At 53.0% G+C, this 57,671-nt stretch carries 55 protein-coding genes (2 of these 55 running past the window's edge); 47 read left to right on the top strand and 8 right to left on the bottom strand.

Features of this window, described 5'->3' with window-relative positions; all coding sequences use genetic code 11:
• From lepA to hemW, 5 genes are all read left to right on the top strand, one after another.
• A protein-coding gene (gene lepA / locus KNP80_RS01500) for a translation elongation factor 4 (protein WP_214717459.1) crosses the window boundary here: on the top strand, positions 1-1,281 show its 3' portion. Its footprint begins 543 nt before the window's first position; only the last 1,281 of its 1,824 coding nucleotides appear in the window; its start codon lies off the left edge, out of view; the stop codon is at positions 1,279-1,281.
• Between the two features lie 101 nt (positions 1,282-1,382).
• Positions 1,383-2,459, top strand: a complete 1,077-nt coding sequence (serC, locus tag KNP80_RS01495; RefSeq protein WP_214831887.1) for a 3-phosphoserine/phosphohydroxythreonine transaminase — start codon at positions 1,383-1,385, stop codon at positions 2,457-2,459.
• The gene (locus tag KNP80_RS01490; RefSeq protein WP_214717448.1) at positions 2,437-3,600 is read left to right on the top strand and encodes a 3-phosphoglycerate dehydrogenase family protein; all 1,164 of its coding nucleotides are present in this window, start codon (positions 2,437-2,439) and stop codon (positions 3,598-3,600) included. The genes serC and KNP80_RS01490 overlap by 23 nt, the downstream gene beginning before the upstream one ends.
• A gap of 12 nt (positions 3,601-3,612) precedes the next feature.
• A complete protein-coding gene (locus KNP80_RS01485; protein WP_214831885.1) occupies positions 3,613-4,797 on the top strand; it encodes a DUF1015 domain-containing protein in 1,185 nt (394 codons plus the stop codon).
• 65 nt (positions 4,798-4,862) lie between these two features.
• Complete coding sequence (gene hemW / locus KNP80_RS01480) at positions 4,863-6,032, top strand: radical SAM family heme chaperone HemW (protein WP_214831883.1); 1,170 nt, start codon at positions 4,863-4,865, stop codon at positions 6,030-6,032.
• Between the two features lie 38 nt (positions 6,033-6,070).
• Here hemW and KNP80_RS01475 read toward each other — a convergent pair whose 3' ends face one another.
• Positions 6,071-6,676: a DUF1054 domain-containing protein gene (locus KNP80_RS01475; protein WP_029595208.1), complete on the bottom strand. Its 606-nt coding sequence runs from the start codon at positions 6,674-6,676 to the stop codon at positions 6,071-6,073.
• A 191-nt stretch (positions 6,677-6,867) separates the two neighbouring features.
• On the opposite strand from KNP80_RS01475, the gene hrcA reads away from it, so the two are divergent.
• The 6 genes from hrcA (at position 6,868) to KNP80_RS01445 (ending at position 13,259) form a co-directional block, all read left to right on the top strand.
• Positions 6,868-7,890 (top strand): heat-inducible transcriptional repressor HrcA, encoded by a 1,023-nt coding sequence (gene hrcA / locus KNP80_RS01470; RefSeq protein ID WP_214831881.1) that lies wholly within the window; start codon positions 6,868-6,870, stop codon positions 7,888-7,890.
• Positions 7,891-7,907: 17 nt separating this feature from the next.
• On the top strand, positions 7,908-8,480 hold the full coding sequence (gene grpE, locus KNP80_RS01465; protein ID WP_214831880.1) for a nucleotide exchange factor GrpE: 573 nt from the start codon (positions 7,908-7,910) through the stop codon (positions 8,478-8,480).
• Between the two features lie 29 nt (positions 8,481-8,509).
• Positions 8,510-10,333: a molecular chaperone DnaK gene (dnaK, locus tag KNP80_RS01460; RefSeq protein WP_214831879.1), complete on the top strand. Its 1,824-nt coding sequence runs from the start codon at positions 8,510-8,512 to the stop codon at positions 10,331-10,333.
• A gap of 109 nt (positions 10,334-10,442) precedes the next feature.
• On the top strand, positions 10,443-11,552 hold the full coding sequence (gene dnaJ / locus KNP80_RS01455; protein ID WP_214831878.1) for a molecular chaperone DnaJ: 1,110 nt from the start codon (positions 10,443-10,445) through the stop codon (positions 11,550-11,552).
• An 18-nt stretch (positions 11,553-11,570) separates the two neighbouring features.
• Positions 11,571-12,509 carry a 50S ribosomal protein L11 methyltransferase gene (gene prmA / locus KNP80_RS01450; protein ID WP_029595213.1) on the top strand — a complete coding sequence of 313 codons (939 nt, stop codon included), beginning with the start codon at positions 11,571-11,573 and terminating at the stop codon, positions 12,507-12,509.
• A 3-nt stretch (positions 12,510-12,512) separates the two neighbouring features.
• On the top strand, positions 12,513-13,259 hold the full coding sequence (locus KNP80_RS01445; RefSeq protein WP_214831877.1) for a 16S rRNA (uracil(1498)-N(3))-methyltransferase: 747 nt from the start codon (positions 12,513-12,515) through the stop codon (positions 13,257-13,259).
• Between the two features lie 87 nt (positions 13,260-13,346).
• Here the strand turns inward: KNP80_RS01445 and KNP80_RS01440 are convergent, their stop codons facing one another.
• Positions 13,347-17,006, bottom strand: coding sequence for a S8 family serine peptidase (locus KNP80_RS01440; RefSeq protein WP_214831876.1), 3,660 nt, complete (start codon positions 17,004-17,006; stop codon positions 13,347-13,349).
• A 339-nt stretch (positions 17,007-17,345) separates the two neighbouring features.
• Between KNP80_RS01440 and KNP80_RS01435 the strand changes: the two genes are divergently transcribed.
• From KNP80_RS01435 to KNP80_RS01310, 26 genes are all read left to right on the top strand, one after another.
• Entirely contained in the window at positions 17,346-17,990 is a 645-nt protein-coding gene (locus tag KNP80_RS01435) for a class I SAM-dependent methyltransferase (protein WP_214833419.1), read from the top strand.
• Positions 17,987-18,454, top strand: a complete 468-nt coding sequence (locus KNP80_RS01430; RefSeq protein WP_021065678.1) for an S-ribosylhomocysteine lyase — start codon at positions 17,987-17,989, stop codon at positions 18,452-18,454. The genes KNP80_RS01435 and KNP80_RS01430 overlap by 4 nt, the downstream gene beginning before the upstream one ends.
• Positions 18,455-19,393 (top strand): PLP-dependent cysteine synthase family protein, encoded by a 939-nt coding sequence (locus tag KNP80_RS01425; protein ID WP_214831874.1) that lies wholly within the window; start codon positions 18,455-18,457, stop codon positions 19,391-19,393. It abuts the gene before it with no gap.
• Positions 19,359-20,516, top strand: coding sequence for a bifunctional cystathionine gamma-lyase/homocysteine desulfhydrase (locus tag KNP80_RS01420; protein WP_021065680.1), 1,158 nt, complete (start codon positions 19,359-19,361; stop codon positions 20,514-20,516). The genes KNP80_RS01425 and KNP80_RS01420 overlap by 35 nt, the downstream gene beginning before the upstream one ends.
• A 123-nt stretch (positions 20,517-20,639) precedes the next feature.
• Positions 20,640-21,527, top strand: coding sequence for an EamA family transporter RarD (gene rarD, locus KNP80_RS01415; RefSeq protein WP_029595218.1), 888 nt, complete (start codon positions 20,640-20,642; stop codon positions 21,525-21,527).
• A 91-nt stretch (positions 21,528-21,618) separates the two neighbouring features.
• Positions 21,619-22,284 carry a deoxyribose-phosphate aldolase gene (gene deoC / locus KNP80_RS01410; protein WP_029595219.1) on the top strand — a complete coding sequence of 222 codons (666 nt, stop codon included), beginning with the start codon at positions 21,619-21,621 and terminating at the stop codon, positions 22,282-22,284.
• A gap of 77 nt (positions 22,285-22,361) precedes the next feature.
• A complete protein-coding gene (gene rpsU, locus KNP80_RS01405; protein ID WP_029334745.1) occupies positions 22,362-22,556 on the top strand; it encodes a 30S ribosomal protein S21 in 195 nt (64 codons plus the stop codon).
• A 33-nt stretch (positions 22,557-22,589) separates the two neighbouring features.
• The gene (locus KNP80_RS01400) at positions 22,590-23,039 is read left to right on the top strand and encodes a GatB/YqeY domain-containing protein (RefSeq protein ID WP_021065683.1); all 450 of its coding nucleotides are present in this window, start codon (positions 22,590-22,592) and stop codon (positions 23,037-23,039) included.
• A gap of 136 nt (positions 23,040-23,175) precedes the next feature.
• Positions 23,176-23,688, top strand: a complete 513-nt coding sequence (locus tag KNP80_RS01395; protein ID WP_214831872.1) for an NfeD family protein — start codon at positions 23,176-23,178, stop codon at positions 23,686-23,688.
• Complete coding sequence (gene floA, locus KNP80_RS01390; protein WP_021065685.1) at positions 23,685-24,665, top strand: flotillin-like protein FloA; 981 nt, start codon at positions 23,685-23,687, stop codon at positions 24,663-24,665. Before KNP80_RS01395 ends, floA begins: the two co-directional genes overlap by 4 nt.
• Before the next feature lie 5 nt (positions 24,666-24,670).
• Positions 24,671-25,105, top strand: a complete 435-nt coding sequence (locus KNP80_RS01385) for a hypothetical protein (RefSeq protein WP_021065686.1) — start codon at positions 24,671-24,673, stop codon at positions 25,103-25,105.
• A gap of 134 nt (positions 25,106-25,239) precedes the next feature.
• Positions 25,240-26,196 carry a PhoH family protein gene (locus KNP80_RS01380; protein WP_029595222.1) on the top strand — a complete coding sequence of 319 codons (957 nt, stop codon included), beginning with the start codon at positions 25,240-25,242 and terminating at the stop codon, positions 26,194-26,196.
• 18 nt (positions 26,197-26,214) lie between these two features.
• Positions 26,215-28,296 (top strand): HD family phosphohydrolase, encoded by a 2,082-nt coding sequence (locus KNP80_RS01375; RefSeq protein ID WP_021065688.1) that lies wholly within the window; start codon positions 26,215-26,217, stop codon positions 28,294-28,296.
• A complete protein-coding gene (gene ybeY, locus KNP80_RS01370; RefSeq protein WP_029595223.1) occupies positions 28,274-28,750 on the top strand; it encodes an rRNA maturation RNase YbeY in 477 nt (158 codons plus the stop codon). The genes KNP80_RS01375 and ybeY overlap by 23 nt, the downstream gene beginning before the upstream one ends.
• Positions 28,747-29,097: a diacylglycerol kinase family protein gene (locus KNP80_RS01365; protein WP_214802733.1), complete on the top strand. Its 351-nt coding sequence runs from the start codon at positions 28,747-28,749 to the stop codon at positions 29,095-29,097. Before ybeY ends, KNP80_RS01365 begins: the two co-directional genes overlap by 4 nt.
• 35 nt (positions 29,098-29,132) lie before the next feature.
• The gene (gene era, locus KNP80_RS01360) at positions 29,133-30,041 is read left to right on the top strand and encodes a GTPase Era (protein ID WP_029595225.1); all 909 of its coding nucleotides are present in this window, start codon (positions 29,133-29,135) and stop codon (positions 30,039-30,041) included.
• Between the two features lie 3 nt (positions 30,042-30,044).
• A complete protein-coding gene (gene recO / locus KNP80_RS01355; RefSeq protein WP_021065692.1) occupies positions 30,045-30,794 on the top strand; it encodes a DNA repair protein RecO in 750 nt (249 codons plus the stop codon).
• Between the two features lie 288 nt (positions 30,795-31,082).
• Positions 31,083-31,976 carry a glycine--tRNA ligase subunit alpha gene (gene glyQ / locus KNP80_RS01350; RefSeq protein WP_370447070.1) on the top strand — a complete coding sequence of 298 codons (894 nt, stop codon included), beginning with the start codon at positions 31,083-31,085 and terminating at the stop codon, positions 31,974-31,976.
• Positions 31,969-34,023 (top strand): glycine--tRNA ligase subunit beta, encoded by a 2,055-nt coding sequence (glyS, locus tag KNP80_RS01345; RefSeq protein WP_214831870.1) that lies wholly within the window; start codon positions 31,969-31,971, stop codon positions 34,021-34,023. Before glyQ ends, glyS begins: the two co-directional genes overlap by 8 nt.
• 21 nt (positions 34,024-34,044) lie before the next feature.
• A complete protein-coding gene (ccpN, locus tag KNP80_RS01340) occupies positions 34,045-34,674 on the top strand; it encodes a transcriptional regulator CcpN (protein WP_021065695.1) in 630 nt (209 codons plus the stop codon).
• Positions 34,661-35,509, top strand: a complete 849-nt coding sequence (locus KNP80_RS01335) for a pyruvate, water dikinase regulatory protein (RefSeq protein ID WP_214831869.1) — start codon at positions 34,661-34,663, stop codon at positions 35,507-35,509. Before ccpN ends, KNP80_RS01335 begins: the two co-directional genes overlap by 14 nt.
• A gap of 107 nt (positions 35,510-35,616) precedes the next feature.
• On the top strand, positions 35,617-37,437 hold the full coding sequence (gene dnaG, locus KNP80_RS01330) for a DNA primase (protein ID WP_235045158.1): 1,821 nt from the start codon (positions 35,617-35,619) through the stop codon (positions 37,435-37,437).
• A 35-nt stretch (positions 37,438-37,472) separates the two neighbouring features.
• Positions 37,473-38,567, top strand: coding sequence for an RNA polymerase sigma factor RpoD (gene rpoD, locus KNP80_RS01325; RefSeq protein ID WP_021065698.1), 1,095 nt, complete (start codon positions 37,473-37,475; stop codon positions 38,565-38,567).
• A gap of 132 nt (positions 38,568-38,699) precedes the next feature.
• Positions 38,700-39,038, top strand: coding sequence for a cytochrome c550 (gene cccA / locus KNP80_RS01320; RefSeq protein ID WP_021065699.1), 339 nt, complete (start codon positions 38,700-38,702; stop codon positions 39,036-39,038).
• A 97-nt stretch (positions 39,039-39,135) separates the two neighbouring features.
• Positions 39,136-39,852, top strand: coding sequence for a tRNA (adenine(22)-N(1))-methyltransferase (locus tag KNP80_RS01315; RefSeq protein WP_214717404.1), 717 nt, complete (start codon positions 39,136-39,138; stop codon positions 39,850-39,852).
• Positions 39,852-40,964 carry a Nif3-like dinuclear metal center hexameric protein gene (locus KNP80_RS01310; protein WP_214831868.1) on the top strand — a complete coding sequence of 371 codons (1,113 nt, stop codon included), beginning with the start codon at positions 39,852-39,854 and terminating at the stop codon, positions 40,962-40,964. Before KNP80_RS01315 ends, KNP80_RS01310 begins: the two co-directional genes overlap by 1 nt.
• A gap of 42 nt (positions 40,965-41,006) precedes the next feature.
• On the opposite strand, the gene KNP80_RS01305 is transcribed toward KNP80_RS01310, so the two are convergent.
• Positions 41,007-41,960 (bottom strand): 4-hydroxy-3-methylbut-2-enyl diphosphate reductase, encoded by a 954-nt coding sequence (locus tag KNP80_RS01305; protein ID WP_214717396.1) that lies wholly within the window; start codon positions 41,958-41,960, stop codon positions 41,007-41,009.
• A gap of 120 nt (positions 41,961-42,080) precedes the next feature.
• On the opposite strand from KNP80_RS01305, the gene KNP80_RS01300 reads away from it, so the two are divergent.
• From KNP80_RS01300 to KNP80_RS01280, 5 genes are all read left to right on the top strand, one after another.
• Positions 42,081-43,844, top strand: a complete 1,764-nt coding sequence (locus KNP80_RS01300; RefSeq protein WP_214833416.1) for an ATP-binding protein — start codon at positions 42,081-42,083, stop codon at positions 43,842-43,844.
• Positions 43,841-44,779: a sugar ABC transporter substrate-binding protein gene (locus tag KNP80_RS01295; RefSeq protein ID WP_029595230.1), complete on the top strand. Its 939-nt coding sequence runs from the start codon at positions 43,841-43,843 to the stop codon at positions 44,777-44,779. The genes KNP80_RS01300 and KNP80_RS01295 overlap by 4 nt, the downstream gene beginning before the upstream one ends.
• A gap of 52 nt (positions 44,780-44,831) precedes the next feature.
• A complete protein-coding gene (locus tag KNP80_RS01290; protein WP_418508283.1) occupies positions 44,832-46,184 on the top strand; it encodes a DEAD/DEAH box helicase in 1,353 nt (450 codons plus the stop codon).
• A gap of 81 nt (positions 46,185-46,265) precedes the next feature.
• Positions 46,266-47,168: a deoxyribonuclease IV gene (locus KNP80_RS01285; RefSeq protein WP_214831865.1), complete on the top strand. Its 903-nt coding sequence runs from the start codon at positions 46,266-46,268 to the stop codon at positions 47,166-47,168.
• Position 47,169: 1 nt separating this feature from the next.
• A complete protein-coding gene (locus KNP80_RS01280; protein ID WP_214718334.1) occupies positions 47,170-47,733 on the top strand; it encodes a hypothetical protein in 564 nt (187 codons plus the stop codon).
• 34 nt (positions 47,734-47,767) lie between these two features.
• Here the strand turns inward: KNP80_RS01280 and KNP80_RS01275 are convergent, their stop codons facing one another.
• The 3 genes from KNP80_RS01275 to KNP80_RS01265 all read right to left on the bottom strand — a co-directional run bounded on the left by KNP80_RS01275 (position 47,768) and on the right by KNP80_RS01265 (position 51,725).
• Positions 47,768-47,938 (bottom strand): DUF1427 family protein, encoded by a 171-nt coding sequence (locus KNP80_RS01275; RefSeq protein WP_021065708.1) that lies wholly within the window; start codon positions 47,936-47,938, stop codon positions 47,768-47,770.
• A 92-nt stretch (positions 47,939-48,030) separates the two neighbouring features.
• Positions 48,031-50,196, bottom strand: a complete 2,166-nt coding sequence (locus tag KNP80_RS01270; protein ID WP_214831864.1) for an RNA degradosome polyphosphate kinase — start codon at positions 50,194-50,196, stop codon at positions 48,031-48,033.
• The gene (locus KNP80_RS01265) at positions 50,193-51,725 is read right to left on the bottom strand and encodes a Ppx/GppA family phosphatase (protein ID WP_214831862.1); all 1,533 of its coding nucleotides are present in this window, start codon (positions 51,723-51,725) and stop codon (positions 50,193-50,195) included. Before KNP80_RS01265 ends, KNP80_RS01270 begins: the two co-directional genes overlap by 4 nt.
• Before the next feature lie 189 nt (positions 51,726-51,914).
• On the opposite strand from KNP80_RS01265, the gene KNP80_RS01260 reads away from it, so the two are divergent.
• From KNP80_RS01260 to KNP80_RS01245, 4 genes are read left to right on the top strand one after another with little or no spacing between them, the layout of a single operon-like run.
• A complete protein-coding gene (locus KNP80_RS01260) occupies positions 51,915-52,673 on the top strand; it encodes a metal ABC transporter ATP-binding protein (RefSeq protein WP_021065711.1) in 759 nt (252 codons plus the stop codon).
• A complete protein-coding gene (locus KNP80_RS01255) occupies positions 52,670-53,533 on the top strand; it encodes a metal ABC transporter permease (RefSeq protein ID WP_214831861.1) in 864 nt (287 codons plus the stop codon). The genes KNP80_RS01260 and KNP80_RS01255 overlap by 4 nt, the downstream gene beginning before the upstream one ends.
• Entirely contained in the window at positions 53,520-53,930 is a 411-nt protein-coding gene (locus KNP80_RS01250) for a Fur family transcriptional regulator (RefSeq protein WP_021065713.1), read from the top strand. Before KNP80_RS01255 ends, KNP80_RS01250 begins: the two co-directional genes overlap by 14 nt.
• Before the next feature lie 58 nt (positions 53,931-53,988).
• Positions 53,989-55,386, top strand: coding sequence for an NAD(P)H-hydrate dehydratase (locus KNP80_RS01245; protein ID WP_214831859.1), 1,398 nt, complete (start codon positions 53,989-53,991; stop codon positions 55,384-55,386).
• Between the two features lie 51 nt (positions 55,387-55,437).
• Here KNP80_RS01245 and KNP80_RS01240 read toward each other — a convergent pair whose 3' ends face one another.
• Positions 55,438-56,019 (bottom strand): hypothetical protein, encoded by a 582-nt coding sequence (locus KNP80_RS01240; RefSeq protein ID WP_251128806.1) that lies wholly within the window; start codon positions 56,017-56,019, stop codon positions 55,438-55,440.
• Between the two features lie 71 nt (positions 56,020-56,090).
• Positions 56,091-57,212, bottom strand: a complete 1,122-nt coding sequence (gene ispG / locus KNP80_RS01235) for a flavodoxin-dependent (E)-4-hydroxy-3-methylbut-2-enyl-diphosphate synthase (RefSeq protein WP_021065716.1) — start codon at positions 57,210-57,212, stop codon at positions 56,091-56,093.
• A 217-nt stretch (positions 57,213-57,429) separates the two neighbouring features.
• On the opposite strand from ispG, the gene KNP80_RS01230 reads away from it, so the two are divergent.
• Positions 57,430-57,671, top strand: partial view of a methyl-accepting chemotaxis protein gene (locus KNP80_RS01230; protein WP_214831858.1) — the beginning only. 1,444 nt of this gene lie beyond the right edge of the window; the window shows 242 of its 1,686 coding nt (coding positions 1-242); it begins with the start codon at positions 57,430-57,432; its stop codon lies off the right edge, out of view.

The following is a 57,671-nucleotide window of genomic DNA, read 5'->3' as shown; positions in this document are numbered from 1 at the left end:
CTCGAACAGATCGTCGAACTCGTACCAGCACCGACGGGAGATCCGTCAGCGCCACTTCAGGCGTTGATTTTCGACTCGTATTATGACGCTTATCGCGGCGTCGTCGCTTCGATTCGAATCGTCAATGGTTCGGTCAAAGTCGGAGATAAGGTACAAATGATGTCGACGGGTAAATCGTTTGAAGTCACGGACCTCGGCGTCTCGACACCGAAACCGTTATCGGTGAAAGAATTGAATGTCGGCGACGTTGGGACGCTCTCGGCGTCGATTAAAACGGTCGGCGACGTTCGTGTCGGTGATACGATCACACTCGCCAAAAACCCTTCGACGGAACAACTCCCGGGTTACCGGAAGATGAACCCGATGGTATACTGCGGTCTCTATCCGATTGACGCGGCGAAGTACAACGATTTGCGTGAAGCGCTTGAACGGCTTCAGTTGTCGGACGCGGCGCTCGAGTTCGAGCCGGAGACGTCACAGGCACTCGGATTCGGATTCCGGAGCGGATTCCTCGGCATGCTCCACATGGAAATCATTCAAGAGCGAATCGAGCGCGAATTCGGCATTGATTTGATTACGACGGCACCGTCGGTTATCTATCACGTCACGACGACAGCAGGGGACGTCATCCACGTCGACAACCCATCGAAGATGCCAGAACAGCAAAAAATTGAATCGATTGAAGAGCCATACGTCAAAGCGGCCATCATGACACCGAACGATTATGTCGGTGCCATCATGGAGCTCTGTCAGAAGAAACGCGGTAGCTTCATCGATATGCAGTATATCGACACGACCCGCGTCAAAATCACGTACGACATCCCGCTCAGTGAGATCGTCTACGACTTCTTCGACCAGTTGAAGTCGAGCACGAAAGGGTATGCGTCGCTTGATTACGATTTGATCGGCTATCGTCCGTCGCGACTCGTCAAGATGGATATCCTCCTCAACAACGAGCTCGTCGATGCCTTGAGCTTCATCGTGCACCGTGATTTCGCCTACGAACGTGGGAAAGTCATCGTTGAGAAGCTGAAAGCACTCATCCCGCGGATGCAGTTCGAAGTGCCGATTCAAGCAGCAGTCGGAACGAAGATTGTGGCCCGCTCGACAATTAAGGCACTCCGTAAGAACGTTCTCGCCAAATGTTACGGTGGTGACATCTCGCGGAAACGTAAATTGCTCGAGAAGCAAAAAGAAGGTAAAAAGCGCATGAAGATGGTTGGTTCCGTCGAAGTGCCGCAAGAAGCGTTCATGTCCGTCTTGTCGATGGACGAAGAATAATCGTTCGCCCTTATCTCCGGATAAGGGCGATTTTTGTCATTTGGCAGGATTCGGCACATCAGGCACGGAATAGTACGTACTTACAGAGAAATAGAGGAGGAGTGGCAGTGATCTATAATTTTTCAGCCGGGCCGGGCGTCTTGCCGGAACCGGTCTTACGTGAAGTGCAAGCCGAGTTTCTTTCCTATAAACAAGGGGTGTCCATCGTCGAGATGAGTCACCGTTCCGACACGTTCGCCACAATCGTCGAGCAGCTCGAGGCGAGACTGCGGCGGTTGATGCAGATTCCTGACGACTATGCCGTCCTGTTTCTACAAGGCGGTGCCACCCTACAATTCTCGATGGTGCCGATGAACCTGCGCGAGTCGGGGCGCTTCGTCTATCTCGACAGCGGGATTTGGTCGAAAAAGGCGATTGCTGATGCGAAACACTACGGTGACGTCGTCGTCGCCGGCAGTTCGGCAGCGGTCAAGTATCGAGACCTTCCCGCATGGCCGAAGACGATTTCAGACGTCGACTATCTTCATGTGACGTTGAACAACACGATTGAAGGGACGCGCTATACGGAACTGCCGGACACGGGAGTCCCGATCGTCGCCGACGTCTCGTCGAACATCTTGGCGGAAGCGATTGACGTCAAGCGCTATGGGTTATTATATGCCGGTGCCCAAAAAAATATCGGGCCGGCTGGATTGACGCTCGTCATCATCCGTCGCGATTTGATTGTCGACCGTGACTTGCCGTCATACCTCGCGTATAGCAAGCACGTTGATACGCTGCTCAACACGCCATCGACGTTCAATCTATACGTCGCCGAGCGCGTGCTCGCCTGGGTCGAGGGAGAAGGCGGGGTCGAGGCGATGGAACGTCGCAACGTCGAGAAGAGTGGTCTATTTTACGACGCCTTGGATGCATCGCCACTGTTTCATGCCGTCGTCTCGGGCAAGCAGCGGTCGCTGACGAACATCCCGTTCACGACCGGGGATGCCGAGACGGACCGGGCGTTTCAACGATTCGCCGAGGCACGCGGGTTAATCGAGCTCGGGGGTCACCGTTCGGTCGGCGGCCTGCGAGCCAGTCTATACAACGCGATGCCGCTCGAAGGCGTGAAGCGTCTCATCGATGTGATGCATGAGTTTGAACAGGAGGGACAAGATGTTTCATATAAAAACGTATAATCAAATCGCAGAAGACGGGTTACGGCGTTTCAAGCCGAACGAGTATGCCGTCAATGACGCCGAACAAGCGGACGCCTGGGTCATTCGGAGCCATGACGTCCATCAGGCGGACATCCCGCCTTACTTGCTCGCCATCGCCCGGGCCGGTGCCGGCGTGAACAATATCCCGCTCGACCGGCTCGCCCGTCAAGGGGTCGTCGTGTTCCATACGCCGGGCGCGAATGCGAACGCGGTCAAAGAACTCGTGCTCGCCAGCATGCTGTTATCGGTCCGTCCGATTTTGGAAGGGGCGAACTGGGTCAACAATCACACGTTTGCCGATCAGACATCGCTCGAAGAAGCCATGGAACAACAGAAACGGCGTTTCGTCGGATCCGAACTGCGAGGCAAGCGCGTCGGCATCGTCGGTCTCGGTGCAATCGGGGCGTCACTCGCGAACGATTTGCTCCATCTCGGCATCGACGTCATCGGGTACGACCCGCACTTATCGGTCGACGGGGCCTGGAATATCTCACAACAAGTAAAACGGGCGAAGCAGTTGAGCGAGTTGCTCGCCGACGTCGACATCCTGACGATTCATATGCCGCTCACGGATGACACGCGCCACATGATTGATGCGACATGGTTCAAGCAGATGAAACCGGGCGCTACCGTTTTGAATTTCGCGCGGGGTGAACTCGTGAATGACGCCGATTTGTTAGAAGCGCTCGATGACAACGTGGCGACATACATCACCGACTTCCCGAAACAAGTGCTGCTTGGACATCCGCAAGTCGTCGCGTTTCCGCATCTCGGCGCCTCGACCCACGAGTCTGAGGTGAACTGTGCAATCCAAGCCGTCGATACGCTCAAACTGTATCTCGAGACCGGTAGCATCCGAAACTCGGCCAATTTCCCGAACACGGAGCTCCCTTATGTCGGCAAGCGGCGTTTGGCCGTGCTCCATTTGAACGTCCCGAACATGGTCGGTCAAATCGCGAGCCGGCTCGCCGAGAACGGAATCAATATCGACAACATGGTCAACCGGAGCCGCAACGACGTGGCCTATACGTTAATCGACATCGACAACCATAAACATGAGACGCTATCTGTGAACGCCTTGTACGACATCGAGGGCGTCATGCGCGTCCGCGAATTTTAAGGAGGAATGATCATGGTCGTATTCAAACCATTTGCCCCATACATGCCAACCCATCCCGAGAACGTCGCCGCCGACCCGTACGATATCGTCAGCGTCGAACAAGCACGTGAGGACGTCAAACTGCGTCCCGACTCGTTCCTTACGGTCGATAAACCAGAAGTGTTCACGGCGGACATGCCGCTCGAAGCGTGGGGACAACGGGCCCGTCATGAGCTCGAACGGCTTTATGAGAGCGAGTTGACCGAACGGACTCACGGGTTTTATGTTTACCGGCTCACCGATCAAGGGCGTATCCAGACAGGGCTCGTCGCCACATTCTCGATGACCGATTATGAGGCCGGTCGCATCAAGATTCATGAGCACACCCGTGCCGCGAAAGAACGCGAACGCGTCGAGCACGTATCGGCGACGAAAGCGCACACGGGCCCGATTTTGATGAGCCACGCGCCGGACGAAGGGTTGCGTCGCATCTTGGACGACGCGACGACAGGAGAGGCGTTGTTTGCCTTCACGGACAGTGAAGGTGTCATCCATGAAGGCTATGCCGTGCCATCCAAGCATCAAGCACGCATCATCATTCTCGGGGCCAGCATTCCGGCTATCTATATCGCCGATGGGCATCACCGGGCCAAAGCCGCAGCCGTCGTCGCACGGAGCCCGATTCATGAAGGGGAATCGAAACAAGAGCGGGACCACTTCCTCGGCGTCTTGTTCCCGAGTGATGAGCTGACGATTTTACCGTATCACCGGATTTTGAATCAAGTGGCCCCGGAAGAAGTGATGGCGCTACTCGATGGTCTCGCTTTCTCATATGACATCGAACCAGTGGCTGAGTTGCAAGTGCCGAATGAACGAGGCACGTTCGGCTTGTCGTATCGCGGTGAACATCACGTGCTCAAAAAACGACAGACGACGACGATACTCGATGTCGCGACGTTGCAACGGGATGTGCTCGAACCATATTTTCACGTCACGGACGTTCGCACTGATCATCGAATCGATTTCATCGGCGGCAAGGACGCACCGAAACGACTCGCCGACTTGGCTGAACGTGATGACGTCGTCGTATTGACGTGCTACGCCACAGCGATGGAAGAGCTGATGCGCGTCGCCGACGAGAACGGTCAAATGCCGCCAAAATCGACGTGGTTCGAACCGAAACTGAAGAGCGGTCTGTTCATTCATCGGTTCGATTGAACGTGCAGAGTGGCGTCTCGGCGTGAAAAGCGTTATAAATGGAAGAGAAGAAAGGGGTGGCCGCCATGGCTAAAGCCGTATATCTTCACATTCCATTTTGTGAACATATTTGTTATTACTGTGATTTCAACAAGGTGTTCTTAAAGAACCAACCGGTTGATGACTATTTAGATGCACTTGAACGGGAAATCATCCTCTCGCTCGAACAATACCCGACCGATACGATCGAGACGATCTTTATCGGCGGTGGGACACCGACGGCGCTCAATGAGGCGCAGATGAAACGACTCATGGACATGGTCGCACGTCATCTGCTCCCGCTCGCGTCTCCGAATTTGGAGTATTCGGTCGAGGCGAACCCGAACTTCGTCAGTGCGGAGAAACTCGACACGATGAAGCAAGGAGGGGTCAACCGCGTCAGTTTCGGCGTCCAAACGTTCGACGACGGCGGACTCGAGCGCATCGGACGGACGCACCGGGCCGATGACGTGTTTGCGACCGTGACGGAAGCTGCGAAGCGATTCGATAACATCTCGATTGACTTGATGTTCGGTTTGCCGGAACAGACGCTCGAGCAGATTGAGCGCGACCTCAACTTAGCGTTCGAGCTCCCGATTCAACACGTGTCTTCCTATTCGTTGATTCTCGAGCCGCACACCGTGTTCGCGATTCAAGAGCGAAAAGGGAAGCTGCGCCTTCCGGGCGAAGATATCGAAGTCGCGATGTATTTAAAAGTGATGGAGACGCTCGAACGGCGTGGATTGAAACAATATGAGATTTCAAACTATAGCCTTGAAGGACGGGAGAGCCGTCATAACCAAGTGTACTGGCGCAACGAAGAGTATTACGGCTTCGGCGCCGGCGCACACAGTTATTTGAACGGGGAACGTCGGGCGAACATCGCCCCGATTCCGCACTATATCAAAGCGGAGGGGTTACCGGTCCGCAATACGACGACGCTCGAGACGTTCGAGAAGATGGAAGAAGAGCTGTTCCTCGGACTTCGGATGCGCCAAGGCGTGTCGTTTGCGACGTTCGAGTCGAAGTACGGTGTATCGATGCGTTCGGTGTTCGGGCACGTCTTGACGGAGCTCGAGGCGAAGCGGTTGATTGAGACGACGGACACACACGTCCGCTTGACCGAGTCGGGACTCCCGCTCGCCAATGAGGCGTTCGCGGCCTTCATCGGTGAAGCGCGTGTGAATGACGCTCACGATCAACCTTCATTATCATAAAAATAGGGCGGACCCGACTTGGGTCCGCCCTTGATTGTTTATAAGACGAGGTCACGATAAATCGGCATGAGCCGGCTGAACGTATCCTCGACGAGCGCCAAGAAGGCGGCTTCGTTTTGAAGAATCGACGCATCGGCCGGAAGTTGGCGGCCGATTAAGAAGTCAGCTTTTTTCACGGTCGCGAAGCGTTCCGTCATCGTCTCAATCGATTCGGACGACATATCCTCGATTAAAAACGCGTCTTTCTTCATATGGTCCCCGGCGATATGGAAGTCAGGGAAATCCGATTTGAAGTCGAGTGCCATAAGTCGGCGGCCGATTGCTTCCTTGTTCGGCATCTCATAGATGAAGGCGAGCCAGACGAAGACGCGGTCGTCGAATAAGCCGACCTGGAAATGGGGATGTTTCTTATAGCCGCGTTTGTCATGGCAGATCGCCATCCACGTGTCCTTCGGCGGATTGACCGTCCGGCGGGCATGCTTGGCGACATGTAAATAGAGCGGGATGCCGACGTCGGCTTCGAGCTGAGGCCCGACCTCGTCATAAATCCGGTGAAACAGCGGTTGAATCTCTGAGCGGATCCCGGCCATCCGGGCGTCGAGTCCGTCTTGCGTGAATACGTCGAATTGTTGTGTTGTAAACATCTAATCACCTCATTTCGTATCATACCGAATGTTGACGAAACATGCATATCCGAACGCTTGAACGGACTGGAAAAAATGAGCCAAATGAATTGACAAATAAGGAGAACATGATTATATTTGAAGTGTGATTAGCACTCAGTAAATATGAGTGCTAATAAAGCGAGTCCAATCCTTCAGAGAGGAGTGATGTTGTGCTGACAGAGAGACAATTGCTCATTTTACGAGCGATCATCGATGATTATATTCAGACGGCCCAACCGGTCGGGTCGCGGACGTTATCGAAGCGGGATGACTTATCATTCAGTTCGGCGACAATCCGTAACGACATGGCCGATTTAGAAGACATGGGTTTGATTGAAAAGCCGCATACGTCGGCTGGACGAATCCCGTCTGAAATCGGCTATCGGTATTATGTCGACCATCTCGTCGAGACGAAAATCATCGACGAGCGCGAGACGTATCGTCTCGGTGAACGACTGCGCGCTTCGGCCCAAGAGTCGGAAGTGCTCATCCGTCAAGCCGCTGACCTGCTCTCTGATTTGACCAACTATACGACGGTGGCACTCGGTCCGAACAGCCAGATGAATCGCCTGGCCCGAATCGACTTGATGCCGCTCGACGAACGGCGAGGCGTCGTCTTGATTGTGACCGATCAAGCCCACGTCGAACATCGGACGGTTGTATTCGACTCTCCGATGGCGCCTGACTTGGTCGAACAGACGATTCGTTTCTTGAACGATCGTCTCAAAGGGACTCCACTCGGTCAGCTAAAGTTCCGAATCGGGGAAGAAGTGGCCAAACTTCGACTCGCGCACCAGGAACAATTTGAGTTCATGATGCAACTCATTCAATCGACCTTCGAAGTCCAACATCCTGCTTCGCTATATCTAGGGGGGAAGAAGAACATCTTCAACCAACCTGAGTTTCAGACGCTCGACACGTTGCGTCCGTTCCTCGAATGGATCGATGAACAGGAACGGTTGACCGACTGGCTCGAATCGTTGCCAAACCGCGAGATTTATGTGAGCATTGGTAGCGAGAATGGCATCGTCGCGCTTCAAAATTGTAGCGTCATCACGTCCGACTATACGCTCGACGGGAAGACGTTCGGGACAATCGCCATGATTGGACCGACCCGGATGGACTATCGACACGGTGTCCAAATGATGGGACAAATCATTGAGGCGTTAAGGCGAACGAAATTAGAAGAGTGATGGAAAGGAGCCTCATTATGACAACTGACAAACAAAACGGGCCTGAACCAGAAGAAGTGCTCGAAGAAAAAGATTTTGATCCGAAACAGACAGAGGCTGTCGAAGCAGAAGAGGTTTCAAATGTTGAGATTGTGGAAGAAACTTCTGAAGGGACGGATTTACAAAAAGAAATCGACGCACTCAAAGCGAGCGAGCTCCGCATCCGTGCGGACTTTGACAACTTCCGTCGTCGGACGAACGAAGAGAACGCGAAACGCGTGAAGTTCGCGTCACAGACGGTCGTCGAGAAGTTGATTCCGCTCATCGATAACTTCGAGCGCGCGCTCCAAGTCGAGGCGACTTCGGACGACGCCAAGCAGATTCAAGCGGGCGTCGACATGATTCACCGCCAGTTACTCGACGTCTTGAACGGTGAGAACGTCGAAGTGATTGAAGCGGTTGGTCAACCGTTCGACCCGAACTATCATCAAGCGGTCATGCAAGAGCCGAGCGATGAGTTCGAATCGGGCATCGTGACGATGGAGCTTCAAAAAGGGTACACGATGCACGGACGCGTCATTCGTCCGAGCATGGTAAAAGTCTCAGAATAACATTACTTAATTAGATGGAGGAATAGACAATGGGTAAAATTATCGGAATTGACTTAGGTACAACGAACTCATGTGTGGCAGTCATGGAAGGTGGCGAAGCAGTCGTCATCTCGAACGCAGAAGGGAACCGTACGACACCATCTGTCGTCGCATTCAAAGGCGAAGAGCGTCAAGTCGGGGAAGTAGCGAAACGTCAAGCGATCACGAACCCGAACACGATTCAATCGATTAAGCGTCACATGGGAACGTCGCATACGGTCGAAGTTGACGGCAAGAAATTCACGCCGCAAGAGATCTCGGCAATCATTTTGCAGAAATTGAAAAAAGATGCAGAAGACTACCTCGGTGAAACGGTGACGGAAGCAGTCATCACTGTACCTGCCTACTTCAACGATGCGGAGCGTCAAGCGACGAAAGACGCAGGGAAAATCGCCGGTCTCGACGTCAAACGAATCATCAACGAGCCGACGGCAGCTGCACTCGCTTACGGTCTCGATAAAGGTGAAGACCACACGATCTTGATTTATGACCTCGGTGGCGGTACGTTCGACGTCTCGATTCTCGAACTTGGCGACGGCGTCTTCGAAGTTGTCGCAACAGCAGGGGACAACCGTCTCGGTGGTGACGACTTTGACCAAAAAGTTATCGACTATCTCGTAGCTGAATTCAAAAAAGAGAACGGCATCGACCTCGCTCAAGACAAGATGGCGCTTCAACGTTTGAAAGATGCAGCCGAGAAAGCGAAGAAAGATCTTTCAGGTGTGACGAGCGCGCACATCAGCCTTCCGTTCATCACGGCCGGAGCAGCTGGTCCGCTTCACCTTGAAACGACACTCACACGTGCGAAATTCGAAGAGTTGACAGCCGACCTTGTCGAGCGCACGATGGAGCCGACACGCCGCGCGTTGAAAGACTCAGGTCTTACACCGTCTGACCTCGACAAGATCATCCTCGTCGGTGGTTCGACACGTATCCCAGCGGTTCAAAAAGCGATTCACGACTTCACGAAGAAAGAGCCGTTCAAAGGCGTGAACCCGGATGAAGTCGTCGCCCTCGGTGCCGCCATCCAAGGTGGCGTCCTCGCTGGTGACGTCAAAGACGTCGTCCTTCTCGACGTGACTCCGCTCTCGCTCGGTATCGAGACGATGGGTGGCGTGATGACGAAGTTGATTGACCGTAACACGACGATCCCGACTTCGAAATCACAAGTCTTCTCGACGGCAGCTGACAACCAGCCGGCCGTAGACATCCACGTCCTCCAAGGGGAACGCCCGATGGCGCCGGATAACAAGACGCTCGGCCGCTTCCAATTGACGGACATCCCGCCGGCACCACGCGGTGTGCCGCAAATCGAAGTCAAATTCGACATCGATGCGAACGGAATCGTTCACGTATCGGCGAAAGACCTCGGTACGAACAAAGAGCAGTCGATTACGATCCAATCGTCTTCAGGTATCGATGAGGCTGAAATCGAGCGCATGGTAAAAGAAGCGGAAGCGAACGCAGAAGCGGACAAACAGCGTAAAGAAGAAGCCGAACTCCGCAACGAAACGGACCAACTCGTCTTCGCGACAGACAAAGCGATCAAAGACCTTGGCGACAAAGTCGATGCGGCTGACAAAGAACGTGCTGAAGCGGCGAAAGAAAAAGCCAAGTCAGCACTCGAAGGCACAGACCTCGAAGCAATCCGTACGGCGAAAGACGAATTGTCAAACGTCGTTCAAGAATTGACGCAAAAAGTATATGCGAACATGGCTGAAGAGCAAGGTGCTGAAGGTGCCGAGACACAGACGGAAGCGAAAGACGACAACGTCGTCGACGCGGAGTTTGAAGACCTCGACGATCGTAAATAAGGCAACCGATAGATAGGAGAGCGCCAAAGCAGGTTTCTGCTTTGGCTCTTTCCATGTTAAGGTAGATTCGGTAGAATCTTAGTTTAGACAGTGTAGAGGAGAGAGTAACGTGGCGAAACGAGATTATTATGAAGTGCTTGGCCTGGATAAATCGGCCTCGGCACAAGACATCAAGCGGGCGTATCGTAAGCTCGCACGACAATATCACCCAGACATCAACCAAGAGCCGGATGCGGCCGATAAATTTAAAGAGCTCGGAGAAGCGTATGAAGTGCTGTCAGACGAGCAGAAACGGGCCCAGTATGACCGCTTCGGTTTTGAAGGGGCCAGCCAATTCGGTGGCGGTGGCGACTTCCAAGGTGGCTTCGGTGACATCTTTGACATGTTCTTCGGTGGCGGTGGGGGACGTCGTCAAGACCCGAACGCTCCACGTCGCGGCGAAGATTATCAATACGTCGTCGATCTCGATTTCATGGAGAGCGTGACCGGTAAGACGGAAACAATCGACCTTGAGATTGAAGTCGAATGCGACACGTGCATGGGCAGCGGTGCCAAACCAGGGACGAAACCAGAGACGTGTGGCCGTTGTGGCGGTAGCGGCGTCGAGACGGTTGAACAGAACACGATTCTCGGGCGGATGGTCAACCAGCGGACGTGTAGCCAATGTCACGGCAGCGGGAAGACGATCAAAGAAAAATGTGAAACGTGCCATGGTTCTGGCCACGTCAAGAAACAGAAGCAAGTCGAAGTCAAGATTCCAGCCGGGATTGACAACGGCCAACAAATCCGTCTCTCCGGTAAAGGCGGCCCAGGTTATAACGGCGGGCCAGCCGGTGACCTATACATCGTCGTCCGCGTCCGGGCCCACGAGATCTTTGAACGGGTCGACCAACACATCACGATGGAGATGCCGGTCACATACGCACAAGCAGCACTCGGTGCCGAGCTAGAAGTGCCAACCGTCCACGGCAAGGTGAGCCTAAAAGTACCAGCCGGCACGCAGACCGGGTCGAAATTCCGGTTGCGCGGCAAAGGGATGCCGAGCGTCCGCGGCGGCGGCAACGGCGACCAGTACGTCAATATCGTCGTCATGACGCCGACGAACATGACCGACCGTCAAAAAGAATTGCTCCGTGAATTCGAAGAGATTAGCGGAGAAGCAGGCGTCGAAGAACAACACGGCCTGTTCCAAAAAATGAAGAAGTTTTTTAGTCAGTAAAAGGAGCGTGTTCAAACAATGAAATGGTCTGAAATTTGTGTTCACACGACACAGCAGGCAGTCGAAGCCGTATCGAATTTACTACATGAAGTGGGGGCACAAGGGGTCGTCATCGAGGACGTCGAAGATTACGACCAGATGATGGCCGAAGACCATTTCGGCGAGATTTGGGACGTGTCGGGCCGCGAATCGTATCCGACGTCCGGTGTTTATGTGAAAGCATACGTACCGGCCTCAGGTGATTTTCAAGACACGCTCGCTGCGTTCAAAAAAGAAGTGGATGGCTTGCGTCATGTGCTCGATATCGGCACCGGCGACGTGACGGTCGTCGAGATGGACGAAGAGGACTGGGCCCATTCGTGGAAGCAGTACTACAAGCCCGTCAAAATCTCACAACATTTGACGATCGTTCCGCTTTGGGAAGATTACGAGCCACAACCGGAAGAGAACGTCATCTTGCTCGATCCGGGGATGGCGTTCGGGACGGGGACGCATCCGACGACGATGCTCTGCATTCAGGCGATCGAGAACTATATCCGACCGGGTGACCGATTGATTGATGTCGGCACGGGTTCAGGTGTCCTCGCCATCGCTGCTGCGAAGCTTGGCGCCGAACGGGTCGAGGCACTCGATTTGGATGCGGTCGCCGTCGAATCGGCGCGTCAAAACGTCGAGACGAACGGTGTCGGCAACGTCATCGACGTGAAGACGGGTGACTTGTTGAAAGGGATGACGGGGGAGTATGACCTCGTCGTCGCCAATATTTTGGCCGACGTCATCATGCTGTTCATCGATGATGCATATGCGCGCGTCAAACCGGGCGGCTACTTCATCACGTCGGGTATTATCGGACAGAAGCGGGCCGAGGTGACAGAGGCGCTCAAGGCGTCCGGATTCGCGATTGAAGAGACACGGGTCATGGAAGACTGGGTCGCCATCATCGCGAAGAAAGGATGAGCCATGCAACGATACTTTTTACCGCGTGAGTCATTTGTTAATGACACGGCCACCTTACCGGCCGACGTCGTCCATCATATCGGGACAGTGCTCCGGGAGACGCCCGGTTATCGCATGGTGCTTTTAGACGGTACCGGCCTCGAATATGAGGCTGAGGTCGTGACGCTCGAGAAGAAGACGGGCACGGCCCGGGTGCTCGAACGCCGTCAAGCGACGACCGAACTTCCCGTCGACGTGACGCTCGCCTATGCGCTTCCGAAAGGCGATAAAATCGAACTCGTCGCCCAAAAAGGGACTGAGCTCGGCATGCATCACTTCTGGGTGTTCGAATCGAAGCGCTCGGTCGCCAAATGGGACGCCAAAAAGGCACCGAAAAAAGTCGAACGGCTCCAGAAAATCATGCAGGAAGCGGCAGAACAGTCGTACCGCGCCGTCGTTCCGATGTGCCAACACATCAGACCACGGGAACTGACGGACCGCATCGATTCGTTCGATGCCGTCGTCATCGCCTATGAAGAACAAGCGAAGCAAGGGGAGCAAGCAGCGTTTGCGACGGTGTTGAAAGCACTTCGACCTGGGGTGAAGCTCCTGCTCATCGTCGGGCCGGAAGGCGGCTTTGACGAAAGTGAAGTGAATGAGTGGACGGAACGCGGGGCACAGGCCTGTGCTTTCGGACCACGCATCTTGCGTTCGGAGACCGCGCCGCTCTATGCGCTCGCCGCTGTCTCTTATGCGCTCGAATTGAATTAACACATCAAACGGCTCTCGCGGATGCGGGAGCCGTTTTTGTACCTAGAAAAAACAGGCTCGCGATTTGGGCGCGAGCCTGTCGAATTATTATTTGACGAGTGTGATCGTCTTCGTCGTCACGTTACCGGCGAGGTCGGTCGCCTCGAACGTGAACGTGTTCTCACCTGACGTCACAGGAAGTGTGACCGTCTGTGTTTTCGCGAATGAACGCATCTCATACGGGGCTTTCAGCGCCTGGCTGAATTTCAAGTCACCGTTGACGACGAGTTTCACTTCGTCGAAGTTGTCTTTCACCGTCACAGCGACGTCGACCGACGTTTGTTTTTTACCGATCTTTTTCGGCAGTTTTCCAAGTTCGATGCTGGCTGGTGTCGTATCCACGAAAATCGCGCGTTGGAAGTTGGCGACGTTGCCTGCCGCATCTTCCGCGACGAACCGCAACTTATGGACACCGTCCGCGAACGTCCGCGTCGTGTTGAAGACGTGTTCTTTCTTCGCATCGTCCCATGTGAGCGGCACGTCAACACCGTCGACTTGGAACGACTGGATCGCAGATGCGTCTTGAATCGTTCCAGCGACCGGGACGACCGATGTCGCGTATGGCGTCAAAGCGAGCGGGGCGTTCACGAATACGCCCGGCTTATCCGCGTCTGTCGAGTAAGCGACCGTCTTCGTCGTGCTGTTGCCGGCGTGGTCGACGACGCGAACACTGACTTGATCGGCTTCACTGACGCCTGTGAACGTATAGGCTTTGCCATCAGCTTGCTTGGCGACAGATTTCCCGTTCAAGAAGTACTCGACCGAATGGATTCCAGAGAATTCATCTTTCGCTTGGACCGCCAAGCTGTCCCCTTGCCATTTCGTCGTGAACGTCGGATCCGTGTAATCGACTTTGACCGGGAAGCGAAGCGTCTGTGCTTGTTTCTTCATGTAATCGATGCTGCCTTCGATTTCATAGAAGTATTTGCCGGCCGGGGCTGGTTTGCCGTTCAACTGACCATCCCATGTGTAAGCGGCCGAGTAGTAATAAGGCGTGTTGGCACCGCCGTCAAAGTAGTTTTTACGAAGCTCTTCATCTTGGAACAACGTCCGGACGACATTACCGGCCTCGTCGACGATGCGATACTTGACGTCCTTGGCGTTACGGAGCAACGAGAACACCGGTGCGGCAACATCTTTTGAACCGTCTTTGTCTGGTGAGAAGGCGATCGCGTCGGCAGAGACCGATTCGTCGAGGCTCGAACCGAGATAGTTCCCTGTCTGATCGACCATACCTGACACTTCGTAGAACGAGCCGTCTTCATAGATCGAGGCATCGAAGATTGGCGCCTTGCCCCAGTCTCCTTCGAAACCGACGAACGGTACGACGAGTGACGGGTTGCCCTCAGCACCGTTGACGTCCGTCAAGCGGACGAATCCATCAACGAAGTAACCGTTCTCGAAGACGTCTTTCGCCGGTACGAGACCGTCGAGCGTTTTCGGATTGAGCACTTTCGCTTTCGAGACGTCGAGTGCGACTTTGAGCTCTACTTTTGCGTTCGGTTTTACTTTGACCGTACTGACTTTCTTACCGTTGACCGTCACTTTTGCATTCTCGAGCGCTTGGGCTTCCATCGCGTTCTGAACGAGTCCGGCCGTCTGCTCGATGGCGAGGTCGGTCTGGAGTGACGAAGATACGTTATACAATACGGCCTTGTCCGACAAGTTCTCGACGACAAGCGTGAACGTCGCTTTGCTGCGGTTCAATTCCTTGAGCGCGACTTTAGCTTCTTTCGTCTTCTTCTCGTATGCGATCGCCGGTGTCGAGACGGCAGCGTGCAATTGCATGAGACCGGCTCCACCACGACGCGGCGTGTACGGAAGGTTCTGTTGCAACTGTTTGTTAAGCGGTCCGATATCCGTGACCGCTTTCGACGTGTTGATGAGCAAGTTCTTCGCCATCGTGACACGTGCCGTGCCCGTCAAACTGAAGTCGCGGTCGACGCGCTCGAGGACGAGGGCGGCTCCGCCGGCCACGTGTGGGGCGGCCATCGATGTACCGCTCATCAAGCCGTACTGGTTATCGTTCAACGTCGAGAAGATCTGTCCGCCCGGTGCTGAAATCTCTGGCTTGAAGTCGAGGTTTGGTGTCATGCCCCACGACGTGAAGTTCGAGAGCTGACCGGCCGCACCGTTGACAACGCTGAGGCGATCGCCGGCAAAGCCGATCGTCATCTGTTCACCAGCGAGGAGACGTTGTTGCAACGTGTTCCCGTCTTTGATGCTGAGCGAGGCCATCGGGATTTTTGGGTTGGCCAGTGCCATGCTCACATAATCGCCGTGACCGACGGCTCCGCGGACGATGACGCCAGCCGCGCCGTTCGCTTCGGCTGTCTGTTGAATGTTTGAATAGAAGTAACCGCCATCGCGGACCGCGAGGACAATTTTTCCTTTGACGTCTTTTCCGACGTATTGGCTCGGTTGGCCGTCGCCGACGTAGACGAGGTCGTAGTTGCCTTGTGTGAAAGCGGGACCGTCTTGTTTTTTCCAACCGATTTTGTCTGTGGCGTCACCCGACTTGACCGAGAACGCGTCCAATTGAATTTGATCGTTCTCGAGCGAAGCGACAGATGTCGACGCCGAGCTGACACTCGGGGCACCGACGACGCCCGTGTCCGGGTTATTGGCATAAGGCAGGTCATACCCATTGCCGAAGTAGGCCGAGTTTCCAGCCGAGATTGACATGAAGACACCGTTATCGACGGCGCGTTGGACGGCTTGTTGCTCCGGTGAGTCGGCATCGACGAATCCGGCCGTTGAGCCGAGACTCATATTGATGACGTCCGCACCGAGTTTGATGGCATCATCGATGGCTTTGATGTAAATATCGCCATATGTCGAAGCGTAGTTCGGATCGTTACTGAATACTTTGAGCCCGAGCACTTGTGCCTCAGGAGCGACACCTTTCAAGCCACCGGCCGCTTCATCCCCGTTGGCAGCGACCGTACCCGAGACGTGCATCCCGTGCATCGAGGCACCAGGTGAATCGTCACGGATATCATCGTTCTCATCATAATAGTTATAGGCGTATGGGACTTTCTCGTTTATGTAAGCTCCAGGCATACCGAACGTGCTGACGGCCGTCTCGACTTCTGTTTGAGATAATTCGGCCTTTGAGTCATCAGTGAGACGGAAATCGCGGTGGTCGGCGTCGACACCTGTATCGATGACAGCGACGATCGTCCCTTCACCCGTGAACCCGTAATCGCCCCACGTCTGCTGTGATTGGACCATGCCGTTACTCGTGACCATGTCCGGTTTGACTTCTGGACGTTCGTACTCGTTGACGACGTGGACGCTTGCGACTTCAGGCAACGCCTCGACCTTTTTGACATCGGTCGCTGTGAGCATCGTACTGAAACCGTTGAAGACGGTCGTGAACTCTTCGAGCGTCACGGCTTTGACGCCTTTTTTTGAGATCGCAGTTTTCGCTTTCTTCTGTTCGGCTTTGACGAGCTTTTGAGCACCGTCTTTCTCCGTTTTCGTCAACTCGTTGAATTTTTTACCTTTTTTCTTGGCTTGTTCGATGGCCGGGGCCCCGACGAGTTCGACGACGACGCGTAATTTCTCATGCTTGTCGGTCGAGCTCACGCTCTGTTTGACGGATGGCTTGGCTAGGACAGGTTCTGCGCCGAGGCCGAGTAGGCCGGGCGTCAACGCGAGGCAAGTCGCGAGGGAGACGTTCAAATAAAATTTCGGTTGTGGCAATTTAGTATCCTCCAATCGTTTTTTGAAAAAATAAATCCATTTGTGGAAAATGATAGCGGATTTCAAACCAAAATTCTTCCTATTTTTTAAACGATAGGGTAATGAATTTGAACAAATTAAAAGATTCTGACAATTACTTTGGACCTATCCACGTTAAAATGTGGATAGGTCTTTTCTCATTTCCTGACTCTTTCATCGGATTAACAATAAATAATTCATCTCTCTCAAACAATATGGGCAATTCGCTTGAGATTTTAATCTAAAGTTGATACAGTCTGTAGTAGATAAATCATATAAAACTTATCGATATAGTCGGAATAAAGATGATGGGGTGACAACATGGGATTACAATTCATGGACATTTTTAAGGAATGGGCGTCAGAATATGACGCGACCGTGACCGGACATGACGAACAGTATCGTGAAGTGTTCGCCGGGTACGAGACGATGCTCAACGAGGTCGTCAACCAATTAGAAGGCCGGGTCATGGAATTCGGAAGCGGGACAGGGAACTTGAGTGCAAAAATCTTGGAGCGCCACGAATTGATTTCGGTCGAACCGTCTCCGGAAATGCGGGCCGTCGCGGCCGAGAAGTTACAGCTCGATATCGTCGACGGTGACTTTCTCAACTATCCGACGGATCAACAGGTCGATACAATCGTGTCATCCTATGCGTTCCATCATTTGACGGATGATGAGAAACAGACGGCGATTCGAAGTTACGTCGAACACCTCGACGCCCCGCGCTTCGTCTTGCTCGATACGATGTTCGCCTCGCAAACAGCGAAACGGGACATCTTGGACTGGGCCGAAGCGAACGGCTATACCGATTTACTCGAGGATTTGAATCGAGAGTTTTATCCATATACCCAGACGATTCAAGCGATGCTCGAAGCAAACGGCTATACGGTTACGCTCACGCAAAAAAATAAATTCGTCTGGCTCGTCGTGGCCACGAAACAATCAGGAGGAACTCAATCATGAAAAGTTATAAAGTCGAAAGCTTTAATTTAGACCATACAAAAGTACAAGCGCCTTACGTCCGTTTAGCTGGAGTGAAGAAAGGGACGGCCGATACGATTTATAAATATGACATTCGCTTTATTCAACCGAACGAAGGGCTTATGCCGATGCGCGCCGTCCATTCGCTCGAGCACTTGATTGCTGAAAACAGCCGTAGCCACTCGAATCAAATCATCGACGTCTCGCCGATGGGTTGCCAGACAGGCTTCTATTGGACGATGTTGAACGACGGGGATTACGAAGCGATGCTCGACCTCGTTGAAGCGACACTCCGCGACGCAGCGAATGCGACAGAACTTCCAGCGCAAAACCCGATTCAATGCGGGAGCGCGAACCATCACGATTTCGAGGGCGCGAAGAAGCTCGCGGCCGACATGCTTGCTAAGCGTGACGAGTGGCACATCATCTTCAAGGACGAAGCGTAAATGATTGTCCAAAGCGTCTATGAATTGATCGGGGAGACGCCTCTTCTCGAATTGCGGACGTTACCGGTTCCTCCTGGTGTCAAAGTGTACGGCAAGCTCGAGATGATGAACCCGGGCGGAAGTGTCAAGGATCGGCTCGGTCTGCAATTGATTGAACGGGCGCTTGAACGTGGACAACTTGAACGCGGGGGAACGGTCGTCGAACCGACGGCCGGGAACACCGGAATCGGGCTCGCGCTCGCCTGTCAACGTCACGGCATCAAGTTGATGACCGTCACTCCGGAGAAGTTCAGTCAAGAGAAGCAAGCGCTCATGGCGCTCCTCGGGGCGACCGTCGTCAACACGCCGACGGAGCTCGGGATGAAAGGTGCCATCGCGCGGGCGAAAGAGCTTGCCATCGAACATGACGCCTATGTGCCGGAACAGTTCTCGAATCCGGATAATCCGGACGCATACGTCGACACGCTCGCGCTCGAGCTTCAGGCCGACCTGCCGAACATCGATGTGTTCATCGCCGGGGCCGGCTCAGGGGGGACGTTTACAGGTGTCGCGAGCAAGTTGCGGCCGAACGGGACGAAGACGATCGTCGTCGAGCCGGAAGGGTCGATTTTAAACGGTGGAGCACCAGGACCGCACAAGACAGAAGGCATCGGCGTCGAGGCGTGGCCGGCGTTCTTGCCGCGCGACCTCGTCGACGGGATTTACACGATTACGGACGAAGAGGCGTTCTATTATGTCGCCCACCTCGCCAAACAAGAAGGTTTGCTCGTCGGAAGTTCATCCGGAGCGGCCATCGCGGCATGCGTAAAAGAAGCGGCCCAGATGACAGAAGGCGTCATCGTGACGATTTTACCGGACAGCGTCGAACGTTATTTAAGTCAAGGAATAGTCAAGGAGGCAGAATATGCGTACAAAAACAGCACTCATTCACGGCGGTAAAACAACGGACCCGTTGACGGGAGCCGTCACACCACCGATTTATCAGACGAGCACGTATAAGCAAGACGGCATCGGCAATCTCCGCGAAGGGTATGAATATTCCCGGACGGCCAACCCGACACGGACGGCACTTGAGACGCTCATCGCCGATATCGAGGGCGGTGCTAGCGGGTTTGCGTTCGGTTCTGGGATGGCAGCCATCTCGACGATTTTAATGTTAATGAAATCAGGGGACCACGTTATCGTCGGTTCTGACGTATATGGGGGAACGTACCGTGTATTCAATCGAGTATTTCAATCACTTGGCTTGGAGGCAACTTTTGTCGATACGGCCGATACGCAAGCGGTCCGTGAAGCGCTCCAGCCGAACACGAAAATGATTTACGTCGAGACACCGACGAACCCGTTGTTGAACGTGACGGACATGCGTCTCATCCGCGCCATCGCTGACGAGGCGGACGTCCTGTTCGTCGTCGACAACACGTTCATGACACCGTACTTCCAAAACCCAATCGAATTGGGGGCAGACTACGTGCTTCATAGCGCCACAAAATATTTAGGCGGCCATAGCGACGTCGTCGCCGGTCTCGTCGTTGCCCGCACGGAAGAGCTTGGAGAGCGTTTGGCGTTTCTTCAAAACTCAGTCGGCGCGGTACTCGGACCACAAGACAGTTTCCTCGTTGTTCGCGGCATCAAGACGCTCGCGGTCCGCATGGAAGCGATTGAAGCGAACGCGCTCGCGCTCGTCGACTACTTGACGAAGCATGAAGCAGTCAGCCGTGTCTTGCATCCGAGTGTCGGTAGCGAAGAAGCGAAGCGGGTCCACTTGTCGCAGGCACGTGGTTTCGGTGGAATGATCGCCTTCGACGTCGGTTCAGCCGAGGCGGCCGAACTCGTCGTCGCGAAGACGAAGTACTTCACGCTCGCCGAGAGTCTTGGCGCGGTCGAGAGCTTGATTAGCGTCCCGGCTCGGATGACGCATGCGTCAATCCCTGCGGAACGCCGTCTCGAACTCGGGATTACGGACGGACTTGTCCGCATCTCGGTCGGCCTCGAAGATGTACAAGATTTGATTGAAGATTTGGAGCAGGCGCTCGCGACCGTGGCGACGATTCCGAACTAAGTTGCATAGCGATACGAGGTGCGCTCGCGAGCGTGCCTCTTTTTGTCGTGTGCAAGGTGAAAGAATTCGCTTGAATGTCCTAATCGCATCGACTACACTGACGATAATTGATTACGAGAGCGGGTGAACAGAGTGAACAAAGGCGTCATGCCAACGGTCGGGGCCTACGTCATGTGGGGCGTCCTACCGATTTATTGGAAGTTTTTGCAGGAAATACCGAGCGGTCAAATCTTGGCCCATCGCATCGTCTGGTCGTTCCTCTTCATCTTACTTGTCTTGAAATGGACGAAACAGTGGACCGAGTTCAACTATGCGCTCCGGCACCGGGCGACAAGGAACGCCTTTATGTTGAATGGATTTATCGTCAGTGCCAACTGGTTCGTCTACATATGGGCGGTCAATCACGGCTATATCATCGAAGCGTCACTCGGCTATTACATCAATCCGCTCGTGAGCATGGTGTTAGGTGTGCTTGTTTTTCGGGAATCATTAAATCGAGTACAATGGCTGGCGGTGACCGTGGCGGCAATCGGCGTGCTCGTCTTGACGTTCGGGTATGGGTCGTTCCCGTGGATCGCGTTCATTTTGGCCAGTACGTTCGGATTTTACGGGATGGTAAAGAAACGCCGTCCACTCGCCTCGACGGTCAGCCTCGGCATCGAGACGCTCGCGGTCGTTCCGGTCGCTATCATTTTCTTGGGTTGGCAAACGTCTCAGGGAGGATTGACGATGACGACCGAACCGGTCATTTGGGTCGCGTTGGTCGGGACAGGCGTGATGACGGCGCTACCCCTTCTTTTGTTCGGGTATGGGGCCCAACATATCCCGTTCACGCTCGTCGGGTTTCTTCAGTTCATCGCACCGACGCTCAGTCTCGCAATCGGGGTCATTCTCTATAATGAACCGTTCACGGGCTATCACGTTTTTGCGTTCACATGTATATGGATTGCCATTTTCTTCTTTAGTTGGAACAGTTGGATCCAGACGCGGAAACGCCGTCAACTCGTCTGAATTGAAAGCTGTTACATTTCAAGAAAACATGATAATATGTTAGATGTCAGACCTATATGTCAGACCGATACATCAGAGGAGGAATTTTACGATGGAATTAGCACGTTATATCGACCACACAGCCTTGAAGGCAGAAACAACGAAAGATCAAGTCACAAAACTTTGTGCCGAGGCGCTCGAATACAAATTCGCAAGCGTCTGTGTCAACCCGACATGGGTGAAGTACGCGGCGGAACAACTCAAATCAGATGACGACGTCAAAGTATGTACGGTCATCGGCTTCCCACTCGGAGCTAACACGCCAGAAGTGAAAGCATTCGAAACTAAAGACGCGATTGCAAACGGTGCAGACGAAATCGATATGGTCATCAATATCGGTGCTATGAAAGACGGCGACTTCGATCTCGTTGAGCGCGATATCCGCGCTGTCGTCGAAGCGGCAAACGGGACGCTCGTTAAAGTTATCTTTGAGACGTGCCTCCTTACGAAAGAAGAAATCAAAAAAGCGGCTGAGCTTTCAGTCAAAGCAGGCGCAGACTTCGTGAAAACGTCGACTGGCTTCTCGACAGGCGGCGCGACAGTAGAAGATATCCGCCTCATGCGTGAGACGGTCGGACCAGATCTCGGTGTTAAAGCTTCAGGCGGCGTACGTGATTTCGAAGGCGCACAAGCGATGATCGATGCCGGCGCGACGCGCATCGGCGCATCAGCTGGAATCGCCATCGTTACAGGTGGACGTTCAGACAGCGACTATTAATAACTAGTGGTTGACCGCACGACTTACTTTCACTATAATATGTTATGACGTGTGAAACACGTTTCCTTAGTCGTGTAATTCGGAGGGAGGGAAAACTAGTGGAAACTCGTGTCCGTAAAAACGAATCGCTTGAAGACGCTCTTCGTCGTTTCAAACGCGGTGTTTCGAAAGATGGCACTCTTGCCGAAGTTCGCAAACGTCGTCACTACGAAAAGCCAAGCGTAAAACGTAAATTGAAATCAGAAGCTGCGCGTAAGCGTAAGAAATTCTAATTTCAGTTTCATTTGTAGAGAGGGTGTTAGCTCATGAGTCTTCAAGAACGCTTGACGGACGACATGAAGCAAGCCATGCGCGCGAAACAAAAAGATCGTCTCACGACGATCCGGATGGTCAAAGCGTCGCTCCAAAATGAGGCCATCAAATTTGGTCGACAAGATCTAACTGAGGAAGAGGAACTCACGGTGCTCAACCGAGAGATGAAACAGCGCAGAGACTCCCTCCGAGAATTCGAAAGCGCTGGTCGTGAAGACCTTGCTTCTAAAGTAGCTGACGAGATTGTCGTACTAGAGGCCTATATGCCTGAACAACTTTCTGAAGATGAAGTCACGGCAATCGTGAAAGCAGCTATTGCTCAAACGAATGCTACAGGCCCGTCGGATATGGGTAAGGTGATGGGCGTCGTCATGCCTCAAGTTAAAGGCAAGGCAGACGGTGGTCTTGTGAACCGCATTGTCAAACAACAATTGACGAATTAATGAGAGAGACAGAGATTTTTGGGTCAAACCAAAAGTTTCTGTCTTTTTTTGCGTATTCCGAAACCAAAAGCGAACTTGTTTCGTATACACTAGAGATAAGAGGTAGCTTGTGAACTCGGAAGGGGGTTGCAATACGATGACATTTGGTCTCGGAGTGATTCTGACGGTGTTTTTTGTCGGAATCGTCCTTCTAGGAATTGAAGTGTTCGTTGCCGGTTTTGGATTGTTCGGCGTGCTAGGGATTGGGGCGGTCGTCGCCAGTTTGATTATGGCGGGTGCCACAATCGGACAATTATGGTTGTCAATCGGATTGGCCACGGCCATCGTCGCCGGGCTCGGATTTTGGGCATATCGTCGCCTGCAGTCCAATCGATCGCTCATGTATAAAGGGTTGATTTTGACCGATTCGACGTCAACAGACAAAGGGTATTTGTCCCACGATGACCGCAAACGGTTGCTCGGGAAAGTCGGGGTCACGTTGACGCCGCTTCGCCCGGCGGGTACCGCTGAGATTGATGGAGAACGGATTGATGTCGTGACAGAAGGTAGCTATCTCGATTCGCAAACGAAAATTCAGGTGTATAAAGTCGATTCAGGACGCGTTGTCGTCCGCAACTTTATAGAGCCTAAGGAGGATGTAACAGAATGACACCAGAACTATTGACCACGTTACTCATCTCGGGTGGAGGATTGATTGCGCTCGCCGTATTCTTCACGTTCGTACCGGTCGGGCTGTGGATCAGCTCGTTCGCCGCTGGCGTCCACGTCTCGATCTTCACACTAATCGGTATGCGACTCCGTCGCGTCGTCCCATCGAAAATCGTCAACCCGCTCATCAAAGCGGTCAAAGCCGGCATCGGCTTGAACACGAACCAGCTCGAGAGTCACTTCTTGGCCGGGGGTAACGTCGACCGTGTCGTCAACGCCCTGATTGCGGCCCACCGTGCCGATATCGAATTATCGTTTGAACGTGCCGCAGCAATCGATCTTGCTGGCCGTAACGTGTTAGAGGCGGTTCAAATGTCCGTTAACCCGAAAGTCATCGAAACGCCGTTCATCGCCGGTGTGGCCATGGATGGGATTGAAGTGAAGGCGAAAGCCCGCATCACGGTCCGTGCCAACATCGATCGTCTTGTCGGGGGTGCCGGGGAAGAGACGATTATCGCCCGTGTCGGTGAAGGGGTCGTCTCGACGATCGGTTCACAACACAACCATAAGCACGTCTTGGAGAACCCTGATATGATTTCACGTACCGTATTGACGAAAGGTCTCGATTCAGGGACCGCGTTTGAAATCCTATCAATCGATATCGCCGACATCGATATCGGTAAAAACATCGGGGCGGTCCTCCAGACCGACCAAGCCGAAGCTGATAAGAAAATCGCGCAAGCGAAAGCGGAAGAACGCCGCGCGATGGCGATCGCCCGTGAGCAAGAGATGAAATCATCGGTCGAAGAGATGCGCGCCAAAGTCGTCGCGGCCGAGGCGGAAGTCCCGCTCGCGATGGCCGACGCACTTCGAAATGGCAAACTCGGGGTCATGGATTACGTCAACTACTTGAACGTCCAAGCCGATACAGAAATGCGTAAAGCCATCGGTCATCCTGTCGAATCTGATAGAGAGTAACGGACATGGATGGACTCTGGGTACTACTCTTAGCCGCTTTCGGGATTGCCTCGGCGGTCATGAAGCGGATGGAGAAACCATCATCTACTGGGGAACGACCACCGAGTACGGATTTGAAACGTTATCTCGATACGGTCGGTGACATGATGAAGGAAGTCGAGGCGACGTTCGATGAGCCGCGCAACAAGCAAGACAAACCGGCTCCTCAGAAACTACGTCGCCGTGTCGCCGCACCGGCCGAAACGACAGACCGACATGCACCGCGTCGACGTGAAGAGCTGCCGCACGTGAGTGCCCAGTTCGAACAGACGGTCAAAATTCCACCGATTTCCGAGTCGACCGAGTCGCGGCCACAACCGCGCATCTCGATGAAGCAAGTTCGGCAAGCGGTCGTGTGGAGTGAAATTTTGCAACCGCCGGTGTCGAAACGCCGTCGTTAAACCTGAGGCAGTGACTCCGTGTCACTGCTTCTTTTTGTTGGAGAAATGGACGGTCTTTCTTTCACGAACGGCTTGATAGTGCTAAAGTAAAGAAGGAACAATCTACTGATGGGGAGGAGAAACAACCATTGATTATGACTGATAAAATTCCGTTCGTCATGGAACATGCGAACGAAGCGCAGGCGCTCCTCGGACCGAAGGACGAGGTATTTCAAGCCATCGAAGCAGAACTCGCGGTCGCACTCACTCCTCGTGGAGAAGAATTAATCATTCAGGCCGATACGGCCGATACGCTCGAATTGACGAAGGCTGTTATCAAGACGTTGCAACAACTCGTTAAAAAAGGGGCTCGCTTGAACGAAAGCGATGCCATCAGTGTGATTCAACACATCAAGGTCGGCAAGGGCGACGAGTTGCTCGAGCATTATGAGCGAGTCGTCTTCACGACGAACAAAGGGAAACCGATTCGGGCGAAGACGGTCGGACAGAGCCGATATGTCCGGGCCATTGAAAAACGTGACCTCGTGTTCGGAATCGGACCGGCGGGGACCGGGAAGACATATTTGGCCGTCGTTTTGGCAGCGCGTGCGCTGAAAGAAGGCCAAGTCAAACGAATTATTTTGACGCGTCCGGCGGTCGAAGCGGGTGAAAACTTGGGCTTCTTGCCAGGCGACTTGAAAGAGAAGGTCGACCCGTACTTACGTCCGTTGTACGACGCCTTGTTTGACGTCTATGGCGTCGAACAGACGAACCGATTGCTCGAACGCGGCACAATCGAAGTCGCGCCGCTCGCTTACATGCGCGGCCGGACACTTGAAGATGCGTTCGTCATTTTAGACGAGGCGCAGAATACGACGAAAGAACAGATGAAGATGTTTTTGACGCGACTCGGTTTCGGCTCGAAAATGGTCGTCACCGGTGATTTGACGCAAGTCGATTTGCCGAAAGGCAAAGCGTCAGGACTGCAAGAAGCGTTACATCTGCTTGAAGGAGTCGATGGGATTCATTTTGAACATTTCACGTCGTCCGACGTCGTTCGCCATCCGCTCGTCAAGAAAATCATTAACGCCTATAGTAACGAACTCACATAACCAAAAGGGGGGGCACTGATGCAGCAAGCACGTCATTGGACGGTCGCGACAATCTCCGTCCTCTTTTTTCTCATTTTAGGCGCGATTCTATACTTTACGGTGCGCCCATCCATCATTAGTGTCGAGCCGCTCGGGATTGCCGAACAGGACATTCGCTCGCCGGTCACGATTGAAGACCGGACGGCGACGGAGCGGTTACGACAAGATGCGATCAATAGCGTCGGCAGTCAGTTCTCGTTGCGGCGCGAGTTTGCCGATCAACAGATCGCCAAAGTCGAGCAACTGTTCGCAGCGTTCGAAGAGACGGAAGATGACACCGAGCTATCAGACATCAAAAATCGCTTGAATTCGACCGAGGTGAACGGATTCCTCGGTGATGATGAACTGAACCTTCTGCTCGAGGCGAGCGAGAACACCCGTCGTACGGTCGAAGACGTCACCGTGACGGCGCTTCAAGAAGTGATGGGTAACCGCATCGACACGAGCTCACAGTCCATCTCAGAAGCGAGAGATCGGGCTGAGACACTTGTCGACCAATCACCGCTCTCACTTGAGTTCCGGGCAATCGCTAACAGCCTGAGCGATCAATTGATCGTACCGAACTACGTGTTCGACTCTGAAGCGACACGTGAGAAAGAACAGCAGGCGGTCGATGCGGTCGAACCGGTCATCATTCAAGAAGGCCAGTTGCTCGTCAACCAAGGCGAGGTCGTGACGCGCGAAATCTACCGCAAACTCGAATTGACAGGGGCTATCGATCCAAATCGTTCGTTCGCACCGCTGTTCGGGGCTTACTTACTGAGCGGACTGTTGACGATCGGTTTTCTGTTCATGTTAATCCGTTCGAAAATTCAACAACTGTTACTCCGCCCTAAAATCTTGATTACTGTCTATGGATTATTATTGTTACAGCTCGGCATTTTCTTTGGTGTCGGTTATATCGGTATCGAGTTCACGACATATGCGTACGTGCTCGCACCGACGGCATTCGTCGTCCTGTTGCTGCGTATCCTCGTCGATGAACGGGTCGCGCTTGCCTCGGCGTTGATCACGATGATTGCCGGGTCGATTGTGGCGAGTTTCGGGCAAAACACGAGCTTCATGACGGTCGTCTATTTCGCGACCGGAAGTTTCTTGGCCGTCTTCCTCGTCGAACCGAAGATTCAGCGCAAACGACTATTCTTGTCCGGTGTGTTGCTCGGCATTATCAATATCATCATGGTGCTCGCGCTCTTGTTCTTGCGCAACACGCAAGTGACGTGGGAGATGGTCGCCTACTTATCCGGTTTCGCCATCACGAGCGCGCTGTTGTCCATCGTGCTCACGTTCGGCTTCTTGCCGTTCCTCGAACCGTGGTTCGGCGTCCTATCGTCGGGTCGCCTCATCGAATTGATGAGTCCGACGCATCCGCTGTTACGTAAGTTGTTGATGGAGGCTCCGGGGACGTATCACCACAGCATGATGGTCGCCAACTTGGCCGAATCGGCTTGCGAGGCGATTGGTGCCGACGGACTGCTCGCCCGGGTCGCCAGTTATTATCATGACCTCGGTAAGACCGAGCGTCCGCTGCATTTCATCGAGAATCAGCAGAACGGCGTCAACCCGCACGACCGGCTCACACCGGAGGAATCAGCCGACATCATCATGGCCCATCCATATGACGGGGCCGATCTGTTGAGTCGTTATAAGTTGCCAAAAGAGATTATCGATATCGCCGAGCAACATCACGGCACATCGCTCTTGAAGTTCTTTTATGTGAAAGCGAAAGAGACGCGTGACGTCAATGAATCACGGTTCCGCTACCCGGGACCGAAGCCGCAGACACGCGAGGCGGCGGTCGTCATGATCGTCGATTCGATCGAGGCGGCGGTCCGGTCACAGAAGCAACCGACACCAGAACGGATTCGCCAGCTCGTCAGTGCGATTATTCGTGATAAGCTACAAGACGGGCAATTCGAAGACTGCGAGTTGACGACGAAAGAAGTATGGCGCGTCGGGGAAAGCGCGTGTGAGACGCTGACCGGCCTGTTCCATGAACGAATCGAGTATCCAGAACTGAAGAAAGAAGGAGACTTACATGCAAATCATTTCGAACGATGAGCACGGCTTATTGTCGGATGCTCAAATCGAGCTCGTTGAATCCATATTGGTCCATGCGGCGATGGAAGAAGACGTCGAAGAACCGAGTGAGCTATCGGTCACGTTCTTGACGAACGATGAGATTCAAGCCATCAACCGCGAATGGCGCGGGAAAGATACGGCGACCGACGTCATCAGTTTCGCCTTCGATGAGATGGGAGAAGACGAGATGGACTTCATGCTCGATGAAGACGAGCCCCGTCTCTTAGGGGACTTGCTCATCTCGGTCGAACGTTGTCGCGAACAGGCTGCCGATTATGGCCACTCGTTCGAACGGGAACTCGGGTTCTTGGCGATTCACGGATTCCTCCACTTGCTCGGGTATGACCATATGACGCCCGAGGAAGAAGCGGAGATGACGGCGCGCCAAGAACAAGTGCTCGCTCACTTCGAGCTGAAACGAGGCGAAGTGTGAAACCGTTCTGGTTCGCCGTGCACGGCATCGTGCACGCAGTGCGGACCGAACGCAACATGCTGATTCATCTCGTATCGAGCCTGCTCGTCGTCGTGTTTGCCTGGTGGCTCCCGACGACGAAACTCGAGAACTTGATTCTGTTCGGCTGGGTCGTGCTCGTCATCGCGCTCGAGCTGATGAACACGGCGGTCGAACGCACGGTCGACCTCGTCACGAAAGACATCCACCCGCTCGCGAAGCAAGCGAAAGACGTCGCGGCCGGGTCGGTCCTCGTCGCAGCGATCGGGGCCGCCATCACGGCACTATTCATTTTTGGCCCTTATATAATCGACAAATTCGTTATATGATTGAACGTATTGGAAATTTAGAAAGCAGGTGCACTATGTATCAAGAAGATTTTAAATCAGGTTTTGTGTCCATCATCGGTCGTCCGAACGTCGGGAAATCGACGTTCTTGAATCGGGTCATCGGACAAAAGATTGCCATCATGTCAGACAAGCCGCAGACGACGCGCAATAAGGTCCAAGGTGTGTATACGACGGATGATTCGCAAATCATCTTTATCGACACGCCAGGGATTCATAAGCCAAAACACCGTCTCGGCGATTTCATGATGAAAGTCGCGACGAACGCACTCCGTGAAGTCGACGCGATCCTCTTCATGGTCAACGTCACGGAACCGCGCGGCGCCGGCGATGAGTTCATCATCGAGAAGTTGAAAGGACTCGACACGCCAATCATTCTCGTTATGAACAAAATCGATTTGATTCATCCGGACGAGATTCCGGCTGTCATCGAGCAGTATACGAATCAACTCGATTTCGCGGCGTACGTCCCGATTTCGGCACTTCAAGGCAACAACGTCGAACCGCTCCTTAAAGAAATCAAAAAGTTGCTCCCGGAAGGACCGATGTATTATCCGGCCGACCAAGTGACTGACCACCCGGAACGGTTCATCATCTCTGAATTGATTCGCGAGAAAGTGCTCCATAAGACGCGTGATGAAGTGCCGCACTCAATCGCGGTCGCCATCGAATCGATCAAGAAACGGGAAAACTCGGAAATGATTGATGTCGAGGCCGTGATCATGGTCGAGCGTGATTCTCAAAAAGGAATCGTCATCGGCAAAAAAGGTGCGATGCTCCGCGAAATCGGGACAGAAGCGCGCCACGACATCGAGGCGCTCCTCGGGACGAAAGTGTATTTGAACCTATGGGTGAAAGTGCAAAAAGATTGGCGTAACAAGATGGGCCAACTCCGCGACCTCGGTTTCCGCGACGACGAGTATTAAGCCATGTTGCAAAAGGTCACGGGAATCGTCATTCGGACCGTCAATTACGGAGAGTCGAACAAAGTCGTCACCTTGTTCACCGAAGAGCTCGGAAAAGTTGCCGTCATGGCACGAGGGGCGAAAAAGCCGGGCAGCCGTCTGCATTCGTCGAGTCAGCCGTTCGTCGAAGCGGTATATATCTTTCCGGCGAGTCGTGGCCTAGGCCAATTGAAATCGTCGGATGTGATCACGTCTTATCCGGAAATCCGAAAAGACGTCGAGCGGATGGCATACGCCATGTATTGGCTCGAACTCGTCGACCGGACGGTAGAGGACCGCGTCCCGAACCGTCCGCTCTATCGCATCTTGAACGACGCCCTGCAGGCGCTCAATGCAGGGATGGATCCGGAAGTGATCACGCATCACTTCGAACTGCGCATTTTGCACTTGCTCGGGGTCGCACCGGTCTTGACCGGCTGCATCCGGTGCAACGATGTGACCGACCCGATGTACTTCTCGGTGACGGCCGGCGGCTTCCTCTGCGCCCGGCACCAAGAAGAAGGATCGATTCGCATGAGCGAGCGTCTGGCGAAGTTGCTCTATTTGATGAGCCGGCACGAACTGTCCGAATTCAGTAACGTTCCGCTCACGAAAGAGACACGGATTCTGCTCCGACAGCTGTTTGATGCGTATATGGACTCCTATAGCGGTCTGCGGCTGAAGACGAAACGGGTCCTCGACCAAATGCAGCGATTGTACTTGAACGATGATTGACTTTTTCGACAAGATTCGATACCATAATCTACGATTAGACAAATGAAATAGCGTGCGCAATGAAGGAAAACAAGTAGCTTTTATACCGCGGGTGCAGCGAGTTCGGGAAGGTGGAAGCCGAACGCCAGGTTGAAGTGAATGGCAATTCCAGAGCGCCCACAATCCAAAGAGTGGCCTCATCTCGAGGCAAGTAGGGTGGAACCGCGGGTAATCCCGTCCCTATGTGCATGGCACATAGGGGCGTTTTTTGTCGTTTCAATACTTTTGGAGGTGTCACATATGAAACACATGACCGTGCAAGAAATTATTTTGACGTTACAAAATTTCTGGGCGTCGAAAGGCTGTTTGACAATGCAAGCGTATGACGTTGAGAAAGGGGCTGGCACGATGAACCCGATGACGTTCCTACGTAGTCTCGGACCCGAGCCGTGGAACGTCTGTTACACAGAGCCATCACGTCGTCCGGCGGATGGACGGTACGGAGAAAACCCGAACCGCTTGTATCAGCATCACCAATTCCAAGTCATCATGAAGCCGTCGCCAAGCAACATCCAAGAGCTTTACTTAGAGAGCTTAGAGTTGATCGGGATCAACCCGCTCGAGCACGACATCCGTTTCGTCGAAGACAACTGGGAGAACCCGACGTTCGGTGCGGCCGGACTCGGTTGGGAAGTCTGGTTGAACGGGATGGAAATCACTCAGTTCACGTATTTCCAACAAGTCGGTGGCATCGAGTGCGATCCGATTGCCGTCGAGATTACGTACGGTCTTGAACGTCTTGCGTCATATATCCAAGAAGTCGAAAGCGTGTTTGACCTCGTCTGGACAGACGGATTCAAATATGGCGATATCTTCTATCAGCCGGAATTCGAACATTCAAAATATACGTTCGAGCTCTCGGACGTCGATATGTTGTTCACATTGTTCGATACGTATGAAAAAGAAGCGAAGCGTGCCTTGGACGAAAACCTCGTCTTCCCGGCTTACGACTATATCCTTAAATGTTCGCATACGTTCAACCTTCTCGATGCGAAAGGCGCCATCTCGGTGACAGAACGGACCGGTTTCATCCAACGCGTCCGTAACATGTCCCGTGCCTGTGCCGCCAAATTTATCGAAGAGCGGGAACGTCTCGGTTTCCCACTTTTGAACCAACAGAAAGCAGGTGCCCTTGATGCGTGACCTTTTATTAGAAATCGGACTTGAAGAATTACCAGCCCAATACGTCCTCCGTTCAGAAAAACAATTGGCGGAACGCGTAACTACCTTCTTGACGGAAGCCCGTGTCCAATTCGGTGCCATCACCGTTTATTCGACACCGCGCCGCCTCGCCGTTCTCGTCAAAGATGTGGAAGAGAACCAACAAGATTTGACGGAGACGCTTCGCGGACCAGCGAAAAAGATTGCCCAAGACGCTGAAGGAAACTGGTCGAAAGCAGCCGCCGGCTTTGCCCGTGGCCGCGGTCTATCGGTCGACGACTTGTACTTCGCCGAAGAGAAAGGTGTCGAGTACGTCTTCGCCGACCGTCATGAATCAGGTCAACCGACGAGCACGTTGCTCCCAGCACTCGAAGACGTCGTCCGTGGCATGACGTTCCCGAAAAACATGAAATGGGGAACGAGCAGCCTACGCTATATGCGTCCGATTCGTTGGCTCGTCGCCTTGTTCGGTGCCGAACAAATTGATTTCGAAATCGAAGGCGTGAAGACGGGGAACGTGACGCGTGGTCACCGTTTCTTGAGTAAGGGTGACGTCGTCATCACGGAACCGGCTGCCTACGCTGAGACGCTTGAACGCGAGTTCGTTGTCGCTTCGTACGAAGACCGGAAAGGGCGCATCGAACGTCAAATCGAGGAGTTGGCTTCAGAACAGGGTTGGACCGTGCCGCTCGATGCCTCGTTGCTCGAAGAAGTGACGAACCTCGTCGAGTGGCCGACAGCGCTATTCGGTGAATTCGATGCCCGTTATCTCGAACTTCCAGAAGAAGTCTTGATTACGACGATGAAAGAACATCAGCGCTATTTCCCGGTTTATATCGGTGAAACGCTCAAAAACTATTTCGTGACCGTCCGTAACGGAAATGCTGAACACCTTCAAAACGTTGCCAAAGGGAACGAGAAGGTCATCCGGGCCCGCTTGGCAGATGCCGTTTTCTTCTATGAGGAAGACCAAAAGACGAAGATTGACGAACAACTCGTCCGTCTCGACCGCATCGTCTTCCATGAGAAATTGGGCACGACGGGAGATAAGGTCCGTCGCGTCGAACAGCTCGCAGGAACGCTTGCGCCATTGTTCAATGCGGATGCAGCCAAAGTGGCGCGTGCCGGTGCCATCCATAAGTTCGACCTCGTCAGCCAAATGGTGTATGAGTTCACAGAACTTCAAGGAGTGATGGGTGAGAAGTATGCGCTCCAACAAGGTGAGGACGCGGAAGTGGCCGCGGCGATCCGTGAGCACTACATGCCGCGCTTTGCTGGTGATGCCTCGCCGGCGACATCGACGGGTGCCGTACTCGCACTCGCCGATAAACTGGATTCGATTGCTGCCTTCTTCGGAATCGGCATGATCCCGAGCGGTTCACAAGATCCGTTTGCGCTCCGTCGCCAAGCCCAAGGGGTCGTTCAAATTTTGGCGGATTGGAAGATTGCCTTGCCACTCGACAAATTACTTTCACAAGTTGTCGATTCGCAACTTCAGGCAGGACTTTACGATGCCGATAAAGAACAAGTCAAGGCGCAACTCGAGGACTTCTTCATGCTTCGCTTGAAGTATCGTCTGCAAGAGCGACAAGTCCGTTATGACGTCATTGACGCCGTCTTGACGACTGGCCTTGCGATCGACCGACTCGATGCGAGAGCGGATGCGGTTCAAGCCATGCTCGCGAGCGAGGCGAAACTGCTCATCGAACAATTGACACGCGTCGTCAACATCGCTAAAAAAGGCGAGGCCGGGGACGTCGATCCGTCATTGTTTGAAAATACGGAGGAGAAAGAACTCCACGCTGCCATCGAAGCGACGTTACCGGAGACGGAACGCGCGGTCGAGGCGGGCGACTATCATCAAGCAATCACATCATTGCGCGCCCTAGAACATCCGATTAGCGCTTATTTTGAAAATACAATGGTCATGAGCGATGTCGAGGCGATTCGCGAGAACCGTCTGCGCGAGATGAAGCGACTCGCTGCGACAATCGAGAATGTCGCCGATTTTAGCGCGCTCGTACTCTGACCAAACTTGAGGGGGTTGGCTATGCAGCTGAATGAACGCCAACAGAAGATCGTTGAAATCGTAAGGGTCAACGGACCAATCACGGGGGAGCAGATCGCCCAAGAGCTATCGCTCACCCGGGCCACGCTCCGACCGGACCTTGCCATTTTGACGATGACTGGAATACTAGAAGCCCGACCGCGTGTCGGCTACACGTTCGTCGGCAAACGAAACTCATCCCTGCTTCGGGAAAAGCTTGACTCGTTGACGGTCGGAGACTTCATGTCGTCGGCGAAAGTCGTCAGTAACGAGATGACGGTGTATGACGCTGTCGTGACGTTGTTCTTGGAAGACGTCGGCTCGCTGTTTGTCGTCGGGAAAGACAATGAGCTCGTCGGCGTCCTATCGCGTAAAGACTTACTCCGGGCTGCCATCGGTAATCAAGATCTCGATCAATTGCCGGTCAACGTCATCATGACCCGGATGCCGAACATCACGGTATGCGAGAAGGGTGAGACGTTGATTCGGGCCGGAATGAAGTTGATCGAGAAGCAAATCGATGCCATGCCGGTCGTTGAAGAGAAGGATGGCAAGCTGATCGTTCTCGGTCGCATGACGAAGACGAACATGACGAAAGTATTGATCGCGCTCGCTAACGATGAGTCGTTCTGAGGAGGAATCTGGTTTGACACTGACACAAAAACAACTCGTATTTGTCGTGAGCGATTCAGTCGGCGAGACGTGTGAACTCGTCGTCCGGGCCGCGAGCATCCAATTCCATGAGAATGCGATTGAGACGCTTCGCATCCCGTTCGTCGAAGATGGACAGACGATTCACGACGTCGTGACTCAAGCGCGTGCCCAAGGAGCGGTCATCGCCTTCACGTTGGTCAATGAAGAACACCGGTCGTTACTCGTCCGTCTCGGACAAGAGTACGGTGTGAAGACGGTCGATTTGCTCGGGGATTTGCTCGATGTGCTCGCTGGTAAACTCGGTGAGAGTCCGCGCGAAAAACCAGGACTCATCTATCGTTTGGACGAAGATTATTTTCGGAAAATCGAAGCGATGGAGTTCGCGGTCAAGTACGATGACGGACGTGATCCGCGCGGGTTGAAAAAGGCGGACATCGTCCTCGTCGGCGTCTCACGGACGTCGAAGACACCGCTCTCGCAGTATTTGGCCCTGAAGCGCTATAAGGTCGCGAACGTGCCGCTCGTGCCGGAGTCACGCCCGCCGGAAGAACTGTTTGAATTGCCGCCTGACAAGTGTGTCGGCTTGATTATCTCACCTGACAAATTGATTTCGATTCGGATGGAACGGTTGAAATCGCTCGGATTAAAACCCGAGGCCGATTACGCCCAACTCGAACGGATTAACCGGGAGCTCGAATACGCCCGTGGGATTTACGAGCGGATCGGTTGTGAGGTCATCGATGTGACGAACAAGGCCGTCGAAGAGACGGCTGGCATCATTTTACGGATGCTCGATCAATCAAAAGAGGATTGAGCACTCGGATTAGTAATCGACTGGTGATAACGGTATAATAGAGTACTGACATGACATTGAAACGGAACGTGGTGAACGTTCCGTTTCGTTGCGAGTTTGGATAGGGAGTGGTCAAGTTGCCGCGCATACCGGATGAAGTCATTGCGGAAGTAAAACAAGCCACAGATATCGTTGATTTAATTAGTGAACGCGTTGAATTGAAGAAGCAAGGACATCGTCTCGTCGGGCTTTGCCCGTTCCACTCGGAGAACAGCCCATCGTTCTCCGTGTCCCCGGAGAAAGGGATGTATCACTGTTTCGGATGCGGCGCCGGCGGGAACGTGTTCACGTTCGTCATGGAGACGGAAGGACTATCGTTTCCAGAGACGATTGAACGCCTCGCCACGCGAGCGAATATCGCAATCGAAGGTGGCGTGTCGGGCGACGAGGAATTGTCGCGTGACCAAGTCCTCCGTAAACAGATGCGCGATGCGCATCGGGTCGTGGCCGACTTGTATCACGAGGTGTTGATGAAGACCGAGGCGGGCGAAGTCGGATTGACGTATTTGCAGCAGCGCGGTTTAGAGGAGTCGACGATCGGTCAGTATAAGATCGGTTACGCGCCCGACCATCGCCGATTCACCGTGGATTCATTAGAACGAAGAGGTTTCGACCTTGAGGTCATGGTAGAAGCGGGATTGATTTCTAAGTCTAGATCCGGTGAATATTTCGACCGGTTCGAAGGCAGAGTCGTCTTTCCGATTGCGGATCGAGACGGCACCATCGTCGGATTTAGCGGACGGGCGATCGATGAGCGACAGCCAAAGTACGTCAATACGGCGGATACTCCGTTATTCAATAAGAGTGAACTCTTATTCGGGTTCTCACAGGCCCGCGCCACGATGCGCAAACAAAAACGTGTCTTGCTCGTCGAAGGAAACGTCGACGTCTTACAAGTCGCGCAAGCCGGGACGAAAGAAGTCGTCGCCTCGCTCGGGACGGCGTTCTCGTCCCAACATGCCCGCGCCTTGGCCCGCATGGTCGAAGAAGTCATTATCTGTTACGACGGCGATACGGCCGGACAGGAAGCGACGATGAAAGTCGTCCGCTTGCTCGAAGGCTATCCGCTCGACGTGCAAGTGTTGATGTTACCTGAGAAGACCGACCCGGACGACTACATTCGGACGAACGGGGCAGAACAGTGGCGTAAATTGGTCGAATCGGAACGGTTGTCCGTCCTCGATTTCATGAACCGCACGCTCCGGCGTGGGAAAAACATGAATCGAGAAGGAGAACGGATACGGTTTATTGAATCTATGCTTGTGGAAATTAGTAAAACGGATAACTCGATTCGCCGTGACCTGTACGTAAAGAAGCTGGCCAACGAATTTGAGATTCCGGTCGAGACGTTATTGTCGCGGATGCCGAAGACGTCTTCGAAAGAAGCCGTCCCACAGCCCGTCCGCGAACCGGAGCCGGTCCGCCGGCGTTCGTCTAAAGCAAACGAGCCACGCTACGTCAAAGCGGAGAAGTTATTGCTGCGGGCGATGTTGAGTGGCCCGGAACGGGTTCGTTTCGTCCGGGACCGCCTCGGACTGTCCTACCAGGACGAGGTGCACCGGATGTTGGCGACGGCATTGTATGAAATCGTCTCCGAAGACATGACACACGAGGAGTTCGAACAGGTCGCCCCTCCGTTCATGGAACGATATTGTGACCAACGTCCGGACTATGCGAATCGTTATGCCGAGATTCGACTCATGGCCGCACCGGATGAACTGACCGAAGAGGTTTTAGATGAATACATTAAGGTCATAAACAGTTATGAGGAACAGCGTCAAATCGAGCGGGCGAAAAGGGAAATCGGACAAGATGCCGAAAGTATAGTAGACCAGGCATCCAAGTTACAAGAATTGATTACCCGGAGTCGTCGGCTTCGTGAACGATGAACGTGGAGGAAGTTTGGAAGGAGTTGAACTGCTAGATGGCAGAGAAGAAAAAAGAGGATTTATTTAACGCCATAGAGGAACTTGAGAAATTAGGGAAGAAAAAAGGCGTCGTATCGATGCAGGAGATTCAAGATCGCCTCAGCCATTTCGAGGTGGACTCAGACTTTATCGATAACTTCATCGAAGATTTAGAAGGTAAAGATATCCGCGTCACAGAAGATGCGGCCGATGCCGAAGAGACGCCATCGAAAAAAGAAGACGAAGAGGTCGATTTGAACGACCTATCTGTCCCACCGGGCATTAAAATCAATGACCCGGTCCGCATGTACTTGAAAGAAATCGGACGCGTCGATCTTCTTAGCGCGAAAGATGAGACTGAACTCGCGAAGCGGATTGAACAAGGCGATGAAGAGGCGAAGAAACGCCTTGCCGAAGCCAACCTCCGTCTCGTCGTCTCGATTGCGAAACGTTATGTCGGGCGCGGCATGCTCTTCCTCGACTTGATTCAAGAAGGAAACATGGGCCTCATTAAAGCCGTCGAGAAGTTCGACTATATGAAAGGGTTCAAGTTCTCGACATATGCGACGTGGTGGATTCGTCAAGCAATCACACGTGCCATCGCGGACCAAGCCCGGACAATCCGGATTCCGGTTCACATGGTCGAGACCATTAACAAATTGATTCGTGTTCAACGTCAATTGTTGCAAGACCTCGGACGCGAACCGTCGCCTGAAGAGATTGCCAAAGAGATGGAGCTCACACCTGAGAAGGTGCGTGAAATCTTGAAAATCGCTCAAGAGCCGGTGTCGCTTGAGACTCCGATTGGTGAAGAAGACGATTCACACCTCGGTGATTTCATTGAAGACCAAGATGCGATGGCTCCACAAGATGCCGCCGCGTATGAATTGCTTAAAGAACAACTCGAAGACGTGCTCGACACGCTCACGGACCGTGAAGAGAACGTACTCCGTCTCCGCTTCGGTCTCGATGACGGCCGTACGCGTACGCTTGAAGAAGTAGGTAAAGTGTTCGGTGTCACTCGTGAGCGGATTCGTCAAATCGAGGCGAAGGCACTTCGGAAACTTCGTCACCCGAGCCGTTCGAAACGCTTGAAAGACTTCCTCGATTAATTGTGTTTTTGAATAAAGTGTGAAGTTTTAGAAGAAAGGAAGGAAAATGAGTGATTTTCCTTCCTTCTTTATTATTTTTTGAGTAAAATAGTGATGGGTAGAAATTTGGAATGAACATGAGGGGGAAATGCAATGCGTAATCCATTGTTACCGTTTGCAGCGATTGCGATCGTCGCAATCATTGCCATGGTCTCATTATCGTATTTTGGCGTAAACCAAGCACAACAAGCTGCTGAAGGTCCGTCTGTCACTGAGATGAACCCAGAAGACTTGTATGCAGCTAAAGGTTGCACAGGTTGCCACGGTGGAAATCTCGAAGGAGGCGTCGGTCCTGCCTTGACTGGTGTCGGCGAACGTTTATCGGCTGAAGAGATCACGAACATCATCGTCAACGGTAAAGGTGCGATGCCAGCTGGCCTCGCCACTGCCGAAGAGGCGGACGTGCTCGCGACTTGGTTGCTCGAACAATAAGAGGGAAACGTACTCCTAGCGGGGTACGTTTTTTATTGTCCTGACTATCAATATTCGTTACCCTAATAGTGAAGAAGTAGAAAAAGGAGTTGTCCCTATGCAAGAACAAGTGACGTTAGACCGGCGGCTGAAGCAAGTCGTCGATTTCATCCCGAAAGGTAGCGTGGTGGCGGACATTGGATCTGACCACGCTTACGTGCCATGTTACCTCGTCCAACAAGGCATCGTCAATCGAGCCATCGCCGGCGAAGTGAACCGCGGACCGATGGAGGCGGCAAAAGCGCAAGTCGCGTTGATTGGCGCGACTGAACAGATTGACGTCCGTCTCGGTGACGGACTAGCCGTTCTCGAAGCAGATGAGGCGACTTGTATCTCAATCTGCGGGATGGGAGGAAGTTTGATTCGATCGATTTTAGAGAGTGGCCGTGACAAGTTAGGCGCGGTCGAACGGCTCGTCTTGCAACCGAATGTAGATGGACAACACGTCCGCGAATGGTTGCTCGACGCAGGCTTCGTGTTGATTGCTGAGTCCATCGTCGAAGAGAACGATAAAGTATATGAGATTCTCGTCGGCGAACGTGGTACGGAGACCCGCTATAGTTCGGATGAAGCGGAACGGGCTTGGCAGCTCATGTTCGGTCCTTACTTGCTCGAGACACGGCCTGAGGCGTTCAAGCTGAAATGGGGACGTGAAGCGGACAAGCTCGATTACGTGCTTGGTCAAATGGCTGAGGGGGCACAGACCGAGGCGCTCATCCAGAAGCAGGAGGAGTTCAAGACGTTACGTGACAAAATGAGAGAGGTGAGCAACTAATGGCGAACGGAAACCATGTCATCCAATTGTTTGACGAGTTTGCCCCGAAACATCTTGCCGTCGAGGGCGATAAAATCGGTCTCCAAATCGGTACGCTGAATAAGCCCATACATCGGGTCATGGTGACGCTCGACGTGCTCGAATCGGTCGTCGATGAGGCCATCGAACGGGACGTCGACTTGATTATCGCCCATCATCCACCGATTTTCAGTGCCCTAGAACAAGTGAACGACCGCAGTGCGGCAGGGCGCATCGTCATGAAATGCATTCGGCATGACATCGCTGTCTATGTGGCCCACACGAACTTGGACGTCTGCGAGGGCGGGGTCAACGACTGGATGAGTGAGGCACTCGGGTTGGTCGATCCGACGGTGCTCATCCCGACGTATGAAGAACCGGTATATAAACTGTCCGTGTTCGTCCCGACGACGCATCGGCAAGCCGTGTCGGATGCGCTTGGCCGGGCCGGAGCCGGTCGTCTCGGAGATTATGGGGACTGTCAGTTCACCGTCTCGGGAGAGGGTCAGTTCACGCCACTCGAAGGGTCGGACCCGTATCTAGGCCAACACGGCAAGACGGAACATGTCGAGGAAGTGAAAATCGAGACGATTGTCACGGAGAGCCAAAAGAAACGAGTACTCAAGGCAATGAGGGACACGCATCCATATGAAGAGGTCGCCTACGATTTGATTCGGGACGACATAGAGGGGCGTGTGTTCGGTCTCGGGCGCATTGGTCGTCTATCGACCCCGCTCACACTCGCTGCGTTCGCAGAGCACGTCAAGGCGAGTTTTGGCGTCGAAGCGGTGCGTATCGTTGGCGATCCGAACCGGACAATCGAGAAAGTGGCCGTCCTCGGTGGTGATGGGAACAAATACGTGTCGGCCGCCCATTTCAAAGGCGCGGACGTGTATGTGACGGGTGACTTGTATTTCCATGTGGCGCACGACGCGATGGCTCTCGGTCTTTCGGTCGTCGACCCGGGTCATCATGTCGAGAGTGTCATGAAGCAGGGAGTCGTCGACGTCATGCGGCAAAAAGGAGAACGTGCGAAGCTCGATGTCGAATTCTTCGTGTCCGAAGCCGATACGAATCCGTTTCGTTTCTATTGATTATGCGAAAACCCCGTCCTCTCACGAGGACGGGGTTTGATGTCACTTACGGAGCGCCTTCACTTTCGGGAGGATGCTACGGAGTTCGAGATAAGGGGTCTTGTCATGTGTGCTCAAATCGAGCGGGTCATATTGGCTCAGGAAGTCGATCACTTTCTTCGTGATCGGCGTCGGTGTAGACGCACCTGACGTGACGGCGACCGTCTCGACACCATCGAGCCAAGCAAGGTCGAGCTCGCTCAAATCACCGATGCGATAGGCATTCGTGCCGGCAATCTCTTTAGAAACTTGGGCCAGGCGGTTCGAGTTATTCGATTTCGGGTCGCCGACGACGATTAACAGTTCGCAATCGCCGGCTTGTTCGGCCACCGCTTCTTGACGGACTTGCGTCGCGTTACAGATTTCATTATGCACTTCGACATGCGGATAACGCTCTTGAATCATTTCAATCAAGGCCGAGACGTCCCATTGACTCATCGTCGTCTGGTTCGTGACGAGGATTTTCGTCTCATAGAGATGGGCTGGCAATGCCTCGAAATCCCGTTCATATTGTACGAGATGAACTTTGCCCGGGGCGACGCCCATGGCACCTTCTGGTTCCGGGTGTCCGTGCTTCCCGATATAGATGACCTCATAGTCGAGGGCCGTCTTTTCACGAATCAAATCGTGCGTGACCAAGACGTCTGGGCACGAAGCATCGACAATCGTCAATCCCTTCTCGATGGCACGTTTACGTACGAGCGGCGAGATGCCGTGAGCGGTAAAGACGACCGTACCGCGGTCGATGGTCTCGAGTGCTTTCATGCGATCCTCGCCGTCGACCGTCTTGACGCCGAGGTCCTCGAACGCTTGGGTGACATGTCGGTTATGGACGATCATGCCGAGTATATGGATAGGACGCGGTAAATCTGGGTTGGCCATCGCTTCGTTGGCGAGCTTCATGGCATCGACGACGCCGTAGCAGTATCCGCGTGGACTGATTTTTTTAACTTTCATTTTGTAAGGAACGCTCCTTTCGCGATGCTTTCATACGTATTAGTCTAACATTGTTTCGAAAATACGAAAAGAATTGCGTGTATTCATGCTATAATCTTAAGGTTAGAAAGGAGGGACACCGTGGAACGCGTGAGAACATTGCTTGAAGTTCGAAAATCGTACTTCTTTCAGATTACATTTATTATCTTCATTATACTAGGACTTGTCATCTCTTCACTAGCGTTCTCTGCCGATCGTGTGACGGTGTCCCGGGCGGAAGAGCTAGCGAAAGAACAATTTGATTATGCGATTGACGGGAGTATCGAGAACCTAGAGACGCGACTCGGTAAACTGTATGAAGACTTGGTCTATCTCGGCGCCTACGTCGGAAACGAGACGTATATCGAAGAACGGATTCGAACCGGCTATTTGAATCAGCGCACGAGCTTTACCTCGATTTTTTATTACGATTTACAGGACGATGCCTTTAAATGGTACTCGCAACGTCGAGTGCCGACCACGACACTGAAAGCCGATGCAAAGTTTAACGAAGTGCTCAACGGTGGAGGCAACGACTTATTCATGAGTGAACCGATTTCCATCTCCGGTGACGTCGGGACGTTTTTATACGTACCGGTCCTTGAGGATAACCGGTTGGTCGGGATGTTTGGCGGCAGCATCAGCGTGCTCAACTCCGATTTATATCGACGCATGCTCGAATCGGCGAACGACGATATGATTCTTTATTTGTTGAACGAGCGGGGCGAGGTGTTATCGACATCGTTCAATCTCGTCACAGACGCGGAACGTCGTCTGCCTCGCTCTATTATCGAGGCGACGGACGACTATTCGGTCCGGACGCTGTTCAGCACCGAGGATGACGTCATCATGTATGAACCGGACGCCCGTGTCACCGGCTGGAGCGTCCTCGCTAAACATAGTACCGATTCTGTGTACGAGGCGGTCTATGCGACGCGTTGGCAATATTTAATGATTACGCTCGTCACGTTCTTTTTAAGTATCATGGTCGGTTTGCTGTTGTCGAAGACGTTGACGAGCCCGCTCCTCGAGCTCGTGCAAAACATCAAGAAGCAGCAGTCGCTTGAACCGATTCAACTAGAACGGACCGGCTCCAAAGAAGTCGAGACGTTGCTTGATACGTATAACGACTATTCCCGCCGCATGGAGACGGCACGACGGGAACAGCTTAGCCAACAACAACTATTGCTCCAGCAAGAGAAGCTCGCCTCGCTCGGACAGCTGGCGGCCGGAATCGCTCATGAGATCCGTAACCCGCTCACACCTGTCCAAATCACGTTACAGATGGTGAAAGAAGGGCATAGCAGCCAAGAGATGCTTGACCTCGCCCTCTCAGAGCTCGACCGGGCCAACCATTTGATTACGACGATGCTAACGCTCGCCAAACCGGATCAGGCCAAACTGCAAGAAGAATGGCTCGATATGACAGAGTTTGCGAGTCGCCTTGAATTCTTGCTCGACGCCGAGTGTTATAAGCGGGTCACGAATTGGGAGTTGAACTTCCCGAACGACATGCCGCCGTTCTACTGCTCGAGCGACATGCTCATTCAAATCCTTTACAACTTGTTCAAAAATGCGGTCGAAGCCGTCGATTCGAAAGGGGCCGCCGGCAATGTCACGGTCACGATTCAATTTACGGAGCGGGATTATCGTTTCTTGATCAAGGATAACGGCATCGGTATGACCGAGGCTCAAGTCAAATCGGTCGGGTCGGCGTTTTACACGACGAAAGAGAACGGCAACGGCTTAGGTCTCTACATGATTCGCGAATACTTGAAAGCCGTGAACGGTGACATGGAAATCGAGAGCGTTGAAGGAGAAGGTACGGCCATGATGATTAAAATCCCAAGGCGGTCACACCCATGACGAAAGGATTCAAACATTACTGGCTATGGCTGCCTGTCGTCTGGGCGTTGACGATTTTACTGATCACATCAATTCAATTGCCGGAACAATCGAGCGAGAATAACGAAGTCGGTTTCGTCTTCGTCAGTGAGAAGCACGAACACGCCAATAAGTTACTGGCCGCTTTCGTCCGGACGGCGAACCAAAAAGGGTTCATCCCTGTCCCGACGACGAGCGAGGACTCACGGGTATTAGAGAAAGAGAAATTGGATGCCTTGATTGACCGCGGGGTCGAAGCGATTTTTGTGACGACGCTCGACGAGGCGTTCATTCGTTCGTCGCTCGAGCGTGCCGAGCGGGAAGGCATTCCGATTATCGCGATTGACCGTATGATCGACCATGAGAGCGTTTTGACGTCCGTCATGTCCGACAATGTCGAAATCGGACGCATGGCTGCGAACCATATCGCCGCCCAACACGCCGGGCTAGACCGTCCGATTCGAGTTGTCGAAGTACGCGGGACGGCCAAGGTCCGCTCGACGATTGACCGAAGCCTCGGATTGACGGAATATGATAAGGCGAACGACAACCTTCAAGTCGTCGCCTCCATCACCGGAAACTATGATACGTTTCAAGCGGAGATCGAGATGTCACGTTGGCTCGAGTCCGACATCCCATTCGATGCCGTCTTCTCGCATAACGATGACAATACGTTCGGTGTCGTCCGTGCCCTTGAAAGTCATGGACTCAGCGACAAGACGCTCGTATCGGTCGACGGGGTGACGGGGATTTATCCGCTCATTCATAACGGCAAAGTAAATGCGACCGTCGTCCAATCTCCGAATGAGATGATCGAGGTCGGGTTCAAAGCGCTCGAACTATATTTGAGCGGCAAGAAAATCGCACCACACTACTACACATCGAGCTATTTGTATGAAGGGCTCGCAAAAGATTAATTGACAAATGATTAGATTCCGCTATGCTAGGAAAAGTGGAAAGAAACAGGAGGTGTATCGATTGAACAGCTTCCAACAGTTCAAATTGTTACCGTTTATCGTCGATGCCTTGACAGAAAAGCGCATCACAGTACCGACGGACATTCAGGCCCGGATTATCCCGGCTGCCATGAATGGCCGCGATATCATTGGGAAATCACAAACCGGAACGGGGAAGACGCTTGCGTTCCTCTTACCTATTTTAGAAGCAATCGATCCGAAAGAAGAATCGGTCCAAGCCATCGTCGTCGCACCGACGCGCGAACTCGCTTGGCAGATTCACGAAGAGTTGAAAACACTCCTCGTCAAACAGCCGGATTATATTAAGACAAGTCTGATTGTCGGAGGAACTGACCGGGAACGACAAATCGACAAGATGAAAAACCCACCACAACTGATCATCGGGACACCAGGTCGTTTGCTCGACTTGATGAAAGTCCAAGCGTTATTCCCGCACAAAGTCACGCACTTCGTCGTCGATGAAGCTGACCAAATGCTCGACATGGGCTTCTTGCCTGAAGTCGACCGTATCGCGCAGGCGTTGCCAGAAAAACTTCAAACGATGGTCTTCTCAGCGACAATCCCTGAGAAGTTACAGCCGTTCTTGAAGAAATACTTGCACGACCCACGCTACGCGGAAGCGAGTGAAGAGCACCGTGTCGTTCCGAAAATCAAGCATCACGTCATCCCGGTACGTCACCGTGACCGTAAGGCGTTGACGGTCGAAATCGCCAAAACGATTAACCCGTTCGTCTGTCTCGTGTTCACGAACACGAAACAGGATGCAGATGAGTTGGAGACTTCGTTCCGCGAGGCGGGACTCAACGTCGGCACGCTTCACGGGGACATGCAAGCTCGTCGCCGCAAGCAAGCCATCAAAGACATAAACGACGCGAAATATCAGTTCGTGATTGCCACCGACTTAGCAGCGCGCGGCATCGATATTAAAGGTGTATCGCACGTCATCAACTTCGGAATTCCGAAAGACCTCGACTTCTATACGCACCGTGTCGGCCGGACGGGCCGCGCCGGTGAGACGGGCGAAGCGTACACGTTATATGAAGATCACGAGAACGGTCCCATCAATCGACTCGAAGAGCGTGGTTTCACGTTCAAGCACGTCGATGTGAGGAACGGATCGCTCCAAGAGATTAAGACGCGCAAACGCCGCACGACCGACCGGAAGATGAAAGTCTCGCAAACGGCGCACAGCCGGATGGCGGGCGAAATCAAGAAGGCGAAGAAAAAGGTCAAGCCTGGTTACAAGAAGAAGTTCAAGTATAAGTTGAAAGAGACGGCCTCACGTGAGCATATGCAGAGCCAACGTAAGGAACGTCGCGAAGTTCGTAAGAAGAACCGTCGCTAAGCAAAAGAAGAATCGACTTCGTGGAGTCGATTCTTCTTTTTGTGTACACTAAAGACAGATGAGAATGAAGGAGAAATGACTATGTTAAAAATTGGTTCCCACGTTTCAGTTTCCGGTAAGAAGATGTTGCTCGCAGGTAGTGAGGAGGCCGTGTCTTACGGTGCCAATACGATGATGGTCTATACGGGTGCGCCCCAAAACACGCGTCGCAAACCGATTGAGGACTTGAATATCGAGGCGGCGCTCGTCCATATGGCGGCGCACGACATCGAGGAAATCGTTGTCCATGCCCCTTATATCATCAACTTAGGAAATACGACGAAACCGGAGACGTTCGAACTCGCCGTGTCATTCTTAGCAGCCGAGATTAAACGGGCCGAGGCGCTCCAAGTCGCGCGCCATGTCGTGCTCCATCCCGGTGCCCACGTCGGTGCCGGTGAAGAGGTCGGACTCGCCCGCATCATCGAGGGCTTGAACGAAGTGCTCACTGGCGATGAAACAGTTAAAATCGCGCTCGAGACGATGGCTGGGAAAGGCAGCGAGCTCGGCAAGACGTTCGAGGAGCTGGCGACCATCATCGATGGGGTGACGCATAACAATCGCCTGTCGGTCTGCTTCGATACGTGTCACGTTCATGACGCAGGTTACGACCTCGTCGGCGATTTGGACGGCGTCATCGAACAGTTCGAGCGAATCGTCGGACTCGAGCGTCTCGGTGTCATCCACGTCAACGATTCGAAGAACGTTCGTGGCGCGAAGAAAGACCGACATGAGAATATTGGATACGGGGAAATCGGATTCGAGACGTTGAACCGCATCATTCATCACGAGGCGTTCACCCACTTGCCGAAAATTTTAGAGACACCATATATTCCAATCAGTGAGAAGACGAAAGTGGCACCATACAAGCAGGAAATCGAGATGTTCCGGGCGAACCGCTTTGACGCCGAATGGCGCGAACAGTTTACGCTCGCGCACCAATAAGATGAGCCTCATTCGGATCGACCCGAACGTATATGATGTCTGGTCTGCGCTTCCGACATATTTTCAAGAAGCGAGCCCGTTTTATGTGGAAGGGCAAATTGACGAGGCGACAGCATGGATCGAGATTCTCGAGTATGGAATCGTGGCCGAAGTCGAAGTCATGCTCGTAGAGACGACGCAGCGCCCGTTTGACCGTTATTGGCGGATGGAGGCAACGCCCGAAGTGACGGCGTATAGTCTCGTTGATGTGGTCGGCCTCGACTTCCATCATCCGCTCCTCCGAGCCGGGATGTATGACGGGGATACTAACGATGTCATCCGCGCGAAATGGGAACAAGGATACCGCGTGCCTTCTGCCAAGTGGACCCGGGAGTCGTTTCGCGCCCACTTGGCAAACGAACAGGCGATGTTACAACTCGCCCCGACGACTGTCTGTGAGGCATGCGGGGATGATTTGAATCGTTTTGGAGCATTCGGGGTTCGTCTGATGGAGTATCATTTTGAAGCAGGAAGCGGCACATGGCTATGCCCCACGTGTCACAAAGCAAGACATTACGATATGTAAAAAAAAACGGAGCCCAGGGGCTTCGTTTTTTGAATTAAAATGGCCAGTTCGCGAGTGCGAATTGATATACTTTCATCCCAAGAAACACGCCGAAGATGCCGATGACACCAGGTAAAACGGGTGGAGCAGGGAGCGGCAACTTCAAAGCGGTGAAAATCATGCCACAAATAAGACCAGCGAGCAATGACAATAGGATTTCTTGCATGAATGATTCCTCCATAATCGAAATGAAAACGCTTTATTAACAGGTAACCGAATTCATTATACAATGTTCATTCTCGTTTGAGAAGTCTAACATCAGTCATCTGTCATTTTCTCATTTTCAGCTCGTAAGCGAAGGACTTCCCGTTCGGCCCAGTTCGAAGGTTCCCGTTCAAACACGCTCGGAATGTTGTTCCAGCGGCCGCCCGTGTATTGATGGATGATGATTTGTGATTGAATTTGTTCTTGTCCGGCTTCTTGTTTCAAATACACATAACTGCCGTCAGCACGCTGGATTCTGGCTTTCACGTTATCGACGAGTTGTAGCGCGAGTATGTCTTTAATATACGACTTATGTCCCGCATCGAGGATTGGGAATAGAATCTCAATCCGTTTGTGCATGTTACGGGTCATCCAGTCGGCAGAGGAACAATATAAGTCTTCTTTCCCGTTTTGATAGAAGTAGAAGATACGCGAGTGTTCCAAATAGCGATCGATGATGGAGATGACACGGATGTTTTCCGAGATGCCTTTAATGCCCGGACGCAGACAACAGATGCCGCGGATGATTAAATCGATTTTGACGCCGGCCTGTGAGGCGTCGTATAGTTTCGTGATAATTGGCTTGTCGGTAATCGAGTTCATCTTGGCGACGATGCGGCCGTTACCGAATTTCTCGTGCAGTTTAATTTCGTCCTCAATCTTTTGAAGGAAGAAGTCGTGCATGTCGTCCGGTGACGTCTCGAATTTATGCCACGACGGACGTTCTCCGTACCCCGAGAGCCAGTTGAAGAAGTTGGTCGCGTCTTCGGCGAGCTCTTCGTTCGTTGTCAACAAGCCGATGTCCGTGTACAGCTTGGCGGTCGAGTCGTTATAGTTGCCGGTACCGAGATGGACGAACCGTTGCAAGACGCCGCCTTCAAGAATACGGACGACGAGCGTAATTTTCGAGTGCGTCTTTAACTCTTTATAGCCATAAATGACGTGGGCGCCGGCTTTCTCGAGCTGTTTTGCCCATTGAATATTCTTCTCCTCATCGAACCTGGCCTTCAATTCGACGAGCACCGTCACTTGCTTCCCGCTCTCGGCGGCATCGGTCAGCGCCTTGATAATCGGCGAGTCACCGGACACCCGATATAACGTCTGCTTGATGGCGAGGACGTTCGGGTCTTTGGCCGCCTGGGCGATGAAGCGGACGACCGGGTCGAACGAATGGTACGGATGGTGGAGCAAGTAATCTTTTTTCAGTACCGCTTGGAACAAATCTTTCCCCGGTTCAAGTCCTTCCGGGACGAACGGAATGAGCGTCTCGTTAATCATCTCATCATACTCGATCCCGATTTTATTATAGACCCCGAACAAGAACGTCAAATCGATTGGACCATCGACGAGGAAGATGTCCCGGTCATGAAGGTCGAGCACGTCCTGGAGCATGAACAACAGCTCTTTACTGAGCGACCGTTGCTGCACCTCGAGCCGAATCGCGACCCCGTAGCGTCGTTTCTTCAACTCTTTCTCGATTTGTTTCAAGACGTCGCGGCTGCCTTCCTCATGGAACGGCATATCGGCGTTTCGGGTGATTCGGAACGGCATCGTCGACTCGACTTCGAACCCTTTGAACAACGAGTCGATGAACTGGATGATGACATCCTCGAGCAACATCAAGTCGGTATGGTCCTCATCCTCGGTCGGTAGCTCGAGATAGCGTGGCAAGACGGCCGGCACTTGGACGAGAGCGAGCCGTTTCTTGCCTTCATCGGTCGAGGCGATCTCGACGGCGATATTCAGTGATTTAGACAACAACATCGGGAACGGCCGGTAGGCGTCGACGGCAATCGGCGTCAAGACAGGGAAGACATGCGTCCGGAAATAGAGTTTGACGAACTCGAGTTGCGTCTTATTCAAATGTTTCGGCCGCAAGAAACGGACGTTCTCCGCGGCGAGCTGCTTGAGGATTTTCTTATATGTCGCGTACTGGACCTCGACGAGCTCTTGCGCCTTGATGGAGATGGCTTTGATTTGCTGCTTCGGCGTCAGACCGGCCTTGTCTTCCGGACGGTTGAAGCCGGCGAGCACCTCGTCCTTCAATCCGCCGAAACGGACCATATAAAACTCATCGAGGTTCGAGCTGAAGATGCCGAGAAACTTCAGCCGTTCCATGAGCGGATTGCGTTCGTCCATCGCTTCTTGCAAGACGCGTTCGTTGAAGCTCAGCCAGCTGAGCTCACGGTTATTGAAATGTTCGGGTAAGTAGATGGTCATGAATCTCTCTCCTCTACGCGTAACTCGATTGATTGGTCAATCGCACGTTCCAAATGTTTTTTATGGCGGATGCCGCGCTGCAGTTCAAAGCGCGGGGATGTGTGCGTATGAAGCGTGAAGACAAGTCCTTCCTCGGTCGAGGATACGTCGACGTTCTCTACGACTTGACGTTCGGTCAAATCGAGCGCGTCGACGAGCTTGACGATGGAGCCGAGCAGCTCTAAGCTCTTCAACATCTTCGAGTCGAACCATTCAGGGAAGCCTTCGATATGTTGTTTGAGCAGGCGTCGCGATTTATAGGACGTCACCAAGGCAAGGGCGAGCCGGTCCTCGTTGTTCATCCCTTTAAAATCGTTCGTCGTAATCAAGTGGAACGTGTGGTCGCTCTTGTTGTTATGGTCGATATATTCCCCGACATAAGCGAGCCGGCACGCCCCTTCTAAAAGACCGGGTTCGAACGGTTTCGGCTTAATCGTCTTTGTCTCAATCAAGCCGGTGTAGATTTGGCGGGCGAGATGAATCAAGTGTTGATGACGGACCAGGTCGACGGCATACTGCTTCTCGAAATACCGGAAACTTTCTTCTTTGACGTCACCGAAACGGACCAGATTGTTTTCCTTTAAGTAGTACTCATAGAACAAGCCCTCGCGTAGTCCGTTGTTGCTCATCATGAACTCAGGAACTTTCAAATACTTCGCCAGTTCATCGATGGCGGTCACGGCCGGGGCGATGATGTCCATCCGGTCCTTCGACAAACCGTCGAGACGCCCAAGTTGTTTCGGCGACATTTGTATGAGTTCGTCGACGACATCATGCAGGCGGTCGGCCCCGAGCGTGTATTGATGAATTCCCTCGAGTGGGAACAAGGACATCGACTGTTCGACCCGAACGAGGTTTCGAGCCGTGCCTCCGACACCGACGAGCGGTATACCGTGCGGCTCGAGCCAGTCGATCTCTTTGAACGACTTTTTCAAGAACGTCGTCAATTGTTTACGCTCGTCTTTCGTGAGCGTGTCACCCTTCATGAAGTCCTCGGTCAATGTGACGGCTCCGAACGGGAAGCTGTGATAGAAGACGAGTTCACGATCTTTGAAGTAGGTCACTTCCATTGAACCACCACCGATATCGACTGAATAGCCGTCCTCGATATACGTCGAGTTGATGATGGCCGAGTAGCCGTAAAACGCCTCCTCATAGTCGCTCAACAACCGAATCTCCATGCCGGTCGCTTGCCGGACTTCTTCTAAAATGGCCTCGGAATTGCTGGCGTTGCGGATGGCGGCCGTCGCGACGGGCAACACTTCTTTCACTTCGTGATGCTCGTTCAAGCGATTAAAGTGATTCAGCGTCTCGATGAGCGCCTCGATGCCAGACTCGGACAGTTCATTGTCATCGGTGATATGGCTCGACAGCCGTGCCACTTCTTTCACGTTCAACCGTTCAAAATACTGACCGTGGCCGTTCACTTCAAAAATGACGTTACGAATCGAGTTGGACCCGATATCGATGACTGCTAGTTTTTTCTCCACGGAAAAACCCCCTCTGCGTTATCTCTAGTGTACAACGAAGACCATAAAATTACATACGGATTTCAGTTCGTGCGCCGCCAATCGGCTCGCATTGCCTCTATACTTGAAGCATAGACTGATATTCTGTATAATACAGACGCCAAGCAAGTAGAAATGATTACGATTTATCACACGAGAGAAGGGTAGCTTATGACGACATCCGTCGTAAAATTAAATCATGTTTCCTATCATTACGATGGGACCGCCGCGCTACAGGACGTGTCCATCGATATTAAACAAGGCGACTTTGTCGCTGTCGTCGGGGAGAACGGGTCCGGCAAATCGACGTTGATTCGGACGATTCTCGGATTGTTATCGCCGCAAACCGGATCAGTCGAACTGTTCGGCCGTCCCCAAGGACAGTTCAAAGACAAGTCTCGTATAAGTTACGTTTCCCAAAAAGCCGCGTCGTTTAACTCAGGATTTCCGGTGACGGTCGAGGAAGTCGTCGCTATGGGCCGTTATGGACGCCTCGGTCTGTTCAAACGGTTGAATATCGAAGACAAGGCGGCCATTCAAAATGCACTCGAGACGGTCAATATGTGGCAGTTTCGACATCGGAAAATCGGCAGCCTGTCCGGCGGTCAGCAACAGCGCGTCTTTATTGCTCGAGCGATTGTCAACCAACCGGACTTGCTCATCTTGGATGAGCCGACGGTCGGGGTCGACCAAAAACATTTGCGTGATTTTTATGAGGTGCTCCATCTGTTGCGCGAGCACACGTCATGTACTTTCATTCTCGTTACCCATGACTTGAACGTCGTCACCGACCTCGTCACGAAAGTCGTCCATCTCGATCACGGACGTATGGCCTGCAACTGTGGCTTGAAAGAATATAGTGAGCTCGGCGAATTGACGGCGATTAAACCGTATCCGGTCAAAGTGCTCGTCCATGAAGGTACGTCATGATCACGGATCTGTTCACGTACAGCTTTTTACGTTATGCGTTCATCGCAGCCGTCGTCATCGGGTTCACCGCGCCGCTCATCGGCTCGTTCGTCGTTGTCAGACGGATGAGCTTAATTGCCGACGCATTGTCCCATATGACGCTTGCCGGAATCTCGTTCAGTCTGTTCCTCGGACAGTATATTCTGCTGTTCAGCGACTTGAACCCGCTTTACTTGGGGACGCTCGTCTCCGTGCTCGCCGCGCTCGGCCTCAATTGGCTCCGCGGAAAATACGTCCATTTCCAAGAGTTGTCGATTCCGATCATGATGTCGGCCGGGATGGGACTCAGTGCGATCTTCATCTCGTTGTCGCGCGGGTTTTCCATCGATTTGTCGACGCTCCTGTTCGGGTCAATCTCAGCGGTCAGTCTATCAGACATCTGGATGATTTTAGCGGTGGCGGGTTTCACGCTGCTCATCATCATCGTGTTCTATAAACAGCTGTTGTTCTTGTCGTTCGATGAAGAACAGGCGAAAGTGTCGGGTCTGCCGAGTACGATGCTCCACGTGCTGTTCATGTTCGTCGTCGCGCTCGTCATTGCCGTCAGCATGCGCATCGTCGGCACGCTGCTCGTCTCGAGTCTGATCACATTACCGGTAGCGGCTGCGCTCCGGTTCACGAGCAGCTTCAAGCAAACGATTCTCTGGTCAATCGTGTTCGGAGAAGTCGCGACGATTGGCGGACTCATCCTCGCCTATGAGCTCGATGTCGCCCCGGGTGGTGTCATCGTTCTGCTCGCCGTTATGATTTTAGCCGTCGTCATGCTGGCTGAACGACTCGGACTCGCTCGGAAGAAGGAGGTTCGTTATGAAGGAAACTGAACAATTGACCCGTCTGCAATCGTCGTCGCTCAAAGTGACACCGAAACGGATTGAGATGTTTGCCTTTCTCGCGGCGGAAGAGCGTTACGTCAGTGCCAAGGATGTGCTCGACTATATGCGCGCGAAACATCCGACGATGAGTTTTGACACCGTGTACCGCAACTTGAAGTCATTCGCCGAGGAAGGATTGCTCGAAGCGACCGAATTGAATGGAGAGAAGGCGTTCCGCGTCACGTGCGGGTCGAATCATCATCATCACCATTTGATTTGCCGCGGTTGCGGTAAGACGAAGCTGCTCGAGCTCTGCCCGATGCGCTATGTCGAGACGCTCGATCCTGATTTTGAGGTCGTCGATCATAAATTCGAGATTTACGGGTATTGTAAACAATGTAAGTGACGAGAAGGGATTGTGGATGCAATCCCTTTTTTGTCGAATCAAGAGAGGGGGAGTCGAGATGATTTACACCGCAGCCGAAACCAAACAAGCCGATACGACGGCGCTCCGGCAAGGGATGCCGGCCGACGTGTTAATGGAACGGGCAGCATCGGCCGTGGCGGCCCGTCTGACCTTCCGGCCACGCTCGTCGGTGCTCGTCATCTGCGGCGCCGGCAATAACGGTGGGGACGGCTGGGTCGTGGCTCGAGAATCGGCACAGCGAGGGTGTGACGTCTTTGTCTATGCCCCATTTGGCGAACCGAAGTCTTCGGAAGGGGAACGGCATGCGGCGTATGCGCGCCGTTTCGTCACCATCGTCGAGGAGCCCCGAGACGCCGATTATGTCGTCGACGCCTTGTTCGGGGTCGGATTCCGTGGTCCGGTCACCGGAAAGGCGAGGGACGTCATCACTTGGATGCGTGAACAGTCGGCGCCGGTCATGGCGATCGATGTGCCGTCCGGTGTCCCGAGTGATGAGGCGTCAGAATTTGACGGACATGCGGTTAAGGCGGATACGACGTTTTCGCTACACGGCTATAAGCGGAGTGCCTTTTTAACACAGACGGCCCCATATTATGGGACGGTCGAGGTAGTCGATATCGGACTGCCTCACACGTCTGAATGGCGCGTGTTGACGGAGTCAGACTTTGACCGGGATTTGCTCGAGCGCGACCCGTACGGTCATAAGAATCGATATGGGCATGGATGTTTGATTGGCGGGAGCCGTCATTTGATTGGAGCCCCGTTCTTGGCGGCCCGGGCGGCGTTACGGACTGGCATTGGCTTACTGGACTTGGCCATCCCATCGGAGGCGCACATCATGGCATCGAGTTTACCTGAGGCGATGTATTATGGCATCGATGAGTTGCCGGACAAGGAGTATGCAGCTACGGCGATTGGGCCAGGTCTCGTCGACGATGAACGGTCGGACCGTTTATGGCAAACCGTCAGTCGTCAATCGAAACCGCTCATCGTCGATGCGGGCGCCTTGACGACGGAACATCTCGCAGCGGAAGGTCCTCTCACGTTGACGCCGCACCCGGGAGAGTTCGCTCGCTTGACGGGACGGTCCGTCGCCGAGATTGAAGCGGACCGGTTCCGTATCGCGTCAGACTTCGCACGGCAACATGGGATTCACCTCATCTTGAAAGGGACGCATACGCTCATTGTCAAACCAGACGGGACGGGGGCGGTCAATACGATTCAAGCCGCGGCGCTCTCGAAAGGAGGGAGCGGCGACGTGTTGACCGGAATGTTGCTCGCGCTCTGGGCGCGGACGGACCGAATTGACACCGAGTCGTCCCCGAACGAACAAGCCGTCCTATGGCACGCCTTGGCGGCACAAGCCGCGAGTCGGCAGATGCATCCGGCGAGTGTCCTCGCAACAGACGTCATCGAAGCAATCGGACACATATAAAAAAGCCCTGTATACAGTGGATATTCCTATCCAACGTATATGGGGCTTTTTTTAAATGGTGATGGACTTGGTCGTCTCGAAGCGATTGACGATGTGGAGCGCCTCGTTCCAAGATGTGATCCGTTTCACCCCATCCGGTAACGGTTTGCGATTATACGGCGCGTCGAACAATAGGACCGGGATGGTCGTCTGTTCATGGATCGAGATCGCGTTCTCATAACGGTCCTCCATGAATAGGTCGAGTTCGAGCTGTTTGACGACGCCGACCTTGTCATGGCTCCCTGTCATGATGAGCGAGTCGAGTGGGAGTTCATGCTGCCGAATCCACTCCTCGGTGACGGCGCGGACGGCTTCGCTGCGGGCCGTGACGTAATGGAGGCGGTGCGACTTGCGCATATTCCATAAGACGGCGTTCACTTCGGAATGCGGAAGTGAGCGACGATAAATCGCTTCCTCATGACCTTGTTCAATCATGAAGCGCCAAAACGCTTCTTGTGTCATATCTGTATAAGTATGCAGCTCGTATTCGGTCGCCTGATGATAATCGATGGCGTATCCGAGCGCATCGTTCATATAATGAAAACAACTTTGCGGATCCGTGACGGTTCCGTCGAGGTCAATTCCAATGTGCATATTCGTCCCTCCTTGCTCATAACCCTTATTGTACCAAAAGCCCGCTCGGTTGCAACCGAGCGGGCAAAGGATTAGTTAGATTGGTTGGCGAGCTCTTGCTCTTCAAGTTCACGTGCGGCCAATTTTTCGGCGACGATGGCGTCGATTTCTTTTTTCAATTCTTCGACCATCGTGGCTTCCGGTACTTTCCGGATGATTTTCCCGTGACGGAAGAGAAGGCCTTCGTTGCGGGCGCCGGCGATCCCGATATCAGCTTCACGAGCTTCCCCAGGTCCGTTTACTGCACAGCCGAGGACGGCAACTTTAATGTTGACGTTGATGTTTTGGATATACTCCTCGACTTCTTTAGCGATTGAAATCAAGTCGATCTCAATGCGACCACATGTTGGGCATGAGATGAGTGTCGCTGCGTTAGCCGCGAGACCAAACGATTTGAGCACTTCTTTGGCAACTTTGATTTCTTCGACCGGATCGTCCGATAACGAGACGCGGACCGTCGAACCGATACCGAGCGAGAGAATCGCACCGAGGCCAGCTGCTGACTTGAGTGAGCCTGAGAAGAGAGGACCCGACTCGGTGATCCCGACGTGGAGCGGGTAGTCAAACGTCTTGGCCGCGAGCGTGTATGCTTCGAGGGCGAGGTTTACGTCAGACGCCTTGAGCGAGATGATCGTGTTATAGAAGCCGAGATCTTCCAAAATCTTGACGTGGTGCATGGCACTCTCGACCATCCCTTGGGCCGTCGGGTAACCATATTTCTCGAGAAACTGCTTTTCGAGCGAGCCGGCGTTGACACCGATTCGAATCGGGATACCTTTTGCTTTAGCAGCGTTGACGACCGCTTCAACTTTCTCGCGGCGACCGATGTTACCCGGGTTGATGCGGATCTTATCGACACCGCTCTCGATGGCTTTGAGCGCCAGTTTATAGTCAAAGTGAATATCGACGACGAGCGGGATATTGATGCGGCTCTTGATTTCAGCGAGGGCGTCAGCCGCACGCTCGTCAGGACAAGCGACGCGGACGACTTGGCAACCCGCTTCTTCGAGACGTAAAATCTCAGCGACGGTTGCTTCGACGTCATGAGTTTTTGTTGTCGTCATTGACTGGATGACGACTTCATTGGATCCACCGATGATGAGGTTGCCGACACGGATCGGACGGGTTAATGAACGATGCAAAATTTCTGACATATACGTAATCTCCTTCTTTTGGAAAGGTTCCAATCGATTTCAGATGAGTGGTTTCCTTATTATCATAACGAAATGTTTGTGAAAAAGCACCCAGCAAGCGCTTGATCGGTGTGCTCTTACGAAACGCTAACGTTATCTTAACAGATGCTTCATAATTTTCCACCGTCTGAAGACCGATATATTCAATGAAATGACGTGTGAAGAGGTGGAATGAAGGATGTTGAAGCGATTTAAACGATTGAAGAGGATGAAGCGTCGAAACGAGTGGACGATGGCAAGTCGGTTGACTTGGACGTTGATGCCAATCATGCTCATATCATTTTCAATTGTATTCGGTTGGTTCGCCATGAAAGCCGAACAGTTGATGACCGACGAAATCGAAAAACGGTTGCATCGAGAAGCGACTGTGATGCGGGAGACAATCAAGACGACGTATGGGGCGTATGTCGCGAACGAAAA

Source organism: Exiguobacterium sp. E4787 (assembly GCF_018618375.1).
Classification (GTDB): Bacteria; Bacillota; Bacilli; order Exiguobacteriales; family Exiguobacteriaceae; genus Exiguobacterium; species Exiguobacterium chiriqhucha.
Note: the sequence above shows the minus strand (reverse complement) of the source record. Positions and strands in the feature narration are given on the sequence as shown.

Coding starts and splice junctions, on each gene's coding strand:
- KNP80_RS01490 (WP_214717448.1), top strand. CDS start 2,437: ATGTTTCATATAAAAACGTATAATCAAATCGCAGAAGACGGGTTACGG.
- KNP80_RS01485 (WP_214831885.1), top strand. CDS start 3,613: ATGGTCGTATTCAAACCATTTGCCCCATACATGCCAACCCATCCCGAG.
- hemW (WP_214831883.1), top strand. CDS start 4,863: ATGGCTAAAGCCGTATATCTTCACATTCCATTTTGTGAACATATTTGT.
- KNP80_RS01475 (WP_029595208.1), bottom strand. CDS start 6,676: ATGTTTACAACACAACAATTCGACGTATTCACGCAAGACGGACTCGAC.
- grpE (WP_214831880.1), top strand. CDS start 7,908: ATGACAACTGACAAACAAAACGGGCCTGAACCAGAAGAAGTGCTCGAA.
- dnaK (WP_214831879.1), top strand. CDS start 8,510: ATGGGTAAAATTATCGGAATTGACTTAGGTACAACGAACTCATGTGTG.
- prmA (WP_029595213.1), top strand. CDS start 11,571: ATGAAATGGTCTGAAATTTGTGTTCACACGACACAGCAGGCAGTCGAA.
- KNP80_RS01445 (WP_214831877.1), top strand. CDS start 12,513: ATGCAACGATACTTTTTACCGCGTGAGTCATTTGTTAATGACACGGCC.
- KNP80_RS01435 (WP_214833419.1), top strand. CDS start 17,346: ATGGGATTACAATTCATGGACATTTTTAAGGAATGGGCGTCAGAATAT.
- KNP80_RS01430 (WP_021065678.1), top strand. CDS start 17,987: ATGAAAAGTTATAAAGTCGAAAGCTTTAATTTAGACCATACAAAAGTA.
- KNP80_RS01425 (WP_214831874.1), top strand. CDS start 18,455: ATGATTGTCCAAAGCGTCTATGAATTGATCGGGGAGACGCCTCTTCTC.
- KNP80_RS01420 (WP_021065680.1), top strand. CDS start 19,359: ATGCGTACAAAAACAGCACTCATTCACGGCGGTAAAACAACGGACCCG.
- deoC (WP_029595219.1), top strand. CDS start 21,619: ATGGAATTAGCACGTTATATCGACCACACAGCCTTGAAGGCAGAAACA.
- KNP80_RS01400 (WP_021065683.1), top strand. CDS start 22,590: ATGAGTCTTCAAGAACGCTTGACGGACGACATGAAGCAAGCCATGCGC.
- KNP80_RS01395 (WP_214831872.1), top strand. CDS start 23,176: ATGACATTTGGTCTCGGAGTGATTCTGACGGTGTTTTTTGTCGGAATC.
- floA (WP_021065685.1), top strand. CDS start 23,685: ATGACACCAGAACTATTGACCACGTTACTCATCTCGGGTGGAGGATTG.
- KNP80_RS01385 (WP_021065686.1), top strand. CDS start 24,671: ATGGATGGACTCTGGGTACTACTCTTAGCCGCTTTCGGGATTGCCTCG.
- KNP80_RS01380 (WP_029595222.1), top strand. CDS start 25,240: ATGACTGATAAAATTCCGTTCGTCATGGAACATGCGAACGAAGCGCAG.
- KNP80_RS01375 (WP_021065688.1), top strand. CDS start 26,215: ATGCAGCAAGCACGTCATTGGACGGTCGCGACAATCTCCGTCCTCTTT.
- ybeY (WP_029595223.1), top strand. CDS start 28,274: ATGCAAATCATTTCGAACGATGAGCACGGCTTATTGTCGGATGCTCAA.
- era (WP_029595225.1), top strand. CDS start 29,133: ATGTATCAAGAAGATTTTAAATCAGGTTTTGTGTCCATCATCGGTCGT.
- recO (WP_021065692.1), top strand. CDS start 30,045: ATGTTGCAAAAGGTCACGGGAATCGTCATTCGGACCGTCAATTACGGA.
- glyQ (WP_370447070.1), top strand. CDS start 31,083: ATGACCGTGCAAGAAATTATTTTGACGTTACAAAATTTCTGGGCGTCG.
- glyS (WP_214831870.1), top strand. CDS start 31,969: ATGCGTGACCTTTTATTAGAAATCGGACTTGAAGAATTACCAGCCCAA.
- ccpN (WP_021065695.1), top strand. CDS start 34,045: ATGCAGCTGAATGAACGCCAACAGAAGATCGTTGAAATCGTAAGGGTC.
- KNP80_RS01335 (WP_214831869.1), top strand. CDS start 34,661: ATGAGTCGTTCTGAGGAGGAATCTGGTTTGACACTGACACAAAAACAA.
- rpoD (WP_021065698.1), top strand. CDS start 37,473: ATGGCAGAGAAGAAAAAAGAGGATTTATTTAACGCCATAGAGGAACTT.
- cccA (WP_021065699.1), top strand. CDS start 38,700: ATGCGTAATCCATTGTTACCGTTTGCAGCGATTGCGATCGTCGCAATC.
- KNP80_RS01315 (WP_214717404.1), top strand. CDS start 39,136: ATGCAAGAACAAGTGACGTTAGACCGGCGGCTGAAGCAAGTCGTCGAT.
- KNP80_RS01310 (WP_214831868.1), top strand. CDS start 39,852: ATGGCGAACGGAAACCATGTCATCCAATTGTTTGACGAGTTTGCCCCG.
- KNP80_RS01305 (WP_214717396.1), bottom strand. CDS start 41,960: ATGAAAGTTAAAAAAATCAGTCCACGCGGATACTGCTACGGCGTCGTC.
- KNP80_RS01295 (WP_029595230.1), top strand. CDS start 43,841: ATGACGAAAGGATTCAAACATTACTGGCTATGGCTGCCTGTCGTCTGG.
- KNP80_RS01285 (WP_214831865.1), top strand. CDS start 46,266: ATGTTAAAAATTGGTTCCCACGTTTCAGTTTCCGGTAAGAAGATGTTG.
- KNP80_RS01280 (WP_214718334.1), top strand. CDS start 47,170: ATGAGCCTCATTCGGATCGACCCGAACGTATATGATGTCTGGTCTGCG.
- KNP80_RS01275 (WP_021065708.1), bottom strand. CDS start 47,938: ATGCAAGAAATCCTATTGTCATTGCTCGCTGGTCTTATTTGTGGCATG.
- KNP80_RS01270 (WP_214831864.1), bottom strand. CDS start 50,196: ATGACCATCTACTTACCCGAACATTTCAATAACCGTGAGCTCAGCTGG.
- KNP80_RS01260 (WP_021065711.1), top strand. CDS start 51,915: ATGACGACATCCGTCGTAAAATTAAATCATGTTTCCTATCATTACGAT.
- KNP80_RS01255 (WP_214831861.1), top strand. CDS start 52,670: ATGATCACGGATCTGTTCACGTACAGCTTTTTACGTTATGCGTTCATC.
- KNP80_RS01250 (WP_021065713.1), top strand. CDS start 53,520: ATGAAGGAAACTGAACAATTGACCCGTCTGCAATCGTCGTCGCTCAAA.
- KNP80_RS01245 (WP_214831859.1), top strand. CDS start 53,989: ATGATTTACACCGCAGCCGAAACCAAACAAGCCGATACGACGGCGCTC.
- KNP80_RS01240 (WP_251128806.1), bottom strand. CDS start 56,019: ATGCACATTGGAATTGACCTCGACGGAACCGTCACGGATCCGCAAAGT.
- ispG (WP_021065716.1), bottom strand. CDS start 57,212: ATGTCAGAAATTTTGCATCGTTCATTAACCCGTCCGATCCGTGTCGGC.